The organism is Streptomyces sp. NPDC001922 (assembly GCF_042891165.1).
Taxonomy (GTDB): Bacteria; Actinomycetota; Actinomycetes; order Streptomycetales; family Streptomycetaceae; genus Streptomyces.
Map to the genome: position 1 here is coordinate 93,039 of NZ_JBIASV010000001.1, position 57,671 is coordinate 150,709.

Sequence of the window (57,671 nt, forward strand, 5' to 3'; positions counted from 1 at the left end):
GGGCGGGGGGGGGGCGCGCGGGGGGGGGGGGGCGCCCGCAACTTATTTTCCGGGGCCGGGCGCCCCACAAATACACGGAAGCTCCCGCACCCCCCCACCCCTCCGGCCCCGGCCCCCTCCCCTCTCGTCAGCGGCTCTCCCCGGGTGGGCTGTTCGCTGGTTCGGCCCGTCCGTCGGCGGCTTTCCGTTCATGGACGCGCCGCATTCGTTGGAGCAGCACCTGCCCGGGTCCGCTGTCAGTCCGCCCGGAACACCGCGACCGTGCGGGGCGGGACCGTGAAGGTGTTGTCGGTGTGGGTTGCGGTCTTCACGACCGGGTCGCTGCCGTGGGCCTGGACGGGGTGGAGGCGGTACGGGCGGGCCGTGGTGAGGTGCTGTTCCTGGCGGTCCGGGGAGGCGTTGAAGATCACCAGGAGCTTGCCGAGGCGCATGGTGATCACGCCCGGGGTCTCCTCCGTGCCCGAGAGCGGGAAGGAGAGGTCCGACTGGACGGCGTCGGCCGTGGCCAGCCGGAAGGACTTCTCGCTGGTGGCGATGCGCAGCAGGTCGCGGTAGGCGGCACCGGCGGAGCGGATGTCCGGGCAGGTCGCGCGGAGGGCCGGGTCGGCGAGGAGCGGTTTGGCGTAGGGCCACTTGGCCTTGTTGTCCGCTGCCGGGGGCAGGCCGCGGCCGAAGCCGTTGGCCGCCGGGCCGCAGCTGAAGTGGATGGCGTTGAACCAGTCGCCGCTGTCGAAGGAGTTGCGGTCCAGCGACTTGGAGCGCAGCAGGTCGGTGCCGGCCTGGGAGAGCGCCGGGCCTTGCGAGAGGGCGGCGGTGGCCATGGCCAGGACCTGCATTCTGGCCCGGTCCGCGCCGGTGGTGCGCTGCGGGAGTTTGAAGGCCAGGGCGTCGTAGAGCGTCTCGTTGTCGTGGGCGTCGGCGTAGGCGAGGGCGTCGCCGGGAGCCCGGGCGTAGCCGGCGGGGGCGCCGTTGTAGTCGACCTCCGAGCCCTTGACGCGGGTGCCGGAGGAGTCGGTGAAGGTGAAGTCCGCGAGGTTGCCGGTGAGGCCGACCTTGATGAGGTCCTGGGCGTGGCGGAGCCGTGCCCGTTGTTCGGCGCGGGTGCCGTTGGCGGGTGAGCCGTTGGGGTCGGTGAAGAGACCGGAGGCGAAGCCCTGTACTCGGGGGTCCTCGTCGAACGGGCCGCCGCCGCGTACCGCGTCGCGCGCCCGGTCGCTGAAGGTGGCGATGCCGGTGCCGGCCATGTTCCGCTGGGTGGCCTGGGGGAAGCGGGCGTCGTCCGCGACCTCGCCGAAGTTCCAGCCCTCGCCGTAGAGGACGATCTTCCTGCCGTCGACGCCGTCCTCGGCGGGGGTGAGCGCGTCGAGGGCCTTGCGGACGGCGAGGATGTTCGCCTTCGGGTGGTGGCCCATGAGGTCGAAGCGGAAACCGTCGACCTTGTACTGCCTGGCCCAGGTGACGACCGAGTCGACGACGAGTTTGCCCATCATGGTGTGTTCGGGTGCGGTGTTGGCGCAGCAGGTGGAATGGGCGACCGAGCCGTCGGCCAGCAGGCGCTGGTAGTAGCCGGGGACGATCCGGTCCAGAATCGACGTGTTGTGCTGGCCGCTGGCCACGGTGTGGTTGTAGACGACGTCCATCACGGTGCGCAGCCCGGTGCGGTTGAGGGCCTGCACCATGCGGCGGAACTCCACGGTGCGGCGGGGGCCGTCGGGGTCGGTGGCGTAGGAGCCCTCGGGGACGGTGTGGTGCAGCGGGTCGTAGCCCCAGTTGTAGGCGTCGCCGGCGGCGCCCCGGGTGACGCACTCCTGCTGCTGCTCGGAGTCGGCGGGGTAGGCGGCCGGGTCGCAGTCGGGGGTGTCCCGGCGGCGCTCGGGGATGGTGCCGATGTCGAAGGCCGGGAGGAGGTGGACGTACGAGGTTCCGGCCTGGGCGAGTTTCCTGAGGTGCCGGACGCCGGCGGAGCGCCGGTCGGTGAAGGCGAGGTAGCCGCCGGGGTGCCGGTTGGTGCGGTCGGCCACGGAGAAGTCGCGGATGTGGAGTTCCTGGATCCGGGCGGCGCGCAGGGGCACGGGGGCGGGCTTGCGCAGCGTGGACCAGCCCGGGGGCGCGAGCCGGGGGTCGTCCATGTCGACGGCGAGGCTGCGGCGGGAGTCGGTGGTCAGGGCGGTGGAGTAGGGGTCGGTGACGTGGTTGGTGACGAGTCTCCGCACGGTCGGGGCCCAGACGGTCACCGCGTAGCGGTAGGGCTCGCCCGCCCAGCTCTTCGGGCCGGTCACGGACCAGACGCCGGTGCGGGCGTCGCGGTGCATGCGGTGCGTCCGGCCGCCGAGTTCGAGGGCGACGGTGCGCGCGGTGGGGGCCCACACGGAGAGGGCGGGGCGGCCGCCGGTGAAGACCGGGCCGAGTTCTGTGCGGGAGGCGTTCGTTCCGTAGAGGTCGTCCAGGGCGCCCGGTATCTGGACGCCGGTCGCGGCCAGCAGGGTGCCGGACGCGGACCGCTGGGTGGCGACGAGCTGGCCGCGGAGGGCGGCGCGGACGCGGTCCCGGTCGCGCGGGTCGACGGTGAAAGCCGGATAGTCCTTGAGGTGCGGGTACTTCGCGCGCTGTGCGTCGGTCAGGGTGGAGGGGGTCAGCCGGAGCCGGTGGTCCGCGTCGGACAGGTCGCCGTTCTCGACGGTGATGCCGCCGCGCGGGGCGTAGACGAGCTGCCGGGTGGCGGTACCGGTGGCCTGCTCCTTCCAGACCACGGTGGAGCGGTCGATCCACTGGGCCCGGGCTGCGCCGAGGTCCAGGTCCGGTGCGGCGGTGGCCGGGACGGCCGGTGCGAGGGCCGCGCACAGGGCGGCCGCGACGACGGCCGCCGTTCTGCGCGGAGAGGGGCGGATCACGGACGGTCTCCTCGAGGGGATACGGGAGGCCGCCCGGTGCGCGGGCGCGCGCCGGGCGGCCGGGTCGGTTGCCGGGGTGGTTCAGGCGGTCAGCAGCGGCGCGCCCCGGTGTGCAGGGCGAGCGCGGTGTCGGCGCCGAGGGTGGCGGTGAACTTTCCGGAGCCGTCGACGGTGACGTTCCGCCCGCTCTGCACATCGCAGTAGTCGCCGGCGGGGAGCGAGCTGGTGAAGGTCCGGGACAGGGCCTTCTTCTCGTGGTTGACGGCGACGAAGCCCTTGTTGCCCCGGCCGAAGGCGATGGCGTCGTTGCCGTTGTCCCACCAGTGGGTGACGGCGGTGCCGCGCACGGTGTTGCGGAAGCCGACCATGCGGGCGATCTCGGGCCAGGCGTGCTGGCACTTCCAGCCGTCGGCGTAACAGGCCTTCACCGAGCCGCCGTTGGGCGGTCCGGCGTCCTTGTCGGACCACTCGTAGCCGGAGTGGACGTCCGGGGAGCCGTAGGGCCAGGCGAGCATGAAGACGTGCGCGAGGGTGTAGTCGGCGCCGTCCTTGTAGCTGAGGGTGTCGCCGGCCCGCTCGGTGTCGTGGTTGGCGACGAAGACCGAGGCCTTGCCGCTGTCCGGATAGCCCCAGCCGGCGCCGTAGTTCTTCAGGTACGACAGCTGCTCGCCGGTGAAGACCCGCTTGAGGTCGCGGGCGTAGCGGAACTCCTGGACGTCGCCGGTGCCGAGGTACTCGTCGGGGGAGACGGCCTCCCCGGCGCCGTGGATCACCTCCTGCTTCCAGTACGCGTCCGGGTCCTTCAGCTTCTTCCTGACCGCCGCGAGGTCGGTGGCGGGTATGTGCTTGGCGGCGTCGATCCGCAGGCCGTCGACGCCGAGGGAGAGCAGGTCGTTCAGGTAGCCGGCGATGCGGGAGCGGACGTGCTCCTCGCCGGTGTCGAGGTCGGCGAGGCCGGAGAGTTCGCAGTTCTGCACCTCGGCCCGGTCGCCGTAGCCGCCGATCTCCGACCGGCAGTCGTCCATGTCCTGCGGGCGGTAGGTGCCGGGGTAGTCGTACTTGGTGTAGGCGGTGCCGTCGGTGCCGGTTCCGGAGCCGGCGGACATGTGGTTGATCACGGAGTCGGCGACGACCTTCACGCCCGCGGAGTGGCAGGCGCCGACCATCTCCTGGAAGGCGGCGCGGTCGCCGAGCCGTCCGGCGATCCGGTATCCGACGGGCTGGTACGAGGTCCACCACTGGGACCCCTTGATGTGTTCCTGGGGCGGTGAGACCTGGACGGCGCCGTATCCGGCGGGGCCGAGGGTCTTCCGGCACTCCCGGGCGACGTCGTCGAAACGCCACTCGAAGAGGACGGCGGTGACGTCCTTGTCCCCCGGCGGGGACGCCTGCGCCCGCGGGGCGGTGCCCGGGGCGACGACGGCGGTCGCCACCCCCGCCGTGACGGCGAGGGCGACGGCGAGAGACCTGCTGACGGTACTGGCCATGTGGGGGGCCTCCTCCTTCGGGAGGTGGGGGGTGACGGTGCAGCCTTGCGGCAACGCGCCCTGCCCGTAAGGCCCTTGAGTGATGGTTCTTGCAGCAAGACGGCAGCCGCCGTGCTGCGGTCGAGACCGTACGAGCCCCGACCTGCGGGGTCAACCCCCGGGACACAGGGAGGTCACAACGGTGAAATCACGCCGTTTTCTCGTTGCAAGGTCTTTCGCAAGAGATTTCAGCCTGTTACGTTCCTGCCCAGCCCGGACCACCCAGGGACTCGCCGGGTCACACTCATTGAGGAGATCCATATGCGTCGAGGCATATCGGTCGCCGCGGTGGCCGGCGTGCTGGCTCTGGCGGCGACGGCCTGCGGTGGGGAGACGGCCGACACCGGCGGTGACGGCTCGAAGGCCGCCAAGGACCCGGGCAACGTGTCCGGCACCGTCACCTGGTGGGACACCTCCAACGAGGCCGAGGGCCCGGCGTACGGGAAGCTGATCGCCGACTTCGAGAAGAAGTACCCGAAGATCCAGGTCAAGCGGGTGCCGGTGTCCTTCGACGCCGCCGAGCAGAAGTTCAAGACCGCCGCCCAGGCCGGGAAGGGCGCACCCGATGTGATGCGCACCGACGTCGGCTGGACCGCCGGCTTCGCCAACCTCGGGCTGCTCCAGCCGCTGGACGGCACCGTCGCTCTGGACGGCAAGGCGGACTACCTGCCGGGTCCGCTGTCCACCGCCCGCTACAAGGGGCAGACCGTCGGCGTCCCGCAGGTCACCGACACCCTGGGTCTCCTCTACAACAAGGAACTGTTCAAGAAGGCCGGGATCAGCAAGCCCCCGGCCACCTGGGAGGAGTTCGCCGAGACCGCGAAGAAGATCAAGAAGAAGACCGGGGTCGCGGGCACCCAGCTCAACCCCGAGGGCTACTTCTCCCTGCCGTTCGTCTACGGCGAGGGCGGTGACATGCTCGACGTCGGGAACAAGAAGATCACCGTGAACTCCCCCGAGGCCGTCAAGGGCATCGAGACGGCCCTGAAGATGGTGAAGTCCGGTGTCTCGCTGAAGCCGGCCACCACCGACGGCTACGTCAACATGCAGACCGCCTTCAAGGACGGCAAGGTCGCCATGGTCGTCAACGGCCCCTGGTCGACGGCCGAGGACTACACCGGCAAGGCGTTCGAGGACAAGAAGAACCTGGGCATCGCCCCCATCCCGGCCGGCTCCTCGGGCAAGGGCGCGGCGCCCATCGGCGGCCACAACTACACCGTCTACCGGGGGACGAAGAACCTCGACGCCTCGCTGCTCTTCGTAAAGTTCATGACGTCCAGGAAGAGCCAGGAGTACACCGCCACCGAGCTCGGCACCCTGCCGACCCGCACGTCGGCGTACACCGCGGCGGTGACGGCCGACCCGGTGAAGAAGGCCTTCCAGGACGCGCTAGCCACCTCCAAGGCGCGTCCGGCCATCCCGGGTGTCGGTGATCTCTTCGTCGCCTACGACCAGCACTACGTGAAGATCCTGCGCGGCCAGATGTCGCCGAAGGCCGGGCTCGACGCCCTGGCGGAGGAGTGGCAGACCAAGCTGATCAAGGACTACAAGACCGGCGAGTGACAGTCTCCGGCTCGGCCGGCCGGGGGTCCGCCCCGCTCGCGTGGGCGGACCCCACGCGCCCGGCCGGCCGAGCCGGTTCCCGCCCGCCCCGCTCGCAGAAAGCCCTGGAGCCATGACCACAGCCGTCACCCCGCCCCGGAGCACCGCCGGTGCCGGGAGCACCCGGCCCCCGGAGCGCGGCCCGCGCCCCGGGCCGCTCACCCGGGCCCGGCGCTCGTTCGCCACCCACTGGTACGCCTGGGCGATGGTGCTGCCCGTCGTCGTGGTGCTGGCCGTCCTCGTCGGGTATCCGCTCGGCCGCGGCCTGTATCTGTCCTTCACCGACGCCAATGAGGCCAACATCGGCCGCACCATCGGGAACTTCGAGGTGCCGGCCAGTTACTCGTTCGTGGGGCTGGAGAACTACTGGAACATCCTCTCCGGCAAGGAGGGGTCGTTCTACCCGCGGCTGGGCTGGACGGTGATCTGGACCGCGAGCTGCGTGTTCCTGCACTACGGCATCGGTCTGGGGCTGGCGATGCTGCTCAACCGGCCGCTGAAGGGCCGTTCGCTCTACCGGGTGCTGCTGATCCTGCCCTGGGCGGTTCCGGCGTTCGTCGCCGCGTTCGCCTGGAAGCTGATGTACAACAGCCAGAACGGCGTCCTCAACGCCCTGCTGGCGAAGGCCGGGGCGGGCCCGGTGGACTGGCTGGGCGACCCGGTGATCCAGAAGATCTCGGTGATCGGGGTCAACACCTGGCTGGGTGTGCCGTTCATGATGGTGGCGATCCTCGGCGGTCTGCAGTCCATACCCCGGGAGCTGCACGAGGCGGCCGAGATGGACGGGGCGTCGCCCTGGCAGCGGTTCCGGAACGTCACCCTGCCCGGCCTCCGCCCGGTCAGCAGCACCGTCATCCTGCTGGGCACCATCTGGACCTTCAACATGTTCCCGATCATCTACCTGGTGATCGGGCAGGCCGGCGGCACCGAGAGCGAGATCCTGGTGACCTACGCCTACCGGCTGGCGTTCCAGGGGGTCCGCGACTACGCGGGATCGGCCACCTACGGCATGGTCATCCTCTCCCTGCTGCTGGTCTTCTCCGTCTTCTACCGCAGAATGCCGACCCGTCAGGAGACCGCCCGATGAGCACCACTGCCGTACGCGTCCGGGGCCGCGGGGAGCGCTCCCGGGCCTCGTCGGTCGCCCTGCACGCCGCCCTGGCCCTGGCCGCGCTGATCGCGCTCTTCCCGGTGGCCTTCATCGTCCTGGTGTCGCTGCGCGGGGAGAACGGCTGGACGCACCCCATGGAGATGTCCGGCTTCTCGCTGGGCAACTACAGCCGGGTGCTGGGCGAGACGGAGTTCCTGACCTGGTTCGGCAACTCGCTGGTCGTGGCGGGCGGCACCACGGTGGTCGGGGTGCTCATCTCGGCCAGCGCCGGGTACGCGGTGTCCCGGATGCGCTTCCCCGGCCACAAGTCCCTGATGTGGTCGTTCCTGATGTTCCAGATGTTCCCGGTCGCGGTGCTGATCGTGCCGCTGTACAACACCCTGGGGAAGCTGGGGCTGCTGGACAGCTACGGCGGTCTGATCCTCACCTACTGCTCGGTGTCGGTGCCGTTCTGCGCCTGGATGCTCAAGGGGTACTTCGACACCGTGCCCGCGGAGATCGACGAGTCGGGGCGGGTCGACGGGCTCACCCCGTTCGGCACCTTCTGGCGGCTGATCGTGCCGCTGGCCCGGCCCGGCCTGGCGGTCACCGCGTTCTACTCCTTCATCACGGCGTGGAGCGAGGTCGCCTACGCCACCCAGTTCATGTCCAGCGAGGAGAACTACACCCTCGCCGTCGGACTGCAGACCTTCGTCGGCCCGCACCGGGCCGAGTGGGGCCTGATGACGGCCTCCTCGGTGCTGATCACCGTGCCGGCCGGCCTGATGTTCTTCTTCGCCCAGAAACACCTCGTCGCCGGCCTCACGGCGGGCGGCACCAAGGGCTGACCGGCCCGTATCCCCGGTCCGCGCGGCGCGCCGGACCGACCGACTCCTTGCACATGAAGCCCGTTGACGGGCCGACCCGATGGGGAACGCACCATGACCCAGGACCTCGCCCCTACCGTCCGCGAGCAGACGGCCGGGCCGCACACCCAGGGGTGGTGGCGCAGTGCCGTCATCTACCAGGTGTACGTGCGCTCGTTCGCGGACAGCGACGGCGACGGCATCGGTGACCTGCGCGGCATCCGGGAGCGGCTGCCGTACCTCGCGGAGCTCGGGGTGGACGCCGTGTGGCTCACCCCCTTCTTCGCCTCGCCGCAGGCGGACGGCGGGTACGACGTCGCCGACTACCGCGCCGTGGACCCGCTGTTCGGCTCCCTGTCGGACGCGGACGACCTGGTGCGCACGGCGCACGAGCTCGGACTCAAGGTGATCGTGGACATCGTCCCGAACCACACCTCCGACCAGCACGTGTGGTTCCGGGCCGCGCTCGACGAGGGGGCGGGCGCGGCCTCCCGGGACCGCTACCACTTCCGGCCGGGACAGGGCGAGCACGGCGAACTGCCCCCGAACGACTGGGAGTCGGTGTTCGGCGGCCCGGCCTGGACCCGGACCTGCGGCCCGGACGGCACCCCCGGCGAGTGGTACCTGCACCTCTTCGCCCCCGAGCAGCCGGACCTCAACTGGGACAACGAGGAGGTGCGGGAGGAGTTCGAGTCGATCCTGCGCTTCTGGCTGGACCTCGGGGTGGACGGCTTCCGGATCGATGTCGCGCACGGCATGGTCAAGGCCGCGGGGCTGCCCGACATCGGGCGCAGCGAGCAGGCCAAGCTGATCGGCGCCCAGGTGCTGCCGTTCTTCGACCAGGACGGGGTGCACGCCATCCACCGCTCCTGGCGGAAGCTGCTGGACTCCTACGGCAGCGACCGGATCGGCGTCGCCGAGGCCTGGGCGCCCACCTCGGAGCGGCTGGCGCTGTACGTCCGGCCGGACGAGCTGCACCAGGCGTTCAACTTCCAGTTCCTGACCTGCGACTGGGACGCGGGCTCGATGCGCACGGTGATCGATGCGTCACTGGAGGCGACGGCCTCGGTGGGGGCGCCCACCACCTGGGTGCTGTCCAACCACGACGTCGTCCGGCACACCACCCGCTACGGCGGCGGCGAGCCGGGGCTGCGCCGGGCCCGCGCGGCGGCGCTGCTGATGCTCGCCCTGCCCGGTTCCACCTACGTCTACCAGGGCGAGGAGCTGGGGCTGCCGGAGGTGCTGGACCTGCCGGACGAGGTGCGCCAGGACCCGGCGTTCTTCCGGGCGGGCAGCCAGGACGGCACCCGGGACGGCTGCCGGGTGCCGATCCCCTGGTCCGGCGACCGGGCCCCGTACGGCTTCGGGCCGGGCGGCAGCTGGCTGCCGCAGCCCGAGGCCTGGCAGGAGCTGTCGGTCGAGGCGCAGTCCGGCGATCCGCGGTCCACACTGGAGCTGTACCGCTCGGCCCTGGTGCTGCGCCGGGAGCTGCCCGGGCTGGGCGACGGCCCGATGGCCTGGCTGGACGCACCGGAGGGAGTGCTGGCGGTGTCCCGCCCGGGATTCGTGTGCACGCTCAACACCCTGGACCGGGAGGTCGAACTGCCGGTGCCGGGCCGTCCGCTGCTGTCCACCTCGCCGCTGGCCATCCTGATCCCCGAGGGACGCAGCGCGGAAGGAACCGTCCGCATTCCGGCCGATTCCTGTGTGTGGTGGGCGGTCTGAGATGCGACCGGTACAGTCCCATCCCGTGACCGCGCGACTTGCTGATATCGCAGCCCAGGCGGGGGTCAGCGAAGCGACGGTGAGCCGGGTCCTCAACGGCAAGCCGGGCGTGGCCGCGACCACCCGCCAGTCCGTGCTGGCCGCGCTGGACGTGCTGGGCTACGAACGGCCGGTCCGGCTGCGGCAGCGCAGCGCCGGCCTGGTCGGGCTGATCACCCCGGAGCTGGACAATCCGATCTTCCCGGCGTTCGCGCAGGTGATCGGGCAGGCGCTGACCCGCGAGGGGTACACGCCGGTGCTCGCCACCCAGACGCCGGGCGGCGCCACCGAGGACGAGCTGACCGAACTGCTGGTGGACCGCGGGGTCGCCGGGATCATCTTCATCTCCGGGCTGCACGCCGACACCTCCGCCGACGCGCAGCGGTACGAGCAGCTGCGCGGCCAGGGCGTGCCGTTCGTCCTGATCAACGGCTTCTCCCCGAAGATCAGGGCGCCGTTCGTCTCACCCGACGACCGGGCGGCGATGCGGCTGGCGGTCACCCATCTCGCGGCGCTCGGCCACGAGCGGGTCGGGCTGGCGCTGGGGCCGCAGCGGTTCGTCCCGGTGCAGCGGAAGATAGAGGGCTTCCTGCAGAGCATGGACGAGCTGCTCGGCTACTCGGCGGCCCGGGCCGAGACGCTGGTGCAGCACTCGCTGTTCTCCCTGGAGGGCGGCCAGGCGGCCGCCTCCGCGCTGATCGACCGCGGCTGCACGGCCGTGGTGTGCGCCAGCGACATGATGGCGCTCGGCGCGATCCGCGCCGCCCGGCAGCGCGGCCTGGACGTGCCGCGGGACATCTCGGTGATCGGCTTCGACGACTCCCCCCTGATCGCGTTCACCGATCCTCCCCTGACCACGATCCGGCAGCCGGTGCCGGCCATGGGGCAGGCGGCGGTCCGGGCGCTGCTGGAGGAGATCGGCGGCACCCTCTCCGGGGCGGCTCAGGGCGGTGCCCCGGAGCCGCTGCACAACGAGTTCGTCTTCCTTCCGGAGCTCGTGGTGCGGGGTTCCACGGCGGCCGCACCGGGCGGGCAGACCTCCTCCTCCAGGCGTAGCGTGGGTGAAGAGGAACCGACCGGCGAATGATCTGTCGGAGGCGACGATCTGGCAGACTGTCCCGCTATGGGTGAAGTATCTGTGAGGACTCTGGAAGGCCGCAGGTCGGCCACCACCCCGCCACCCATCGAGGAGCGTTCGGACCGCCCCGCAGTGACGCACACCCTGACGGTCCGGCTGCGCACTCCTCGCCATCCCCGGCTGTGGTTCGAGATCCTGCTGATCGCGATGAGTTACTGGACGTACTCGCTGATCCGCAACGCGGTCCCGGAGCAGAAGACCGAGGCCCTGCGCAACGCCGACTGGATCTGGCGGGTGGAGGAAGTCCTCGGCATCGCCGTGGAGCGAACGGTCAACCACGCCGTGAACTCGGTGGAATGGCTGATCGTCGCCATGAACTACTACTACGCGACGCTGCACTTCGTCGTGACCATCGTGGTCCTGGTGTGGCTGTACCGGTGGCATCCCGGGCGTTACGCGGCGACCCGGCTGGTGCTGTTCGCCACCACCGGGGTCGCGCTCCTCGGCTACTACCTCTATCCTCTGGCGCCGCCGCGGCTGATGCCGCACGGCGGGTTCGTCGACACCGTGCTGGTGCACGAGACCTGGGGGTCGATGGCGTCCGGCAACCTGGCCGCCATGTCCAACCAGTACGCGGCGATGCCGTCGATGCACATCGGCTGGTCGGTGTGGTGCGGCATCACCATCGTGATGCTGGCCCGCCCGCTGTGGCTGAAAGTGGTGGGCATCGCCTATCCGGCGCTGACCCTGGTGGTCATCGTCGCCACCGCGAACCACTTCTGGCTGGACGCGGTCGGCGGGCTGATGTGCCTGGCCTTCGGCTTCGCGCTGTCGTACGCCTGGTACGGCACGATGGCGTACCGGCTGCCGCGCCAGGTGCCGGTGCAGCCGGAACTGCGCCCGGTCTGAGGGGGAGGCCGGCCGACGCCGGTCGCCCCGTGCCCGGTGTCCCGGTGCGCGGGCCCCGCCGGCTGCTCTGCGCAGATCTCCGGTGCGCGGGCCGGGCAGCTGGTGCGCTCAGGGCTCCGGTGCCCGTCACGCCCGTGCGGGATCCGCCCGCCGTGCTCTCTTCCGGCCCGTCGTGATCTTTTCGGCCGGTCGCGCCCGTGCCTGGTCCGGGCCGTCGCGCCCATGGCCTGTCCCGGCCGTCACGCCCCGTAGAACAGCTCCTCCACGACACCGCGTGCCCTCCGGGTGATCCGCCGGTAGTCGTCCAGCATCTCGCCGACGTGGCCCGGCTCGTACCCCAGGTAGCGGCCCACCGCCGCGAGCTCCCGCCCGTCGGTGGGGAACGTGTCGCCGGGCCGGCCGCGCACCAGCATCACCGCGTTGCGCACCCGGGCGGCCAGCACCCAGGCCTCGTCCAGGATCTCCGCGTTCTCGGTGACGATGAGCCCGGCGGCGTGCGCGGCGTGCAGTGCCTCGCGGGTGCGGGTGGTGCGCAGGCCCGGCTCGGCCCAGCCGTGCTGCATCTGCAGGAGCTGGACGGTCCACTCGACGTCGGAGAGACCGCCGCGGCCCAGCTTGGTGTGGGTGGTCCGGTCCGCGCCCCGGGGCAGCCGCTCGGACTCCATCCGGGCCTTGAGCCGGCGGATCTCCCGTACGGCGTCCTCGCCGAGGCCCTCGGCCGGGTAGCGCAGCGGGTCGACCAGCTCGATGAACCGCCGGCCCAGGTCCGGATCGCCCGCGACGGGCTCGGCGCGCAGCAGCGCCTGGCTCTCCCAGATCAGCGACCAGCGCCGGTAGTAGGCGGCGTACGAGGCCAGGGTGCGGACCAGCGGACCGGACTTGCCCTCCGGCCGCAGATCGGCGTCGATCAGCAGCGGCGGGTCGGCGGTGGGGAGCTGGAGCAGCCGGCGCATCTCGTTGGCGACGGCGAACGCCGCCTGGGCGGCCTCGTGTTCGTCGACCCCCTCGCGCGGCTCGTGGACGAAGAGCACATCGGCGTCCGAGCCGTAGCTGAGCTCCTGGCCGCCGAAGCGGCCCATGCCGATCACGGCGAACCGGGTGGGCAGCTCGTCGCCCCAGGTGGCGCGGACGGCGGCGCGCAGCGCGCCCGCGATCGTCACCGCGCTGATGGTGCTGATCGCGCCGCCGACCAGGTCCACGGCGCCACTGCCGGTCAGCGAGTAGCCGGCCTCCTGGTCGGCGCCGCCCTCGGTGCCGTAGGAGCCGATGAGGTCGGCCGCGGCGGTGCGGAACAGCTCCCGGCGCCGCACCCCTCGGGCCGCGGCCACCGCCGCCTCGGGCCCGTCGGCACGGCCCACGGCGGCGAGGATCTCCTGTTCCAGGTGCCGGTGGTCGCGGGGGTTGAGGCCCTCCGGGTCGCCGAGCAGGGCGACCGCCTCGGGGGCCCGCAGCAGCAGGTCGGGGGCGAGCCGCCCGGCGGACAGCACCCGGGCGAGGTTCTCCGCCGCCGCCCCTTCGTCCCGCAGCAGCCGCAGGTACCAGGGGGTCCGGCCCAACGCGTCGGACACCTTGCGGAAGTTGAGCAGCCCCGCGTCCGGGTCGGCCGAGTCGGCGAACCAGCCGAGGAGGACGGGCAGCAGGGTGCGCTGGATCGCCGCCTTGCGGGTCACCCCGGAGGCCAGCGCCTCCAAGTGCCGCAGCGCGGCGCCGGGGTCGGCGTAGCCGAGTGCTTCGAGGCGCTGCCGGGCGGCCCGCGGGCTGAGCCGGGCCTCCCCCGGGTCGAGCTGGGCGACCGCGTCGAGCAGCGGCCGGTAGAAGAGCTTCTCGTGCAGCCGCCGCACCTCGCGCGCATGGCGCTTCCACTCCTTGCGGAGGGTGGTGACCGGTTCGGTCCGCAGGCCCAGGGAGCGGCCGAGGCGGCGCAGGTCGGCCTCGTCCTCGGGGACGAGGTGGGTGCGGCGCAGCCGGTACAGCTGGATGCGGTGCTCCATCGAGCGCAGGAAGCGGTACGCGGCGTCGAGCGAGGCGGCGTCCGCGCGCCCCACGTAGCCGCCCGCGGCGAGCGCGGCCAGGGCGTCGAGGGTGGCGCCGCTGCGCAGGGTGGCGTCCGTGCGTCCGTGCACGAGCTGGAGCAGCTGGACGGCGAACTCCACGTCCCGCAGCCCGCCCGGCCCGAGCTTCAGCTCGCGGTCGATCTGCGCCGGGGGGATGTTGTCGACGACGCGGCGGCGCATCTGCTGCACGTCGGGGACGAAGTTCTCCCGCTCGGCGGCCTGCCAGACCAGGGGGTCCACCGCGTCCAGGTACTCCTGGCCCAGCGCCATGTCGCCGGCGACCGGCCGGGCCTTGAGCAGCGCCTGGAACTCCCAGGTCTTGGCCCAGCGCTGGTAGTAGGCGAGGTGGCTGGAGAGGGTGCGGACCAGCGGGCCGTTGCGGCCCTCGGGGCGCAGGTTGGCGTCGACCGGCCAGATGGTGCCCTCGGCGGTGGTGTCGGAGCAGATCCGCATCATGTGGGAGGCGAGCCGGGTGGCGGCCTGCATCGCCTTGGACTCCTCGGCGCCGTCCACCGGCTCGGCGACGAAGATGACGTCCACGTCGGACACGTAGTTGAGCTCGTTGCCGCCGCACTTGCCCATGGCGATCACGGCGAGGCGGCACATCCGGGCGTCGGACGGCTCGTGGGCGTCGGCGATGGCCAGCGCGGCGCGCAGCGTGGCGGTGGCCAGGTCGGCCAGCTCGGCGGCGCTGTCGGCGACGTCGATGGTGCCGCAGACGTCGCGGGCCGCGATGGTGAGCAGGCAGCGCCGGTAGGCGGCGCGGAGGGTGTCGGCGTCCCGGGCCTCGTCCAGCATCCGCTCGAACTCGTCGACGCCGGGGTGCAGGTCGGCGGACTCGTAGGTGACGAGGGCGTGCCAGTCGAGGGGGTGCCGCGACAGGTGGTCGCCGAGCGCCTCGGAGGCGCCCAGCACCCCGAGCAGCCGGTCGCGCAGCGGCTTGGAGCCGATCAGGGTGTCCAGCAGCGTCCGCGTCTCGGTGGGCCCGCCGTTCTCGCCGGAGGCGGCCCGCACCTCGTCCCGCAGGGCCAGCCCCTCGACGAGCCGCACCAGGCCCATCAGCGCCAGGTCGGGGTCGGCGGTGGCACCGAGCGCGTCGAGCAGCACGGGGTCGGTGCTGAAGGCCGAGAACTCGGGGGCGTCGAGCAGCCGCTCCGCCGCCGAGGGGTCGGTGAATCCGTGCCGGAGCAGCCGGGTGAAGGTGCTGCTCCTGCGTCCCTGCGGTACCTGCGCCACCGCCGCCTCCCGTCCCATGGGGGCCGGCCTGCCGCCGGCCCGGCCCCGGCCCGCCTTCCGCGCCCGGTCGCTCCCGGGGGCTCCCAGGTGCTCCCGGCGGGTGCGGTCACGGGCACCCTCGCCCGCACCGCCGCCCGCGCCGTCGTGCCCGTGTCCCGTGCGGAACCCGGACGGGACCGGTCACGAGCCTAACCGCCCGGACCCGTCCGGCGCGGCCCGCCCGGCGGGTGTCCGGGGCGGTGTTCCCAGCATATTTCGACGTGCGGGGGTTCCATGATCGATCACCGTGCGGGAGGGCTCGTCCGGTGGGGAGCCGGGGGCGGGGAGTGGGGGTGAAGGTGTCGGGGTGGGGAGGCCGGGGTGGGGAGGCCGGGGACGGGCGCGCCGAAGGCCGGACGGCGGACGAGGAGGGCCGGGGGCCGAATGCCGACGGGGCGGAGGGCCGGTGTGTGCGGGTGCTCACGGCTCCAGGAGAAGCCGTGAGCACCACCCCGGGAGGGGAGGTGATGCGGGGCTACGGACCTCCGGAGCCCGTCACCGGCCGAGAGGCGCGGACCGCTGCGGCGTCACCGATGCCTGGCGGCGACGGCCTCCCGCGCCCCGGTCATCCGGGCCTCCGACGCCGACCGGTGGCGTCCTCGGGAATGCTGCCGATCGTGCACCAGGCAGTGCTCGTCGGCCCACCGCCGAACCGCTCCTGCATGTGCCTCGGCACCTTCGGCGACATGTCCGTTCCCCTCGTCGGCTGCTGTTCGAGCCCAGTCAACGCCCTGAAGTCGCAAGCCGGAAAGCCACCGGAGGCCCGTTCATGCCCGCCACCCCCTCCGGAAACGGCATTCCGCGCAATACAACCGGAAGCAAGTGCAAGCAGAACTGTCGCCCGCCACATCTCTTTCCGGCAACAGCGGACATGCCGACCCGTGTGTCGGACAATACTGAGAGCAAGGAACGGGGGGCGGAGAGTTGATGCCGGAAACCGAGCAGGCGCGGGCTTTCCTCTGGAAGTTGCAGGCACGGGTGGCCGAGGCGCGCGGCTGGGCGCCGCCTCAGCAGAACGACGCGTTCATGCGCAGCATCGCGAAGGGCGTCATGCCCGGCGCGACCGAGGAGCAACTGGACGCCATCATCGCGTCGTCGAACCAGATCCCGGAGCACTGGCCCCGGAGAGGCCCCCATGAGGACATGGGCGGCTACTGGCTGATCCATACGCTCGCCGACACGCTGGAGCGCCATATCCGGCCGCCCTTCGTCCGGCCGACGCTGGGCACCCTCGTCACCGGCGAGATCAATGCCGTCACACTCCTCGTCCCCGGTTCCGACGCGCATCTCGTGGTCTTCGAGGATCAACTCCTCAACTTCGCCAACCTGTTCAGCAAAGCCGTGGCCCTGGCCATGCCGTTCGAAGGTGGCGACGACGGGATGCTGCGCTTCTCCGTCGACATGGACGAGGTCCATCGCCACCTCCGGGAATCCCCGGAGGCGCTGGAGCGCTTCCGCGAGGTCGTGTTCGCCTATCTGCTGCACGGCGAGCCGGGAAGCGCTCCGCAGTACTTCGCGTCGCCCCAGGTCAGCGGGCTCGCCTCGATCCTCCGCAACGGGCTGGAACTCTTCGTCCTGGGCCACGAATACGGCCATGTCCTGGACGGCCACCTGGCCGACGGCACCGCGTCGCGGCGGCTGCTGGGGACCTCGGGCCCCGACGTGGCAGAAGCCACCTGGAGCTGGGAGAAGGAACACATCGCCGATCTGATCGGCTGGAATCTCTCCATGTCCGCGATGAATGAGCAGCGATACGACCTCGCCCTCAGCCATGCGGGGGTCGAATTGTTCTTCTCGGCCTATGAAGTCCTGAACCGGGCGCTGTCCCTGCTCATGCGCGGGACGGACACCGTCGGCACGTCCACCACGCACCCGCCGGCCAGTGACCGGCGGGAACTCCTGCGCATCAACCTCCAGCAGAGCGTGCCGGAGCACGCCGAATCGGCCATCGGCCTGGCCAACGGCATCCAGGAAATCGTGGACACCATGTGGAAGAGCACCGCTCCCCTGGTCCTGGAGATGCACCGCGGGGGCCGGCGTCCGGACGTCCGCTGGCTCTGACGGCGGTCCCCGCAGCGAACCGGGCGTCACGCCCGACACACATCCGGCCGCACAGGCACACGACCGATGCCACAACGGCCCCGGACCGGGGCCGAAAGCCGCTGAACAGGGGGGCGGAACATTGACGCATGAGCCGGACCGCGCACGGAACTTTCTCTGGAAACTCCAGGCGACGATTGCCGAGGCCCGGGGCGACGGCCCGGCAGAGCACGAGCACTCCGATGAGGCCCTGCGGACCATGGCCCGGGGCATCGTCCCGCATGCGACCGAGGAGGAACTGGACGCCGTCATCGCGGCGGCCCGTCACATTCCGGATCACTGGCCTCCGCTCGGCCCGCACGAGACGTGGGAGTGGTACCACCTGATCCACTCCCTCGCGGACACTCTGGAACGTCACGTTCCGTCGCCCTTCACCCGGCCCATGCTGGGCACGCTGGCCACCGGCGAGATCAACGCCATCACGATTCTCGTCCCCGACACCGACGCGCATCTCGTGGTCTTCGAGGATCAACTCCTCAACTTCGCCAACCTGTTCAGCAAGGCCGTGGCCCTGGCCATCCCGTTCGAAGAGGCGGAGGACGGGATGCTGAGGTTCTCCCACGACATCGACAGCGTGCGGCGCCACCTCCGGGACTCCCCCGCGGCCCTGCAGCGGTTCCGCGAAGTCGTCCTCGCCTACGTGCTGCGCGGCTCGCCGGGGGCCGCGCCGCAGTACTTCGTCCCGCCCGAGCTCAACCCCCTGGCCTCGACACTCCGCAACGGGCTGGAACTCTTCGTCCTGGGCCACGAGTACGGCCATGTCGCCGACGGCCATCTCGCCGACGGCACCGCTCCCCGGCGGCTGCTGGGCACCGCGGGGCCCGCCGTGTCGGAGGCCACCTGGAGCTGGGAGAAGGAGTTCGTCGCCGATCTGATCGGCTGGTCCCTGTCGGTGTCGGCGATGGTGGAGAAGCGCCACGACGTCGCGCTCAGCCACGCCGGCGTCGAGCTGTTCTTCTCCGCCTACGAGGTGCTGAACCGGGCATTGTCCCTGCTCATCCGCGGGGAGGACACCGTCGGGACGGCCACCACGCACCCGCCGGCCAGTGACCGGCGCAAGCTGCTGCGCATGAACCTCCAGCAGAACGCCGAGGAGCACGCCGAGTCGGCGATCATGCTGGGCACAGGGATCCAGGACATCGTGAACCTGCTGTGGGAGAACACCGCCCCGGCGGTCCTGGAGCTGCACCGCCGGGGTGCACAGCCGGACGCCCGCTGGCTGTGACGGCCTGGCCGGGGCGGGGCGTCTTCGACGTCTCCCCGAACGTCCCCGCTACGGGCAGCTCTTCACCGGCTTCGCCGAGGCGACCCGCGGCATGGGGACTTTCCGCTCCACGCCCTGGACCCGTACCCGCACGCCCTTCTTGGCGTCCCAGCCCACCAACGGGCCGCAAAGCACCGTGCCCCGGGTGTCGACGACCCGGAATCCGGCCTTGTCCGCCCGGCTGCCGTACCAGGTGAGCCCGACACCCGCGGCCACCACCGCGAGCGCCGTGAACCCGGCGACGATCGCCCGGCGCAGATCCGTGACCGCGCGGCGCACACTGAGCCGCTGACGGGTGAGCAGTTCCTCCAGCGAGCTCTCCGCCACCCGACGCCGGGGCAGTCCGAAGGCGGCCCGCATGGCCCAGAACGCGCCCGCCGCGGACAGCAGCAGGCCGGTGAGCAGCAGCAACCCCACGGCGCCGCGCGACCAGCCGGTCAGTGTGTGCACCTGGTCCGGTCCCTTGACCACGCCGACGGACGTCAGCAGGGCGAGCAGCGCGGCGAGACCGTTGCGCCAGCTCTCCGCCTGTGCGCGGACCCGGGTCAGCTCGTCCTCCAGCAGCCGGCGGGCCTCGTCGGCCCGGAGCCGGCTGGCGGGCGTACTGGGTATCCCGGGCGTGACCCGGATCGCCATGTCACACGCCCCATTCGACGTGCAGCACCCAGGAGGCGCCGCAGCCCTTGCGCTCCCCCGTCTCGTCGTGGTCGGTGCGGCAGCCGCAGATCACCTCGACCTGCCGCGCACCCTGCTGGGCGGTGGCCCGGTACAGCGCCCGGGACAGCAGGCCACGGCGGAGTCCGCCCCCGGACATGATGGCGCTGGAGTAGGCGACGAGCCGCTCGGAGAACACACTCGGGTGCCCGCAGCGGGGGCAGGGCCCGCTCACCACGATCACCTCGGGAGTCCGCTCGTCCGGGTGCAGGCTCACCGCCGCCGTACCGGCCGCCACCCGGTTCCACTCCGGGTCCGACGTCTCCCGGTAGGGCAGTTCCTGACCCTCGGGATCCGACGACTCTTGGTTCGATGACTCCTGGCCCGACGACGCGGGATTCGACGACTGCGCGTCCGACGCCCCCTGGTCCGGCAGTTCCTGATCCTCCGACACCGTTCCTCCCCCTGTGCCGCGAGGCACCCCCCGTGCCCCTGACGTTCCAACATAACGCAGCGGAACGGCCCGGACACAGGGGTCGCGCTGGACTTCCCGCAGGTCGCCCCGGGCTCACGCCGGACTCCGGATCCGGGACCGGAGAGCGGTTCACCGGCAAGCGGCTCACCGGCGAAACGCCTCCGGGCCGACGGCATTCCGCCATCGGCCCGGATCAGCGGTCAGCGGTCAGCGCGTACGCACCGGCCCGCGCTCAGAGCACCGGCAGGTTCTTCCGCAGCTCGAACGCCGTGACCTCGGAGCGGTACTCCTCCCACTCCTGCTTCTTGTTGCGCAGGAAGAAGTCGAAGACGTGCTCGCCCAGTGTCTCCGCGACGAGTTCGCTGCGCTCCATCAGCGAGATGGCCTCGCCCAGGTTCTGCGGCAACGGCTCGATGCCCATGGCGCGGCGCTCCGCGTCGCTCAGCGCCCACACGTCGTCGTCCGCGCCCGCCGGCAGCTCGTAGTCCTCCTCGATGCCCTTGAGCCCGGCGGCGAGCAGCACCGCGTACGCCAGGTAGGGGTTGGCGCCGGAGTCCAGGGAGCGGACCTCGACCCGGGTGGAGACCGTCTTGCCCGGCTTGTACATGGGCACGCGGATGAGGGCCGAGCGGTTGTTGTGGCCCCAGCAGATGTACGAGGGGGCCTCGCCGCCCGCGCCCGCGGTGCGCTGCGAGCCGCCCCAGATGCGCTTGTAGGAGTTCACCCACTGGTTGGTGACGGCCGCGATCTCGCCCGCGTGCCGCAGCAGGCCCGCGATGAAGGACTTGCCGACCTTCGAGAGCTGGTACTCGGCGCCGGACTCGTGGAAAGCGTTGCGGTCGCCCTCGAACAGCGACAGATGGGTGTGCATGCCGGAGCCGGGGAACTCCGAGAACGGCTTCGGCATGAAGGTGGCCTGCACGCCCTGTTCCAGCGCGACCTGCTTCATGATCAGCCGGAACGTCATGATGTTGTCGGCCGTGGACAGGGCGTCCGCGTACCGCAGGTCGATCTCCTGCTGTCCGGGCGCGCCCTCGTGGTGGGAGAACTCCACGGAGATCCCCATGGACTCGAGCATGGTGATCGCCTGTCGGCGGAAGTCCATGCCGACGTTCTGCGGGGTGTGGTCGAAGTAGCCGGAGGAGTCCGCCGGGATCGGCCGCCGTCCGTCCACCGGCTTGTCCTTGAGCAGGAAGAACTCGATCTCGGGGTGGGTGTAGAAGGTGAAGCCGAGGTCGGAGGTCTTCGCCAGGATCCGCTTGAGGACGTAGCGGGGGTCCGCGTACGACGGTGAGCCGTCCGGCATCAGGATGTCGCAGAACATCCGGGCCGTGCCGGGGGCCTCGGCGCGCCAGGGCAGGATCTGGAAGGTGGCCGGATCGGGCTTGGCGATCATGTCCGATTCGTAGACCCGGGCGAAGCCCTCGATCGCGGAACCGTCGAAGCCGATGCCCTCGTCGAAGGCCTGCTCCAGTTCGGCGGGGGCCACGGCGACCGACTTGAGGAACCCGAGCACATCGGTGAACCACAGGCGTACGAAGCGGATGTCGCGCTCTTCGAGCGTGCGGAGCACGAACTCCTGCTGCTTGTCCATCGCTACTTCCTTGCAGGTCGGACGGCCTGTTCAGCACCGCCGGCGGTCACATCGCGGGGCCACCATCAGTATCACCGGGGGCGGTTTCCAGCAGGTTACGCGTCCGGGCGGAAGGCCGTGCAATCCGGCTGCGACGCCTCCCCGCCGCGGATCCCGCGGTCCGGCCCCTGCCCCACCCGACCGTACCCGGCGTCCCCCTGTACCCCGTCCGACAAGCTGTGCCCGAGGACCTAGGGCAGGCCCCTGCCCAGCACGGCCCTCGCCACGGCCGCCGGATCGTCGAGCATCAGTTGGTGGCCGGCCGGGGCGGACAGCCGGAACTCCGCGCCGAGGAGTGCGGCGAGCCGGCGCTGCTGGTCGAGCCAGCGCAGCTCGTGGGGGGACTCGCTCGCGTCGTACGCGGCGAGCACGGTGACGGGAACGGGCGGCAGCGGGTGGCGGGCGCGCAGCGCGACGGTCTCGGTCACCAGGTCGCGGTAGGTGGCGTTCTCCAGCAGCACGGTGTGCAGGGTCCGGCTGGTGCCGTAGCAGCGGCGGACCAGCTTGTCCGGTACGGGGTCGTGGTGGCGGACGGTCGCCGTGCGGACGGTGAGGCGGCGGGCGGTGCCGGCCAGCAGCCGGGGCAGGCCGGCGGCGGAGAGCGCGGCGCCCAGGGCGCGGGCGGCCCCGATGCGCAGCCCGGCGGGGAAGGGGGACGGGCCGTCCTCCACGACGCTGCTCTCCACCAGGACCAGGCCCGCCGTCCGCTCCGGGTGGAGCCGGGCGAAGGCCTCGGCGTGGAAGCCGGCCAGCGAGTGCCCGACGATCTCGCAGCGTCCGGTCAGGCCGAGCGCGGCGAGGACGTGCCGGATCCGGGCGGCCTCGCCCGCGGCGGTCGGGACCCGCACCGCGGGGGCGCTCAGCCCGAGGCCCGGGCGGTCGAAGCGGACCACGGTGCGGTACGGCGCGAGGAGCGGGACGACCTCGTCCCAGTCGAACCACGGGCTGCCGAGTCCGCCGGTCAGCACGGTGACCGGGCCCGACCCCTCGCACAGCACATGGGTGGGCAGGCCGTCGATGCGCAGCATCCGCCCGGGGATGCCGGGGCGGGTCACCCGGCGCGCTCCCGCCCGGCGAGCGCGGACGCCAGCAGAACGGTCCAGACGGCGATGAGCAGCACCTGCAGCCGCTGGCCGGCGCCCAGGAACCACGGTCCGCGGCCGGCCTCCACCGCGGCGACGGCCACCAGCGTCCACAGGCTGGCGAGGAGTTCGACCGCGACGAGATGCGGGCCGAAGCGGGCCACCGGCGCCCACCGCCCGTAGCGGCGGGCGGCGACGGTCAGGGCCACCAGGGCGACGAGCGCCCCGCCTATCGCGACCGAGCTGCTGACGGTGTGTGCCACGTGGGTGAAGGGCACCAGTCCGGCGCGCTCCCGTGCCGCGCAGCCGGGGTCGTCGATCGGCGCGCAGCTGAGCGGGAGGCGCGAGTCGACGGCGGTGGCGGCGCCGAAGACGGCCATGCCGGCCCAGCCGGCCATGGTCCACCGCGGCCCGCGGTCCCCCTGGAGCAGCGCGGTGACGGCGGCGGCGAGGAACAGCAGCCCGGCGATCAGATCGGTGGTCCGGAACAGCGCGCCTAGCGGCTGGTCGGTCGCCGCGAGCTCGCTGACGTAGGTCTCCGCGGGGTCGAGGCCGGTGGCCAGGACCACCTCCAGCGTCCAGGCCGTGTAGGTGACAGCTCCGAGGGCGAGCAGGGCGGCGATGAGGCGCGAGGCACGGGACATAGTGGACGCCATGCTATTGCCGCAGCTCAACGACGTCGTTCCGAGGGTGCGGACGGCGGGACTCCGCAGCGTGGCCCCTGCTCGGTGAGGTTCCCCACCCTGATCGCGTCAGAAAGACGATTACACTGACGGGGTGCCTCAACTTCGTCTCGCCCTGAATCAGATCGACTCGACCGTCGGCGATCTCGCCGGGAACGCCGAGACGATCGTCCACTGGACCCGGCACTCCGCCGAGCAGGGGGCCCACCTCGTGGCCTTCCCGGAGATGGCGCTGACCGGCTACCCCGTCGAGGACCTCGCGCTGCGCTCCTCCTTCGTCGAGGCGTCGCGCGCCGCGCTGCGTGCGCTGGCGGCCCGGCTCGCGGACGAGGGGCTCGGTGAACTCCCGGTCGTGGTCGGCTATCTGGACCGGGCCGGCAGGGCCCAGCCGCGCTACGGCCAGCCGGCCGGTGCCCCGCAGAACGGGGCGGCGGTGCTGCACCGCGGCGAGGTCGCGCTGACCTTCGCCAAGCACCACCTGCCCAACTACGGCGTCTTCGACGAGTTCCGGTACTTCGTCCCCGGCGACTCCCTGCCCGTCGTCCGGGTCCACGGCGTCGATGTGGCGCTGGCCATCTGCGAGGACCTGTGGCAGGACGGCGGCCGTGTCCCGGGCGCCCGCTCCGCCGGCGCCGGGCTGCTGCTCTCCATCAACGCCTCGCCGTACGAGCGGGAGAAGGACGACACCCGCCTGGAGCTGGTGCGCAAGCGCGCACAGGAGGCGGGCTGCACGACCGCCTACCTGGCGATGATCGGCGGCCAGGACGAGCTGGTCTTCGACGGCGACTCCATCGTGGTGGCACCCGACGGCGACGTGATCGCCCGCGCCCCCCAGTTCGCCGAGGGCTGCGTGGTGCTGGACCTGGACCTGCCGGCGGCGGCCCCCGTGCCCCCGTCGGGCACCGTCGACGACGGCCTGCGCATCGAGCACGTCACACTCTCCGCGGACCCGCTCCCCGCCTACGAGCCGGAGCTGGCCGGCGGTTACGCCGACCGGCTGGACGACGCGGAGGAGGTGTACTCGGCCCTGGTCGTCGGCCTGCGGGCGTACGCGGCCAAGAACGGCTTCCGCAGCGTCCTCATCGGCCTGTCCGGCGGCATCGACTCGGCGCTCGTCGCGGCCATCGCCTGCGACGCCCTCGGCGCGCAGAACGTGTACGGCGTCTCCATGCCCTCGCGCTACTCCTCCGAGCACTCCAAGGACGACGCCGCCGACCTCGCCCGCCGCACCGGGCTGAACTACCGCACGGTGCCGATCGGCCCGATGTTCGACAGCTACATGACGGCCCTGGGCCTCACCGGCCTCGCCGAGGAGAACCTGCAGTCGCGGCTGCGCGGCACCACGCTGATGGCCATCTCCAACCAGGAGGGCCACATCGTCCTCGCCCCGGGCAACAAGTCCGAGCTGGCCTGCGGCTATTCCACGCTGTACGGCGACTCGGTCGGCGCCTACGGCCCGATCAAGGACGTCTACAAGACCCTGGTCTTCCGCCTGGCCACGTGGCGCAACCAGGCCGCCGAGGAGCGCGGGCAGACGCCCCCCATCCCGGAGAACTCGATCACCAAGCCGCCGAGCGCCGAGCTCCGGCCGGGCCAGGTCGACACGGACTCCCTGCCCGACTACGACATCCTCGACCAGATCCTGGAACGGTACGTGGACCGCGACCAGGGCCGCGCGGAGATCGTGGCCGCGGGCTTCGACCCCGACCTCGTGACCCGGATCCTGCGCCTGGTCGACACGGCCGAGTACAAGCGCCGCCAGTACCCGCCGGGCACGAAGATCTCGGCGAAAGGTTTCGGCAAGGACCGCCGCCTCCCGATCACCAACCGCTGGCGCGAACAGGGCTGACACCCGACCACCACACACGGGAAAGCCCGGCATTTCCGAGGAGTCTCGGAAATGCCGGGCTTTCCCGTCCCGCCACCCAGCCGACAGCCATCGGGGGCACAGAACCGGAACAGACCGTCACGGACCAAGGAGGCCGCAGCGGGGAGGACTCCAGCGGACGCCCACCGCACCGGACACCGGCGTCCACCGATGGACGACCACCGGCGTGAGGGGGACGGGGCCGCAGGGGTGGGGGGTTCCGGAAGCTGCCGTGTATTTGTGGCCCGCCAGGGCCGTAAATATACGTTCCGGAACCCCCCACCCCGGAGGCCCCGGCACCCGCCCACGCACCCGACCGGGCGCACCCCAACGCCCACGCCGAACCGCCCCGAACCGCTCAGAACCGCACCCCGCACCCACAGGCCTCCCGGTCGGCGGCCCGACCGGCCCGGAAGCCGGAACCCGCTCAGCCGAGCCCGAACCCGAACCCGGGCCCGGCCCCGACCCCCCTCACCCGACCCACTCCGTCCGCACCGGATCCGAACTGCGAGCCACCACCCGCGACCTCCCGGAAGCCCCGGAAGCCCCGGAAGCCCCACCATCCCGGTCGAGCACCCCCGCAACCGCCGCGATCCCCAGCCCCAGAACGGCGAGCACCGCCCCGACCAGGGTCGGTGACGTCCACCCCCACCCCGCCGCGATCGCCGCACCGCCGAGCCACGCCCCGCCCGCGTTCGCCAGGTTGAACGCCGAGTGGTTGGAGGCCGAGGCCAGCGTGGGAGCCTGCTGGGCCTTGTTCATGACGAGCATCTGCAGCGGGGTCGTCGTCATGAAGCCGACCGCCCCGAGCAGCACCACGGTCACGAGCGCCGCCCACGTCACATGAACCGTGAAGTCGAAGACGACCAGGATCACGGCCAGGGCGCCGAGCGACCCGTAGAGGGTGGGCCGCAGCGCCCGGTCGGTCAGCGGCCCGGCGACGAGCGCGCCCAGCGTCATCCCGGTGCCGAACAGCGCCAGCACCACCGTCACCGACGTCTCGGCGAGCCCGGTGACCTCGGTCATCATCGAGGCCAGGTAGCTGTAGACGGCGAAGACCCCGGCGAACCCGAAGACGGCGGTCAGCAGCCCGAGCAGCACCTGCCGGTTGCCGAGGGCGCGCAGCTCGCGCCCGAGACCGGCCCGCTCGTCGAGCGGCATGTGCGGGACGAGCCGGGCGAGCGCGGCCATCGCCAGCACCCCGATGCCCGTCACCACCAGGAACGTCGCCCGCCACCCGAGCTGCTGTCCGAGCAGGGTGCCGACGGGTACGCCGACGATGTTGGCGACGGTGAGCCCCAGGAACATCGTGGCGACCGCCCGCGCCTGTCGCCCCTCGTCCACCAGCCGGGCGGCGACCACCGCTCCGACGCCGAAGAACGCCCCGTGCGGCAGCCCGGCGAGGACCCGCCCGGCGGCCAGCAGCCCGAAGGTCGGGGCGAGCGCGGACGCCAGGTTGCCCACCGTGAACAGGCCCATGAGCAGGACGAGCATCCGCTTGCGCGGGATCCGGGAGCCGAGCGCGGTCAGGAGCGGGGCGCCGACGACGACGCCGATGGCGTAGGCGGAGACGAGGTAGCCGGCGGTGGGCACGGAGGTGCCCAGGTCGTTCGCGACGTTGGGCAGCAGGCCCATCATCACGAACTCGGTGGTGCCGATACCGAAGGCGCTGATCGCGAGAGCGAGCAAGGCCAGGGGCATGGAGAAACCTTTCGGGGGTTGCGCGCGGGACGGCGGGGACGGGGCAGGGGGACGGGAAGTGTTTCGTAAGTTCGCCTACGAAACAAAGTCTCCCAGTCCGATGATTCCGGCCCGTGAACTCCGCTTTGCGAACAGGCCAAACCTCCCCGCCGCCGCGCCCGCGGCAGCGGAGGCTCCCCCGCGACCGCCCCGGCGTCGGCCCGCACCGGCCCCCACCTCGGAACACGCGGGATACGCGGGACCGGCGGCCGCCCGCCCGCACCACAGCTCACCCGGTCCGCACCGCGCCCCCGGTCAGCACCCGGTAGCGCACCGGACCGTCACGGAGTGGGCGGTCTCACATCGGGCCGTCACTGGCCGGGCGGCCCGAAGTACGCGGCTCCACGGGGCCCGCGCACCCCCGATCCGTCCGACCCGCGCAGGACACCCGCGCAGGACACCCCCTCCGGACGCCCCTACAGCTCGACCGAGGCCGCCAGCGGCAGATGGTCGCTGCCGGTCGCCGGCATGGACCACGAGGACACCGGCTCGACACCGCGCACCATGATCTGGTCGATCCGCGCCATCGGGAACCCGGCGGGCCAGCTGAAGCCGAACCCGTCGCCCGACGCGCCCTGCGTGGAACGCATCTGGGAGGTGACGGGGGCCAGAGAGCGGTCGTTCATGGTGCCGTTGAGGTCGCCGAGGAGTACCACCTTGTCCAGGCTCTCACCCGCGATGGCGTTGCCCAGAGCCGCCGCGCTGCCATCCCGCTGACCTGCGGTGAAACCCGCGTTGAACTTGACCCGGACGGAGGGCAGATGGGCGACGTAGACGGCGACGTCCCCCTTCGGGGTCTGCACGGTGCCGCGCAGCGCCCGCGTCCAGCCCAGCTTGATGTCGACCGGGCGGACGTCATTGAGCGGGTACTTGCTCCACACCCCGACGGTGCCCTGTACGGAGTGGTACTTGTACGTGCCCCCGAGCGCCTTGCGGTACGTCGGCAGGGCCTCGCCCGTCAGTTCCTCCAGCGCGACGACGTCGGCCCCGGAGTCGACGACGTTGGCCGCGGTGCCCTGCGGATCGGCGTTCTCCGCGTTCACGTTGTGGGTGGCAACCGTCAGGTCGCCCTTGGCGTCGGACTTGCCGCCGACGAGGCCGCCGAACATGTTCAGCCACACCGCGGCCAGGGCCGCGAGCGCGACGAGCGCGGTCGCCGACCGGCGCAGCAGAGCGGCCACCAGCAGCAGCGGGACGAAAAGTCCCAGCCACGGCAGGAACGTCTCCAGCAGGCTGCCGAGGTTGCCGACGGTGTTGGGGACCTCGGAGTGGAAGGCCAGCACGCCGGTGACCAGCAGGGTGAACGCCGCGAGGAAAATGCCGCGGCGCCAGATTCCCGGACCGTGCCAGCCGCGGAACAGGCGTCGGGCCCGGGATCCGGTCCGCTCGGAGCCCGAGCTGCCGTGCCCCGTATCCGTCGTGTACGCCTGCGTCATGTGCCGTTCCTCGCTTGCTTCGCGCCGCTCTCCGCCTACGCACCATAGGCGATGACCAGTGGGTTCCTTGCCGCCCGGGGTGCCGGTTCTCCCACGATGACGATCGCTTCCGGGTGGTGGGTTCCGGTCGGCCGCAGGTGTGGGGGCCCTGTGACAGAACCTGGACAAACACCGAGGTGCGACAGGCCCGTTCCCGGTCGCCGGGGCCGCGGCGGGGCGCGGGCGGCGGACCGGTGCCGGAGCCCGGCGGACCGTCCTGGAACTGCTGCCCGGAACGGCGGTTTTCAGCCCTCCCCGTGACGGGCCGGTCCGGGGTCACCACGGTCGCGGTGGTGGGGCGGCCCGGTCGGCTGCGGGCCGTCCCGCACCGGTCCCGGGCGCACATCCGGTCCAGCCGGTGGGCGCACACCCGGTCCGCCCGGCGGGCGCACACCGTCGAGAACGGTGTCCACGATCTGCTCGGGCAGGCCCGGGGGCAGTTCCTTCCAGTCCTGCAGCACGACCCGGGCGAGCATCGGCCCGACGAAGAGATCGGCGAGGACGTCGAGGTCAACGTCGTCGCGCACCTCGCCGGAGGCGGTCCCGCGCCGCAGTACGGCGAGCACGGCGGCACGCCGCTGCTCGACGACCGTTTCGTGGTACTTCTTCCACAGCGCCGGGTGCGCCCGCACCTCGGCGACCACCGCCCGCAGCACCGCGGAGGAGCGTTTGGCGAGTCCGCGCCGCCGCAGGAACTCCAGGGTGACCACCAGGTCGTCGCGGACCGAGACCCCCGCGGGCTCGGGGGTGTGCAGGTCGAGGGAGCGCAGCACGTCGAGCAGCAGGGCCTCCTTGCCCGGCCAGCGCCGGTAGACGGTGGCCTTGCCGACGCCCGCCTCCCGGGCGATCCGCTCCATGGACAGTTCGCCGACGGTGACGCCCTCCTCCAGGAGGCGGAGAACCGCTTCGACGATCGCGGTCCCGGCGGCCGCGTTCCGCGGGCGCCCGCGCCGCTCGGCGGCCTCCGGCCCCGCCCCGGAGTCCGGACCACCCGCCCCGCGCCCCTCGGCGGACCGGGCCCGGGCCCCGGCCCCGACCGCTCCCCCGACCGCGGCCCGGCCCGTCACCGGTCCGCCCTCGCGGCACCGGTCCCCGTGTCCGAAGCGGCCCCCTGCGCACCGGCCCCGGCCCGCGGGCCGTCCGGCGGCGGGGTGCGTCCGGGCAGGTAGCGCGCCACGACGGCCGCGCCGAGCAGGGCGGCCCCGGACGCCCCGAGGGCAGTGGTGTGCATGGCGTGGAGGAAGGCGTCATGGGCCGGCTGCACCAGGGCGCGGCCCTGCGGCCCCATGCGTTCGACGGCCGCGAGGGTCGCCTCGATGGACTCGCCCGCGGCGTGCCGCATCCCGGGCGGCAGCACCCGGAGCCGGTCCTCGATGCCCGCCCGGTAGCCGGTGGACAGCACCGAGCCGAGCACCGCCACCCCGAGGGCGCCGCCGACCTGCCGGAACGTGTTGTTGATGGCCGAGCCGGAGCCCGCCTTCTCCCGCGGCAGCGCCTGCATGATCGAGGTGGTGACGGGCGGCATGGTGTGGGCCATCCCGATGCCCTGGACGAAGAAGAGCACCTCCAGGACCCAGATCGGGGTGTGCTGGCCGAGCAGGGTGAATCCGGCCAGGGCCAGGGCCACGAGCAGCAGGCCGCCGGTGCACACCACCCGCGGCCCGTACCGCTCGACGATCAGCCGGGCCCGGGGCGCGAAGACCAGCTGGGTGGCGGCGAGAGGCAGGATCAGGACGCCGGTCTGGAGGGGGCTGTAGCCGCGCACGCTCTGGGTGTAGAAGACGCTGAAGAAGGTGACGCCCATCAGCGCGAAGAAGACCAGCGAGACGGCCGCCACGGCCGCCGAGAAGGCCGGTTTCCGGAAGTAGGCCATGTCGAAGGCCGGATGGTCGCTGCGTTTCTCGTGCACGACGAATCCGGTCAGGACGGCGGCCCCGGCGCCGACCGCGCCGAGCACCCGGAGGTCGCCGAAGTCGGCGAGCTGGCCGCCGCGGATGATGCCGTACACCAGCAGGACGAGGCCGACGATGGAGAGCAGGACGCCCAGCGGGTCGAGGGCGCCGGGCTCGGGGTCCCGGGATTCGGGGACGAACAGCAGCATGCCGATCAGGCCCAGGGCGACGACGGGCACGTTGACCAGGAAGACCGAGCCCCACCAGAAGTGTTCGAGCAGCAGGCCGCCGGTGATCGGGCCGATCGCGATGGCGATGCCGACGCCGCCGACCCAGAAGCCGATGGCCCGGGGCTGCTCCTCGGGTTCGAAGACGTTCATCAGGATGGCGAGGGTGGCGGGCATGACGAAGGCCCCGCCGAGCCCCATCAAGGCCCGGAAGGCGATGAGCTGTCCGGGTGAATCGGACACCGCGGCGAGCACCGAGCCGGTGCCGAAGACGGCCATGCCGTAGAGCAGGACCTTCTTGCGGCCGAGCCGGTCGCCGAGCAGGCCCGCGGTGAAGAGGAGGCCGGCGAAGACCAGCGTGTAGGCGTTGATGGCCCACTCCAGCTGGCTCTGGGTGGCGCCCAGCCCGTGCGGGGGCGGGGTGGAGATCGTCTTCATCGCCACATTCAGGATCGAGTGATCCAGCACCACGATGAGCAGGCTGAACATCAGCACGGCCAGGATCAGCCAGCGGCGGCGGTGGACGTCCTCGGGAACGCCGCGGGGGGCGGTGGCGCCGATGGAATTCGCCATGTTCAGCACATTACGGGACCTTTCGATACGGCGCCGTTCCGTATCGGAATGACGTCCGCCGGGCCCGGGCCCCCGCGGCCGTCCGGCACACCCACCGGCACCGGCCCGGAAGCGGCCGGGGAACGGCTCCGCGGAGGCGCGGCACCGTCTCCGGAAGGGCCTTTCTCCGGTGGGGCCTGGCTCCGGACGCGGAGAGGCCCGGGAACACCCCGGGAGAGCCCCCGGAGGGAGCCGGCGAGGGCCGGAACGAGGCGCGGGCCACAGCTGTCCGCGTCCTCTTTTCCGGCGGGGCCCCAGGTGCCACCATGGAGCTGGTCCGGGGACGCCGTCAGGGCGCCTCGAGATGACGAAGGAGCCGTTGCCATGACGCACGTTTCGCCTGCCCCGAAACAGCCCTCTTCCGGCGCCGCCCCCGGCGCGGACAGCAGCAAGGCCCTGTACGGGGGCACCGGCACCCGGCGGATCACCGTCCGCGACATCGCCGCCGCCAAGCACCGCGGCGAGAAGTGGCCCATGCTCACCGCCTACGACGCGATGACCGCCGCCGTCTTCGACGAGTCCGGCATCCCGGTGATGCTGGTCGGCGACTCGATGGGCAACTGTCACCTCGGCTACGAGTCCACCGTCCCGGTGACGATGGACGAGATCACGATGCTCTCCGCCGCGGTGGTCCGCGGCACCAGCCGGGCGCTGATCGTCGGCGACCTGCCGTTCGGGTCGTACCAGGAGGGCGCGGTACAGGCCCTGCGGAACGCCACCCGGCTGGTGAAGGACGCCGGGGTCGGCGCCGTGAAGCTGGAGGGCGGCGAGCGCTCGGCGCACCAGATCGAGCTGCTCGTCCAGTCCGGCATCCCGGTGATGGCGCACATCGGGCTCACCCCGCAGTCGGTCAACGCCTACGGCGGCTACCCGGTGCAGGGCCGCGGCGAGGAGGCCGCCCAGCAGCTCCGCCGGGACGCCAAGGCGGTGCAGGACGCGGGCGCCTTCGCGGTGGTCCTGGAGCTCGTGCCGTCCGAGCTGGCCGCCGAGGTCACCCGGTCGCTGCACATCCCCACCGTCGGCATCGGCGCGGGCCCGGAGTGCGACGCGCAGGTGCTGGTGTGGACGGACATGGCCGGCATGACGGCGGGCCGGGTGCCCCGGTTCGTCAAGCAGTACGCGCAGCTGCGCGAGGTTCTGGGCGGCGCCGCCAAGGCGTTCGCGGAGGACGTCGTCGGCGGCGCGTACCCGGCCGCCGAGCACAGCTTCCACTGATCCTCCCGCCCGGCCGTCCGCTCCCCCGCCGGAGCCGGGCGGCCGGGCGCCGAGCCGCCACCGAGCGGGGGATCCGCCCGGCGCCGAGCCGCTGCCGTACGCAGCGCCGCGGCGGACGGGGCCGCACGGCCCCTCCCCCGGCCGACAGCCTGCCGATCTCCCCCGTCGGCGGGCTGTCGGCGCCGGCGCCGGTCGTCGTGAACGGCGGCGCCCGCCCGTCGGCCGGCCGCCGACGGGCCTTCGACAGGCCTGTCGTGAGGCTGTCGGTACCGTCGGCCTGCTGTCGGCGTCCTGTCGGTGGACTGTCGGTGAGGCATGGCACCGTGAGGGCCATGACGAGATTCGACAACGGCCCCGGTGGGGGCAACGCCGTCGAAGTACGGGGGCTGGTCAAGCACTTCGGTGAGACCCGCGCCGTCGACGGGGTGGATCTGAACGTGAAGGAAGGCACCGTCCTCGGTGTCCTCGGGCCGAACGGCGCCGGCAAGACGACGCTGGTCCGGTGCCTGTCCACGCTCCTGGTGCCGGACGCCGGCACCGCGACCGTCGCGGGGTACGACGTGGTGCGGCAGCCGCGGCAGCTGCGCCGCACCATCGGCCTGACCGGGCAGTACGCCTCGGTGGACGAGAAGCTGTCCGGCTGGGAGAACCTCTACATGATCGGGCGGCTGCTCGATCTGCCGCGCAAGGACGCCCGCCGCCGGGCCGACGAGCTGCTGGAGCGCTTCTCGCTCACCGAGGCGGCCAAGCGCCCCGCCGCGCAGTACTCGGGCGGCATGCGGCGCCGTCTCGACCTGGCGGCGTCCATGATCGGCCGCCCGGCGGTGCTGTATCTGGACGAGCCGACGACGGGCCTGGACCCGCGCACCCGCAACGAGGTGTGGGAGGAGGTCCGGAGGATGGTCGGCGACGGCGCCACCGTGCTGCTCACCACCCAGTACATGGAGGAGGCGGAGCAGCTGGCGAGCGAGCTGACCGTCATCGACCGCGGCAAGGTCATCGCCGAGGGCCGGGTGAACGAGCTGAAGGCGAAGGTCGGCGGCCGCACCCTCCAGGTCCGTCCGGCCGACGCCGCGCAGCTGACGCCGATGGTCGACGCCATCGCGCAGGCGGGTCTCGACGGCATCGCCGGCGCCACCGCCGATGTGGAGGAGGGCCTGGTCAACGTCCCGATCGTGAGCGACGAGCAGCTGACCGCGGTGATAGGGCTGCTGGGCGAGCGGGGGTTCGCGATCGCCGGTATCGACACCCATCTGCCCAGTCTGGACGAGGTGTTCCTGGCCATCACCGGCCAGAAGACCTCCCCGCAGGGCCGGCAGGCCCCCGAGCTCGAGGAGGTCGCCGCATGAGCGCCACCACGGTGCAGCCGGGCGGGGCTCCCCTGTCCGCGAAGAAGCTCCCCGGTGAGGGGCGGATCGGTCTGCGCGCGAACCTGCGGCACATCGGTGCGCTGGTGCGCCGCAACGCCCTGCAGATCAAGGCCGACCCGGAGTCGATGTTCGACGCCGTGCTGATGCCGATCATCTTCACGATGCTGTTCGTGTACGTCTTCGGCGGCGCGGTGGGCGGCAGCCTGGGCGGTGACCGGGACGTCTACATCAACTACGTCGTCCCCGGTCTGATGGCCATGGGCGGACTGAACATCGCGATGTCGGTCGGCACCGGGGTCAACGACGACTTCAACAAGGGGGTGATGGACCGTTTCCGGACCATGCCCATCGCCCGCTCCTCGGTGCTGATCGCCAAGCTGCTGGTGGAGAGCGGCCGGATGCTGGTCTCCACGGTCGTGCTGCTGACCGTGGGCTTCGTCATCGGCTTCGATCTGAAGACCGGCCCCCTGGAGCTGCTCGGCGCGGTGGCGCTCGCGCTGCTCTTCGGATCCTCGCTGACCTGGATCTTCATGCTGCTGGGGCTCTCCCTGAAGACCCCGCAGGCGGTGCAGGGGCTGGGCTTCCTGGCGATCATGCCGCTGCAGTTCGGTTCGTCGATCTTCGCGCCGCCCACGTCGATGCCCGGCTGGCTGCAGAGCTTCACCGACTACAACCCGCTCTCCCAGCTGGCGGACGCGGCCCGGGCCCTGATGAACGGCCAGGGCGCGGTGGCCCATCCGGTCACGGTCACCCTGGCCTGGGCGGTGGGCATCACGGTGGTGACGGCGCCGCTGGCGGTGGCGAAGTTCCGCAAGCGGACCTGAGCGGGCGTGCCCGCTCAGACCAGGGCGGTGGCCTCCTCGACGGCGAGGCCGCCGCCTTCGGTGTGCCCGCGCTCGTATCTCTCGGGGGTCAGCAGGGCCCGGGCGGATTCCTCCGCCTGCCCGCGGGTCTCCCGCTCCAGCGCCGAGGCATGGTGCCCGTCGGGGATGAGGGCGTCGTACGCGCCGAGCAGCCGGGCGGCCCGCTCCGCACCGTCCCTGCCGCCGAGGGCCGCGTGGCCGCGGGCGCCGTTGAGCAGCTGGACCACCGGCATGGTGGGGGCGACGATCCGGGTGAGCGGGTCCTGGCACTTGACCAGGGCCTCGCGGATGTTGCGCAGCCCCTCCTCGGGCCGCCCGTCGAGGATGTCCAGCCAGCCGAGCAGGCTCCGCAGCACCCCTTCGAAGACCTCGGGCGGCGGGTGACGGAACTCCGCCAGCAGCTGGTCGAGATGGCTGCGGGCCTCGTCCGTGCGGCCGGTGCGGCCGAGCCGGACGGCGAGCTGCAGATGGGCGAAGGTGGTGGCGTCCTGCCCGGAGTGCCGGCCCTCGGCCAGCGCCTCGCGGAGCATCCGCTCGCCGGTCTCGTCCTCTCCCGCCTCGATGAGGGCCCCGCCCAGCCGGGTCCGCAGCAGCGGCACCTGGCCGAGCGCGCCGAGCTGCTGGGCGTAGCGGATCGCCTCCCGGAAGTCCTCGGCCGCGGCCCGGTACTCGCCGCGCCGCTCCCGCGCCTCGCCGCGGGAGGAGAGCGCCTCGGCCACGCCCCACATGTCGCCGAGCCGGACGAAGATCTCCAGGCTCTCGTCGGCGTCCTGCCGGACCACCCGCTGCTTGCCGGCGTGTTCCGCCATCAGCCGGGCGCGGAACTGCAGGACGAAGGCGAGCTCCCAGACGTAGCCGTAGGCGCGGCAGCCGTCCACCGCGGCGTCGACGGTGGTCCGCAGCTGCTCGAACTCGCCGGTCAGCACCACGGCGTAGTACCACATGAAGCCCGGGAAGCGGCAGGTCTGCGGCTGCCCGGCGCGGTAGGCCGAGACCATGCCCCGCAGCCCCTCCCGCATGGCGGGGCTGCCGGCGTCGCCGAGGTTGCCCTCCATGTTGGCGAGGGTGAGCAGCCGCACCCCGCGGCGGGCCTCCTGGAGGAGGTGGGGAGGCATCGGCGGCGGGGCGTCGATGGGATGGTCGAAGAGGTCGGGTGCGGGCTCGACGGGTGTCCGGAACGGGTCGGGGCCCAGCTCACCGGCGGCCGCCGACCAGAAGCGGGCGTCGGTGCGGTGGTCGCGCAGCTGCCAGAACCAGCCCAGGGAGAGCACCAGGCAGAGGGCCTCGTGCTCGTCGCGGGCGGCGATCGCCCGGCGGAGCGCGATCCGCATGTTGTCGTGCTCCTGCTCCAGCCGTTCCAGCCAGCGGCGCTGGTCCGGGCCGCGGAGCAACGGGTCGGCGGTGCGGGCCAGTTCCCGGAAGTGCACCAGGTGCCGGTGCTCGGCCACGGCCCGTTCGGCCGCCTCGTCGAGCCGGGCCGCGGCGTACTCGGCGACGGTCTCCAGCAGCCGGTAGCGCATCCCGTCGCCGTCGGCCGACGGCTCCGCCACCAGAAGCGACTTGTCGACAAGGGAACCGAGCAGCGCCGCGATGTCCCGGGCGTCGAGCGACGGTGCGGCGGGGGCGACGGGGGTGGGGAGTCCGGAGAGCTCTTCGGCCCGGCCCCCCTGCCCCGAGGACCCGTGGTCCGGCCCCGGTCTCCCGTCCCCGCAGACCTCTTCCGCGGCCGGCAGGTCGCAGCCGCCGGCGAAGACCGACAGCCGGCGCAGGACGGCCCGTTCGGCGTCGTCGAGGAGGTCCCAGGACCAGTCGACGACGGCGCGCAAGGTCTGCTGCCGGGGCAGAACGGTACGGCTGCCGCTGGTCAGAAGGCGGAAGCGGTCGTCCAGACGGTCGGCGAGCTGGCGCGGGGTGAGCAGCCTGAGCCGTGCCGCGGCGAGTTCCACGGCGAGCGGCAGCCCGTCCAGCCGGCGGCAGATCTCGGCGCAGGCCTCGGGGTCGTCCTCGGTGCGGAATCCGGGCCGGGCCGCCGCGCCGCGGTCGGCGAGCAGCCGCAGCGCGACCGGGTCGGGCAGCGGCTCCACGGGCCGGACGAGTTCGCCGGGCACCCCGAGCGGTTCCCGGCTGGTGGCGAGCACGGTGACGTCGGGGCAGCTGACGAGCAGGAATTCGGCCAGCTCGGCGGCGGCGCCGATCACATGCTCGCAGTTGTCGAGGACGAGCAGCATCCGGCGCCGGGCGCAGTGCTCGGCGAGCCGGGGCAGCGGGTCGGCCGCGCTGGGGTCGGTGGCCGCGCGCAGTTCGGCGGCGCTGCCGCGGAGCACGGTCTCCCGCCCGCCGAGCGTGGTGAGCACGGTCTCCGGGACGGTCTGCGGGTCCTCCACGGGGGCCAGTTCGGCGAACCAGACGCCGTCCGGCCAGTGGTCGGCCACGGCTTCCGCGGCCTCCTGGGAGAGCCGGGTCTTCCCGGCCCCGCCGGGTCCCAGCAGGGTGACCAGCCGGGCGGCGGCGAGGTCGCCGCGCAGGATGTCGAGGTCGCTCTCCCGGCCGACGAAACTGGTCAGCCGGGCCCGCATGTTGCCCGGCCGGACGGGGCCGGCGGGCGGGCCGGGTCTCCGTTCGCCGCTGGGCTCCGGCGCTTCGTCGCTGGGCTCCCCCTCTGGGGGCCGCACCTCACCGTCCCCGTGGAGCCGGTCGCTCAGCAACTCGGCGTGCAGGGAACGCAGTCCGGGACTGGGGTCGGCGCCGAGGCGGTCGGCGATCGTCCGGCGCACCTCCTCGTAGGCCGCGAGGGCGTCGGCGCGGCGGCCGGTGTCGCGCAGAGCGCGGATGCGCAGCGCCTGCAGGGGCTCGTTCAGCGGGTGGGCCGCGCAGAGGGCGGCCAGTTCGGGCAGGGCGCGGTCCGCGCGGCCGAGTTCGAGGTCGGCGGCGAGGCGGGCCCGGCGGGCGTCCAGGCGGCGGAGCTCGGCCCGCGCCGCCGCCGCGGCGGCGCCGGGGAGGTCGGTCAGGGCCGGGCCGTTCCAGAGGGCGAGGGCGTCGTCGAGCAGGGCGGCCGCCCGTGCCGGGTCGCCGCCGGCCAGGGCGCGGGAGCCCTCGTCCGCGAGCCGTTCGAAGCGGTGCAGGTCGACGTCGTCCGGTGCGGCGCACAGCCGGTAGCCGCCCTCGGCCGAGCCGACGGCCTCGTGGCCGAGGGCCCGCCGCAGCCGTCCGACCAGGGCCTGCAGCGCCCCGGTGGCGTCGGCGGGCGGGTCCCCGTCCCAGATCTCGGCGATCAGTGCGTCTCCCGGGCGCACCCTGCCGGGGTGCCGGGCCAGCGCGGTGAGCAGGGCGCGCAGCCGCACGCCGCCCAGGGCGACGGGGGAACCGTCGTCCCGGTGGGCCCGAGTGGTGCCGAGTATGGCGTAGCGCACGGGGTCATTCTCCCCGATGATCACTGGCGGGCGGCCCGGGTCATGCCGGTGTGTCCGGTGTCTCCAGCGTGACCAGAACGCCCGTCTCGGAGCGGTGGCCGACGGTGTCCCCGGACTCCGTCGGCACCTCGTCCGCGAACCACTTGGGACAGGTCCGCTCCGGCCGCAGCCGGAGCTCGCCCGGCACCGGGACCAGGGTCCGCGAGCCGGGCGCGGATTCCCGGAAACCCCTGGTCACCACATGGATGGCGCGTACCCGGCCGGTGGTCTGCGGCACCACCTCGGGCTCCGGGCCGTGCTCGTTGACGGACAGCAGCCCGGTGAGGCGCGCCCGCGGCGGATACGGGGCCCCGGCAGCCTGTGGCGGCTCGGCGGCTTGCGGGGGCTCGGCGGCTTGTGGGGGCTCGGCGGCTTGTGGGGGCTCGGCGGCTTGTGGGGGCTCGGCGGGGTACGGGGAGTCCGCGGGGTACGGGGGCGGAGCCGCCCACAGGGCGGTCAGCCCGCCGGCCCGCAGGATCGCGCCGGGTCCGTCCTCGCCGGTCAGGGGGCGGAGCTCGCCCTCGACTTCGCTGTAGCAGTCGTCCCAGAGGCCGGGCGTCAGATCGTCCGGGGACTCCAGCTGCACGATCCACGCGACCTCGTCGCCGACGGAGAACGGAGTGCCGCAGCACTCCATCTCCCAGGAGGGGTAGTGGATTTTCCAGATCGCCATGTGGTCAGCCTGCCCGCAACACCGGGCCGGGCGCGCCGGGTTTTCCGACGACGATCACCGATGGGCCCGCCGGGTACGGCAGTTGGCGGAGGCGGTCCGGCCCACAGGCGCGGCCGGCCGGGCACGGAGGGGGTGCGGAGGCGGCCAGAGGCGGGCAGCCGGCCGCGGGGCAGGGAACCGGCCGGGGCGGCGGGCCCTACGGAGCGGGGCCATCACCCCTCCCCGCGCCGCGCTGTCGTCCCCGCCTCGCCCCCGGCCCGTACGGACGCCGGGCGCCGGTGTCCGGGCGCGCTGCCCCGGCGGTGGACTCCGGCGCAGGTCGAGGCCCCGTGAGGGGGGAGAGGGGCCGGACGGGCGGCGCGGGTAAGGTCATCGGCGTTGACGTCGGGGGATTCGGCCGGAAACCGCTGTGGCGCACCACCGCGACCGGCCGCGGCCCGCCGGTACGGACGGGGGCTGCCACGGGCACGACAGCCGGTGCACGGCCTGCCGGGGGCGCCGCGGCCCGGCGTCACGGCCAGCAGACGGAACTCCTTCCGGAAGATTGAGGAGGCTATGACAACCGCCATCGCCCGCAGTGACCGCCGCGTCAGCCCCGTATTCCTGGCTCTTGTCGCGATCATGGGCGTCTCCGCCTGGGCGGTGTGGACGAACTTCTCGACGAGCAAGGGCTTCGCCGTCTTCCTGTTCGTCGTCTCCGGCTGGATCGTCTCGCTCTGTCTGCACGAGTACGCCCATGCGCGGACCGCCCTGCACGGCGGTGACATCTCGATCGGCGCCAAGGGCTACCTCACCCTCAACCCGCTCAAGTACACCCACGCCCTGCTGAGCATCGTGCTGCCCGTCGTCTTCGTGATCATGGGCGGGATCGGTCTGCCGGGCGGGGCGGTGTTCATCGAGCGGGGCCGGATCAAGGGCCGCGTGCGGCACAGTCTGATCTCCGCGGCCGGTCCGCTCACCAACGCGGCCGTCGCCGTCGTCCTCACCGCGCCGTTCTGGCTCGGCGCCGTGGACGGCGTGCCGGCGGTGTTCCGGTACGCGCTGGCCTTCCTGGCGCTGCTCCAGGTCACCGCGGCCATCCTGAACTTCCTGCCGGTCCCGGGGCTGGACGGCTACGGCGTGATCGAGCCGTGGCTGTCCGCGGGCGTGCGGCGGCAGGTCGAGCCGTTCGCGCCGTTCGGTCTGATCGCGGTGTTCGGCATGCTGTGGATCCCGGAGGTCAACCAGCTGTTCTTCTCCGCGGTGGACACGGTCCTGCACGCCCTCGGCGTCAACAGCTGGGACACCTACTGGGGCCAGGAGTACTTCCGGTTCTGGGAGGGCGAACCGGAGTCCCCGCTCAGCCTGTGAGGGGCTCGGGCCGCGACGGACTCGGCCGGTGAGGGGCTCGGGCCACCACGGACTGGTGACGGGCTCGGCCGGTGACGGGCTCGGGCCGCCACGGACTGGTGACGGGCTCGGGCCGCGACGGGCTCAGCCGGTGACGGAGCCGTTCCGCTCCTTGGCGGCCCGGTCCGCCCGGGCCTTGCGCACGTAGAACCAGGCCATGTTCGACGACACGCCCGCCATCATGATCCAGACGATGCCGAGCAGGCTGCCCTGGGTGAAGGACACGACCGCGGCGGCGAGGGCGAGCACGCAGACGATGAGGGCGTAGATGGCGAGGCGGGGCATGGGGTCGGCTTTCTCTGACGGAATGCGGTCCGGTGCCGTGACCGGGCGGCGCGCCGCTCGCGGCGCTCCCCCGGGCCTTCGGCCGGGAGCTGCCCCGGGCACGGCATCAGCCATTGTCCCCCACGCCCCGCGGCCGGCCCGCACGGGTCGCGTCCGCGGCGGACGCCGCCGGCCGTGCGCCTGATCACCAGGCCCCGGGGGTGACGCGGGCGAGGGCCGACCGGACCGGGAGCGACGCGGGCGAGAGCCGGCGGGCCCGGGAGCAGCGAGGGCCGACGGGCACAGGACCGTCGGCCTGGAGACCCGGCAGCCGGCCTCACCGGGCGCCCCCGAAGCAACCGGAACCACCGGGACCGCCGGGACCGCCGAAGCCCCCGGAACCACCCGGCCCCGGCCCCGGAACCACCCGTCCTAGACGTCGGTGACGCGCAGCCCCGCGTGGGCCTTGTAGCGGCGGTTCACCGAGATCAGGTTGGCGACCAGCGACTCGACCTGGTGCGCGTTGCGCAGGCGGCCCGCGAAGACCCCCCGCATCCCGGCGATCCGGCCGGCCAGGGCCTGGACGATGTCGGTGTCCGCGCGGACCTCGCCGAGCACCATCACATCGGTGTCGATCTCGTCGATCTCCGGGTCCTGGAGCAGCACCGCGGACAGGTGGTGGAAGGCGGCGGTGACCCGGGACTCGGGGAGCAGCACGGCGGCCTGTTCGGCGGCGCTGCCCTCCTCGGGCTTCAGTGCGTAGGCGCCCTTCTTGTCGAAGCCGAGCGGGTTGACGCAGTCGACGACGAGCTTGCCCGCGAGCTCCTCGCGCAGGGACTCCAGCGTCTTGGCGTGGCCGTCCCAGGGCACCGCGACGATCACGATGTCGCTGCGGCGCGCGCATGCGGCGTTGTCGGCGCCCTCGATGCCGAGGCCGAGCTCCGTCGCGGCGGTCTGCGCCCGCTCCGCGGCCCGCGAGCCGATGATCACCTTCTGGCCGGCCCGGGCGAGCCGGTAGGCGAGTCCGCGCCCCTGGTCGCCGGTGCCGCCGAGCACACCGACCACGAGGCCGGACACGTCCGGGAGGTCCCAGGGGTCCTTCGCGGGGGCTTTCTTCGCAGCGTCTGGAGTAGTCATACCGCGATCCTGCCAGCTCAGGCGGGGGGTCTTCACGCAGCTCCGGGCACCGATGTGCGCCGGGCACGGTGCGATGCGTCACTCCGCGCCCACGGCCGTCCCGCCACCCCACCGCGTCACCCGCTTCACCGCCCGCGCCCCGTCCCGCCACCGCACGCCGCCGCGTCACCGCGTCACCGCACCCGGCCCCTCCCCCGTCCTCACTTCACCCCGCCGTCGGTGAGACCGGTGCGCCAGTAGCGCTGGAGCACCCCCATCAGCACCATCAGCGGGAGCACGGAGAGGAAGGCGCCGCCGACCGTGTACTGGTAGAGCTCCGGCTGCCGGTCGGCGTAGCCCTGCCAGCCGGTGAGGCCGAGCTGCACCGGGTAGAGGGCGGAGTCCGAGAGCATCACCAGCGGCAGGAAGAAGTTCGTCCAGACATGCACGAACTGGAAGAGGAAGACGGTGACGAGCGCGGGCGTCATCAGCCGCAGCGCGAGCCGGGTGAAGATCCGCAGCTCGCCCGCTCCGTCGATCCGGGCGGCCTCCAGCAGCGCGTCGGGGACGGCCGCGGCGGCGTAGATCCGGCAGAGGTACACCCCGAAGGGGCTGACGGTGCTCGGGATCAGTACCGCCGCATAGGTGTTGGCCAGGCCCAGCTCGCTGAAGAGCAGATACAGCGGCAGGGCGAGGGCGGTGCCGGGGATGAGCACCCCGGCGAGGACGACGCTGAAGACGGCCTCCCGCCCGGGGAAGGGGAACTTCGCCAGGGCGTAGCCCGCCGCCGCGGAGAACGCGGTCGCGGCGACGGCTCCGACCCCCGCGTACAGCAGGCTGTTGCCGAACCAGCGGACGTAGATGCCGTGGTCGTAGGTGAGCACCGCGCCGAGCCGGCGCAGCGGGTGCGGATGGGCGAACCAGAAGCCGAAGCTGCCGAAGAGGTCCTCGCTGCTCTTGGTGGAGGACACCACGAGCCAGTACACGGGCACGAGGAAGTAGACGGCGGCGACGGCGAGCAGCGCGGCGGTGATGACGCGGTACCGCAGGGGCGGTACGGAGGGCCCGCGCGGCCGGCCCGCCGGGGTCGCGCCGGTGGCACCGGCCGGCCGGGTGGGGTCGGGGGCCCGGTCCTCGGAGAGCAGGGTCACCGGCCGTCCCTCCCCCGCCGTCCGACGAACCGCAGGAAGCCGAAGGACAGGACGCAGGCGACCAGCGCGAGCAGCACCGCCTCGGCCGCCGCGGCGTGCTGGTTGTTGCTGGTGAACGCCTCGTTGTAGGCGTGCAGGTTGGGGGTGTAGCCGGAGTCGATGGTGTGGGTGAGCGGGCGCAGCACCATGGGCTCCGCGAAGAGCTGGAGCGTGCCGATGATGCTGAAGACGGCGGTGAGGACCAGCGCGGGCCGGATCAGGGGCAGTTTGACGTGCCGGACGACCTGCCGGGCGTTGGCGCCGTCGATCCGCGCCGCCTCGTACAGCTCGGTCGGCACGGCCTTCAGCTGGGCGATCAGGACGAGCATGTTGTAGCCGGTGAACTGCCAGGTGACGATGTTGGCGATGGACCACAGGACGGTGCCGGAGGACAGGAAGTCCAGGTCCCAGCCGACGCCCCGGGCCAGTTCGACGAACGGGCTGATGCCCGGTACGTAGAGGAAGCCCCAGAGGATCGAGGCGATCACCCCGGGCACGCCGTAGGGCAGGAAGAACGCGGTGCGGAAGAAGCCGACCCAGCGGGCGGAGGCGGCTTCCAGCAGCAGGGCGAGAGCGGTGGCGAGCCCGATCATCAGCGGGATCTGCACGGCGCCGAAGAGCAGCACCCGGCCGAAACCGGCCAGGAATCCGTCGTTCCGCAGGGCCTGGAGGTAGTTGCCGAGTCCGGCGAAGACCTCCTGCGGGCCGCCGCCGAGGCCGAGCGGTCCGGACCGTTCGGTGCGCAGCAGGCTCTCGTACAGCGCGTAGCCGATGGGGGCGAGGAAGCAGAGCAGGAAGAGGGCGAGGAAGGGCAGCAGGAAGCCGGCCGCGGCACGGGCGTTGCGTGCCTCGCCGCGGGTGAGGGCCCTCACCCGCTCTCCGCCTTCAGGCCCTTGTCCTTCAGGTCGGCGAGGGTCTGCCGCTGGACCGTGGTGAGCACGGACCGGAACGAGGTGCGGTCGTCCAGCGCCGCGGTGAAGGCGTCGCCGAGCCGCTGGTAGAGGGTGTCGACGGCCGGGCCCCACTGCCAGCTGGTGTCCACGGCCCGGCCCGCGGCGGCGAACACCTCGCTGTAGTTCTGTCCGCCGAAGAAGGCCCGCTGGCCCTCCAGATCGGCGCCGGTCCAGCCGCGGGTGGCGCTGGGCCAGCCGTAGCCGCCGGCGATCAGGAGCTTCATGGACGCGGGGTCGGTGTTGAGCCAGACCGCGAAGTCCATGGCGTCCTGCGGGTACGCGGTGGCCTTGAAGACGGAGGTGGTGGAGCCGCCCCAGTTGGCGGAGGCGTGCCCGCCCTTCTTCCACTGCGGGAGCGGCGCGACCCGCCACTTCCCGGCGGTGTCCGGCGCGTTGCCCACCAGCAGCGCGTCGCCCCAGCTGGCGCCGAGCCAGGAGGCCATGGCGCCGGTCTGGATGTCCTTGTACCAGGCGTTCTGCCGGTCCGGGATGGTCTTGATCAGCTTCTGCCGGACCAGCGACTCCCAGTAGTCGGCGACGCGCCGGGTCGGTTCGTCGTCGATGTGCACCGCCCAGGTGTCGCCCTGGGTGCGGAACCAGCGGGCGCCGGCCTGCCAGGCGTACCCGGCGAAGCGGTTGCCGTTGGTCGGGGCGAACGTCTCGATCCAGGCGCCCTTCTTCCGGACGGCCTTGGCCGCCCGTTCGTAGTCGTCCCAGGTCTCCGGGGTCTCGACGTCCCACCGGTCGAAGAGGTCGCGGCGGAGGTAGAGCCCCATCGGCCCGGACGCCTGCGGGATCGCGAACACCCCGCCGCCGAACACGCTCTGCTGCCACTGCCAGCCCTCGAACCGGCGGCGGACGCGGGCGGCGCCGTACGGGCCGAGGTCCAGCAGCGCGTCGTCGAGCAGGAAGCTGGGCACCACCGGGTACTCGATCTGGGCGAGGTCGGGCGGGTTGCCCGCCTTCACGGCGGCGTGCATCTTCGCGTACTGGGCGCCGTTGACGGCCGAGACCTTCTCCAGCGCGATGCGCACGTCGGGGTGGGTGCGGTTCCACAGGGCGACGGGCTTCTCGATGCCGGGCACCCAGGACCAGAAGGTCAGGGTGATCTTCTCGCCCTTGCGGCGGGCGGCGGGCTTCTTCCCGCCGCCGTCGGATCCGCCGCAGCCGGCGAGGGCGACGCCCGCCGCGGTGGCGGCGGCGCCGCCGAGGACCGCACGGCGGTCCGGGCCATTCGAGCTCATAGCTCCTCCACGGGGATGCGGCGGAAGGTGATGGTGGTGTAGGCGCTGAAGTCGCCCGTCTCGTAGAGCAGTCCGACGCATCCGTCGTCGCAGCGGACGAGGTCGGAGTAGGCGGCGGGGAGTCCGTCCACGGTGTGCACGGGCCGCCAGGTCAGGCCGCGGTCGCGGCTGGCCCGCAGGGTCATCAGGGCGCGGAAGCCCGGGTCGGCGGGCCCGGAGAAGAGCAGGACGTCCGGCTCGCCGAGGTGCAGCACGCTGCCCTGGACCACGGGGCCGGTGAGTCCGGCCTGCGGGCGCAGCGGCTTCTCCAGGCTCGCGCCGCCGTCCCGGGAGTACCCGTCGGCCCGGGTGCCGGGGGCCGGCGAGTCGTTGCGGCTGTTGATGTAGAGCCGCCCGTCGGGGAGTTCGGCGGCGGTGGTCTCGTTGGCGTTGATGCGGCCGTTGGGGTTGCTGTCGGTCCAGCCGATCCGCCAGGTCCGGCCGCCGTCGTCGCTGAGCAGCCCGTGGCTGCCGTCGTACCTGCCCTCGGCGCCGGTGTCGGAACCGGTGGGCGCGGCCGAGTGGTTGGCGGGCACGACGACGCGTCCCGCATACGGGCCATGGCGTAACCGGACGGCGTGGCCGGGCACCGTGGCGTACCACCGCCAGCCGCGCTTCCTGACGGACTCGGTGATCTCCCGGGCGGTGCTCCAGGTCTCGCCGTGGTCGTCGCTGTGCTGCACCCAGACGCGGCGTCCGTCGGCCGCGGGGACCTCGCCCCGCCGGATCCGCTGCTCGGTGGCGTCGGCGGCGTTGCGCACGTGGACGAGGAGGACCCGCCCGTCGTCGAGGACCACGGGGGCCGGGTTGCCGGCCGTGCCGTCACCGTTCTCCGCGACCACGCGCAGCGGTCCCCAGCTACGGCCGCCGTCGGTGGAGCGCCGGAGCACGACATCGATGTCACCGACGTCGTCACGGGAGTCGACACGCCCTTCCGCGAAGGCCAGCAGGGTTCCGTCGGCCGCGTGGACGACGGCCGGGATCCGGAAACTCGCGTACCCCTCGGTCCCGGCCCGGTAGGGGACGGACACCTCGTACGCGGCCCCGCCGACTGCCATCCGTCCTCCTGATGCTCCGTTGCATCCGAGTACCCGGCATCCGATGACCAACGACCGGACGTAGGACGTCCTTTGTCCTGCGGTGACCATAGGGAGGGCCCAGGGGGTCGTCAAGGCACGCGACATGGTCCGTCATCCGAACGGCCAGCACTGCTCAGGCCCGTGGAACGGCGGGTGAACACCGGCCGACGAACTCCCCTGGCGGCTGTATGGCGATAGGGAGATCACCCCCTGGATCCGGGCCCGTCGGGACCTGTAGGGCGTGGGGCCGGGGTGCGCGCGGTGCGCCCGCCCGCGGCCCGACGCCTCCGGCCACCCGTTCGGGTGAACGGCCGACGACCCCGCACAGAGCCGGTGCCCATACGGCAGGATCCGCGGCCATGGATGCCGTACGCGTCGCACTGCTGCGCGAAGTCCTCGCCGGAACCGAGTGGCTGGCGGCCACCCGGCAGTTCGCCGGAGCCCTGCGGACCTCCGTCGCCCCGCACGGTGGCGGTCTGCTGCTGGTGGGCAGCGAGAGCCACGAGCCGTGGCACCTCGCCGCGCACCTCGACGACGAGGCGGCCTGGTCCGGGCTCCCGGAGCTCTCCCCCACGCTGGTGCGCCACCGGGTGCGCCCCGGGGAGCCGCCGCACCTGGCCGTCGGGCTGGGGCGGATCGAGGCGGCCCGGCGCGGGGAGACCCTGCTCGTCGCGGCGCCGGACACCCCGGGTGACGGGCTGCTGGAGCGGGTGCACGACGCGCGGCGGGGCGGGGCGACGGTGCTGACGCTGGGCGGCGGGGGCCGGGAGCTGCACGCCCTGGCGCACGAGGCCCTGGAGGTGCCCGAGGCGGACGGAACCATGGGCGACACCGGGGACGACGAGGGGATCGGCTTCGACACCGTGCAGCACCTCGTCAGCGCGGCGGCCGGGGAGAACAGCCTGCCCTCGCCGCGCAGCCGGCGGCCCTTCCGGGACCGCCTCTCCCGGATCGCCGAGCAGCTGCTGACACCGCCGCCGGCCCGCTGGTAGAGCCGCAGGGCCGCTGGAAAATCGGTTGTCCGGGCGCGGTCAACCGGCCGAGGATGATCGGTTGTGGCTGCTCTCCTCCCCGACCTGGCGCCCTGGCGCTCGTCCCGTGACTTCCGACTGATGTGGTGCGCCGGACTGGTGACGGTCTTCGGCAGCTCGCTGACCACGGTCGCCCTGCCGCTCCAGATCAAGGAGCTCACCGGATCGACCCTCGCGGTCGGCGCGATCGGGGTGGTGCAGCTCGTCCCCCTGATCGTCTTCGGGCTGTACGGCGGCGCGCTGGCCGACGCCCTCGACCGGCGCCGGGTGATCCTCTGGACCGAGGCCGCACTCGGTGTGCTCTCCCTGCTCCTGCTGGCGAACACGCTGCTGCCGGACCCCGCGGTCTGGCCGCTGTACGCGGTGGCCGGGCTGACCAGTGCGCTGACGGGGCTGCAGCGTCCGGCGCTGGAGGCACTGGCGGCGCGCGTCGTCCCGCACGCCCAGATCCCGGCCGCGGCGGCGCTCACCGCGCTGCGCTGGCAGCTGGGCGCCGTCGCGGGCCCGGCCCTGGCCGGCGTCGTCATCACCTTTGCCGGACTGGAGTGGGCGTACCTGCTCGACGCCGTGTCGTTCGCGGTGTCGCTGGCCCTCAGTTTCGGACTCGCGCCCGCGCCCGCCGCGCACGACGCGGACCGGGTGTCGCTGCGCGGCATCGCACGGGGCGCCCAGTACGCCTGGAGCCGCAAGGACCTGCTCGGCACCTATGTGGTCGACATCGCGGCGACGTTCTTCGCCTTCTCGATGGCGGTCTACCCGTTCCTGGCGGACGCGCTGGACGTCCCCTGGGCGCTCGGTCTGATGTACGCGGCGCTGCCCGCCGGCTCCCTGCTGGTCAGCCTGACCAGCGGCTGGACGTCACGGGTCCACCGGCACGGCCGGGCCGTGGTGCTCGCGGCCATCGGCTGCGGCCTGGCGATGGCCCTGGCCGGTCTGACCGACAGCATCTGGCTGGTCCTGCTCGGCCTCATGGCCGCCGGGGCCTGCGACGCGGTGAGCGGGATCTTCCGGCGGGCGATCTGGAACCAGACCGTCCCGCCGGAGCTGCGCGGGCGTCTCGCCGGGATCGAGCTGGTGACGTACGCGGGCGGTCCGCACCTCGGGCAGCTGCGGGCGGGCGGCATGGCCGCCGTGACCGGGGTGCAGGCCGCGGTCTGGGGAGGCGGCCTGCTGTGCGTCGCCACGGTCGGGCTGCTGGCCCTCGCCCTGCCGCGGCTGATGACCTACGACGTCCGGACGGACGAGCACGCGGTACGGGTGCGGGAACTGCGGCGACTGGAGCAGGAGGAGCAGGAGCAGGAGGCGGCCTGAGGGGCGGGCGCGGCTCCCCGGCCAGCCGGGCGAGTGAGCGGCCTCCCGGGGCCGCCGAAGGCACCGGGCACCCGTCGGCCGGGGCCGCCGCGGCCCCGGGCGCACCGGATCAGCCGCCGGCCCGGAGCACGGGGCCGGCCGCCGGCCCGGAGATCAAAGGGAGCGGCCGCCCGCCCAGGGCTCACGGCATCCGGCATGCCGCCCGGGAATCAGCCCTCCGCGTCCGGGCTCGCCTTGTCGTGCCAGCGGGGGTCGTTCTCCCACTCCCGGTTCCGTTCCGCCGCCGTCTCCATGGCGCGCTCCGCGTCGCCCCGGGTGGGGTAGGGCCCGAGCCGGTCCTCGGCGGGGCACTCCGGCCCCTCCTCGACCTTCTTGTGCTGGAGGCAGTAGAACCACTCGCCGGGCTTGCCGGCCCTTCTCTTCTTGAACAGCGCCATGGGGGCTCCTCTCTCTCGCGCCATGTTTCCCGATGCGGCCTGGATACACTCGCTGGCATGTCCAGCCAGTCACTTCTCGCCCCGGGGACCCTGTCCCCCGCCCGCTCCGTCCCCGCCTCGATCCCGCGCCCCGAGTACGTCGGGAAGGACGCCCCGACCCCGTACACCGGGCCCGAGGTGCAGGACGCCGACACCATCGAGCGCATGCGCGTCGCCGGGCGGATCGCCGCGCAGGCGATGGAGGCGGCGGCCGAGCTCATCGCGCCGGGCGTCACCACGGACGAACTGGACCGGGTCGCCCACGAGTTCATGTGCGACCACGGGGCGTACCCCTCGACGCTGGGCTACCGCCGCTTCCCGAAGTCGCTGTGCTCCTCGGTCAACGAGGTCATCTGCCACGGCATCCCGGACTCGACCGTGCTGCGCGACGGCGACATCGTGAACCTCGACGTCACCGCCTACATCAACGGGGTGCACGGCGACAACAACGCCACCTACCTGTGCGGGGACGTCGACGAGGAGTCCCGGCTGCTGGTGGAGCGGACCCGGGAGTCCCTGAACCGCGCGATCAAGGCCGTCAAGCCGGGCCGCCAGATCAACATCATCGGCCGGGTCATCGAGTCCTACGCGAAGCGGTTCGGCTACGGCGTGGTCCGGGACTTCACCGGGCACGGCATCAATTCGTCCTTCCACTCCGGACTGATCATTCCGCACTACGACAGCCCGCACGCGACCACCGTGATCCAGCCCGGGATGACCTTCACCATCGAGCCGATGCTGACTCTGGGCACCCACGAGTACGACATGTGGGAGGACGGCTGGACGGTCGTGACGAAGGACCGCAGGCGGACGGCACAGTTCGAGCACACCCTCGTGGTGACGGACACGGGTGCGGAGATCCTGACCCTGCCGTAGAGTTTTACCGACGGCCTGTCGGGAAGGCGTTGACTTAGGTAACCCTAAGCCGGAAGGATCGCAGACGGTCGGCCGCGCGGGCGCAGACAGCGCCCGCGGTGGCGTTCTTCCCCTCTCCCGCCCCCTCGGCCCCGGAGGCCCGCCTTGGACGCACCCGGCGCGACACCGTTCTCCACGCTCATCCGCACCGCCTCGCACGAGCAGCACACCGAGGCGGAGAATTCGACGTTCATGAGCGACATGCTCGGCGGGAAGCTCGGGGTGGCGGCCTACAGCCGCTACACCGAGCAGCTCTGGTTCGTGTACCGCGCCCTGGAGGACGCCGCGGAGCGGCTCGCGGACGACCCCGCGGCCGGCCCGTTCGTCCGCCACCGCGAGCTGCTGCGGGTCTCGGCCCTGGAGCGCGACCTCACCCATCTGCACGGCGGCCCGGGGTGGCGCACCACCGCGGAGCCGCTGCCCGCCACCGCGGCGTACGCGGCCCGGATCACCGAGGTCGCGCGGAGCTGGCCGGCGGGCTACGTGGCCCACCACTACACCCGCTACCTGGGCGACCTCTCCGGAGGCCAGATCATCCGCTCCACCGCGGAGAAGACCTGGGGCTTCGCCCGCAAGGGCGACGGGGTCCGCTTCTACGTCTTCACCGGCATCGGCAATCCGGCCGCCTTCAAGCGGGAGTACCGCGCCCTGCTGGACGCCCTCCCGGTCGACGACCTGGAGAAGCAGCGGGTGGTGGAGGAGTGCAAGCGCGCCTTCACCCTGAACACGGCGGTCTTCCGCGACCTGGGGGCCGCCTGCGGGCGGGACCGGGGGCCACTCAGCGCCTAGCACTCCAGCCGTAAATCGCGATCTTGCTGTTCAGGGGCGGTGCGAAGACAGGTACGGCCACCGTCAGGGCCCCTCCCCGCGGCAAAGATCTCAGGCCGACGACACCAGCTCCTCCAGCTTGTTGAGACTCTGAGTCCAGCCCTCCTCGTGAAGAGCCTGGCGCGCCTCAGTGGCGAATTCACCCTGGCTGATGACCAACTCGGCCCGTGTACCGCCGATATCGCGAAGCGACAGCGTCACCACCGTCTCCCGATCCTCGGGATCGGGATCCTCCCACCGGAAGGTGTAGGACAGGCGTTCCGGAGGGTCGGCCTCAACGAATTCCCCCACCAGATAGAACAGATCGCCCTCCGGAGGCTGCATGGCGATCCGATACCCACCGCCTGGCCGAAGGTCGCTTTCCACACTTGGGATGGTGAACCCGTCAGGGCCCCACCACTTGGCCAGTTCCTGCGGTTCGGTCAACGCTCGGAACACGACCGAGCGCGGTGCGCGGAGGACACGCCGCAGATGCAGCCTCAGCCCGCCATCGTGTGTCATCGCGAACCTCCTCCAACCGAAAGCACCGAGATTGACCAGCATCCTTATCGTAGGTATCCCAGCCGTAGACCGCGATCTATCTGGCCAGGGGCGGTGTGAGGGTGCGGCCACTGGTGATCATCGCGTGCTGGGTGGACAAACGAAGATCAAGAGCTGGCCGCGGGCCATGGCGTAGACCTGGCTCGGCTGGCGGGACATGAGCGGTTCAGGGCCTCGAACGCGACCGTACAGAAGGCACTGGGCCTCCTGAAGGACGAAGGGCTCGTCGTCGGCCGCGCCGGGGCCTCCGTCACGGTGCGCGAGCACCGCCAGCGGACCATGCGGCCCGCCGCATATCTGGCACCGGTGGGCACCGGCGAGCCGTACCGCTGGCTCACCGAAGCCGGCCGGCACGGCGCGGCTCGGAGCAGACTGCTGGACGTGTCGGAAGCCACGCCTCCTGCCGATGTGGCCGCGGCACTGAACCTCGCCGAAGGCGATACGGCACTCCTCCGCCGTCAAGTACTCACCATCGACGACGAACCGGTCGAACTCGTCACGTCCTACTGCCCTTTGGAGCTCGCCCGCGGTACCGCGATGATGGAGCGCCGACGCATCAAGGGCGGCACACCGACGCTCCTGGCCGAGCTGGGCTACCCGCCACGGCTCAGCGTCGACCGGGTCTCCGCCCGCGTACCCACGCGGGACCAGTACACCGCCCTCCAGCTGTCGAGCAGCCTCCCCGTCCTGCGCACCCTGCGGGTCGTCTACAGCGACGGCGAGCGCCCCATCGAAGCGAGCGTGATGGCCAAGGCGGGCCATCTCTACGAGTTGCAGTACGAGTTCACGCCCGAGTGAGGCATGCGGCTGCCGGGAGCCCGGGGGCGCACACCCCCGGCCTCCCGCGCCGGCCCGATCCGTGGGGTATGAATCCGGCCCTTTCCGCGGGGGCCGCGGACCCTGACGGCGTCCGGATCTCTTCGTACTGATCCGCGATCGCCATGACCATCCCGCACTGCCGCCGGGGCCGGGCCGGGCATGCCCGAGGCAGTCGGGGCGGCGGGGCCGCGGCCTGGGGTGGGCGCCGCCGGGGCGCATGGTGACCTGCGCCGCGCCCGCCGGGGGAGCCGTTTCCGGGCGAACATTCTTGCCCCGGACGGCTTCCGTGTTCGATCGTCAACCACGGCAAACGAGCCGTGGCGGGAAAAGTGAACCTCAGGGGTATCGAACAGCAAAAAATCGCAAACCTCGGCGGACGCACACCTGTTTGACATACCGTCTCAGCACCTTGCGCGCCGTCCACTTGGGGAAGTGGCTGGTGCGCGTTTTCGGTCGTGAGGTACCAGGGGGGTCCATGCGGCGCGGTGGTATGTCCTATTCCGGATCGGTCAGGCCGGTATCAGAGCGCAAGAGTCCGTCGGGGGGACGCAGTGAGAAGTCGCCCTGGTATCTGCCCGTGGCGCTGGCCACGGACACGCTGGGCATCGTCGCGCCGGTGTGCGCGGTCTTCGCTGCCACGCGCCAGCCCCATCCGGTCCTGGCCGCCCTCGGCGCGGCGGCCGTCTGGCTGGGCGTGCGGGCGTCGCACCGCCGCTACGCCGTCCAGGCGCTGGGCGAGTCCCGCGGCGTGCTGCCCGTCCTCCACGACTGGTTGACGCTGCTGGGGCTGCTCGCGGTTGCGCGGATCGCCGTCGGGGAGAGTTCCGAACCGGCGGTGGCGCTGCTGGCGCTGTCCGCCGCCCCGCTGGTCACCGTCGTCTGCCGGAAGGCCACCCACCGGCACCTCACCGCGCTCCGGCGCGAGGCGCAGTCGGTGCACCGGGTGCTGGTCATAGGGGAACCGAGCGCGGCGGACGACGTGGTCGAGCATCTGGCCGGGCGCACCGACCACGCCTATGTGGTGACCGGGGTGATCCCGGTCGGGTCGGGCCAGCTGACCTCCGGCGTCCCGGCCCTGACCCGGCTGGGCAGCGCGCTGCCCGCCACGCCCGACGAGGACTGGGTGCCGGTGCTGGACGTCGCCGAGCAACTCGGCGCCGAACTGGTGCTGGTGGCGCCCGGCCCCCGGCTGAGCGGTGAGCGGCTGCGCCGGCTCTCCTGGGCGCTGCACGACGTGGGGCTCCCGCTCGCGGTGTCGCCCGGTCTCACCGAGGTCGCGCTGCGGCGGCTGCGGTCGGTGACCGTCGCCGGGCTGTCGCTGCTGCACATCGCCCCGCCCACCCGCCGGGGTGCGCATGTCGTGCTGAAGTCGGCGCTGGACCGGGCGGGGGCGGCCCTCGGGCTGTTACTGCTGGCACCGGTGTACGGGCTGCTGGCGCTGGCGGTCCGGCTGGACTCGCCCGGTCCCGTACTCCACAAGCAGACCCGCATCGGGCAGGACGGCACGCCGTTCACCATGTGGAAGTTCCGCACCATGGTGGTGGACGCGGAGGCGCGGCGGGCGGAGCTGGCGGCCGTCAACGAGCAGGACGGACCGCTGTTCAAGATGCGGCGCGACCCGCGGGTGACCCGTACCGGGCGCTGGCTGCGGCGCAGTTCGCTGGACGAGCTGCCGCAGCTGGTCAATGTGGTGCGGGGCGAGATGTCGCTGGTGGGGCCGCGTCCCCCGCTGCCGGACGAGGTGGCCCAGTACGACGACGTCGAGCTGCGGCGGCTGACCGTGAAACCGGGGCTGACGGGGCTGTGGCAGATCAGCGGGCGCTCCGACCTCTCCTGGGACGAGACCGTGGCGCTGGATCTGCGGTACGCGGACAACTGGTCCATCGGCGGCGACCTGGATGTCATCGCCCGTACGTTCCGCGCCGTCGTCGACGGCCGCGGAGCGTACTGACGGGTGGTGGGAGTGCTGTCGCTGTGCCCCGCCGCCCGTCGGCGGCGGGGCCGCTCAGACCGCGGCGCCGGCGCACCAGTCGGCGTGGACCGCCGCGATCCCGTCCCGCAGGGGGATCCTCGGCTTCCAGCCGAGGGCGGCGATGCGGGAGATGTCCAGCAGCTTGCGCGGGGTGCCGTCGGGCTTGGAGGTGTCGAAGGCGATCCGGCCCTCGTAGCCGGTCACCTCCCGTACGGTCTCGGCGAGTTCGCGGATGGTGAGGTCCTCGCCGCAGCCGACGTTGACCGGTTCGTCGCCGTCGTAGCCGCGGAGCAGCACCGCGCAGGCCGAGGCCAGATCGTCGACGTGCAGGAACTCGCGGCGCGGGGTGCCGCTGCCCCAGAGGACGACCTCCTCGCGCCCGTCGCGCTTCGCCTCGTGGAAGCGGCGGATGAGCGCGGGCAGGACGTGCGAGGTCTCCAGGTCGAAGTTGTCGCCGGGGCCGTAGAGGTTGGTGGGCATCGCGGAGATGTAGGAGGCGCCGTACTGGCGCCGGTAGGACTGCACCTGCACGATTCCGGCGATCTTGGCGAGGGCGTACGGCTCGTTGGTCGGCTCCAGCGGGCCGGTGAGCAGCGACTCCTCGCGGATGGGCTGGGGAGCGAGCTTCGGGTAGATGCAGGAGGAGCCGAGGAAGAGCAGCCGGCGGGTGCCGGCCGCGTGCGCTCCGGCGATCACGCTCAGCTGGATGCGCAGGTTGTCCTCGAGGAACGGCACCGGGTAGGTGCTGTTGGCCATGATGCCGCCGACCTTGGCGGCGGCCAGCACGACGGCGTCCGGCCGGACGTCGCGGAGGAAGGTTTCGGTCGCCGCGGCGTCGCGGAGATCGAGGGCGTCGCGGCCACGGGTGATCACCTCGTGGCCGTCGGCGGTGAGCCGGCGGGAGACCGCGGACCCGACCAGGCCGCGGTGGCCCGCCACGAATATCCGGGCCCCGTCCGGCAGCAGCGGCTCGCCGGCCGTCGCGGCGGAGGAGGGCACCGGCTCGGCCGGGGACTGCGGTCCGCCGGCCCGGGCACCGGGGTCGGTGCCCCGGGAAGTCGCAGCTGTCATGGCACCGGATTGTGCCAGCGCGGATCACCCGCCAGGGAGTGAATCCCTGCATCTGATGGAAACAGCAAGATTTCGCAACATTTCACCCCGGGCCTGTCACGGCCCGGATCTCAGGGGGGACCTCGCATGGGCAAGAGCGCACTCATCACCGGAGTGACCGGACAGGACGGCTCCTATCTCGCCGAGCTGCTGCTGTCGAAGGGCTACACGGTCCACGGCCTGGTACGCCGTTCGTCGTCGTTCAACACCGAGCGGCTGGACCACATCTACCAGGGTCCGCAGGAGCCCGACCGCCGGCTGGTGCTGCACCACGCCGACCTCTCCGACGGGGTGGCGCTGGTGAACCTGCTGCGCGATCTGCAGCCGGACGAGGTGTACAACCTCGGCGCCCAGTCGCACGTCCGCGTCTCCTTCGACGCGCCGCTCTACACCGGCGACGTGACCGGCATGGGCTCGATGCGGCTGCTGGAGGCGATCCGGGCCAGCGGTGTCGACACCCGGATCTACCAGGCGTCGTCGTCGGAGATGTTCGGCGCGACACCGCCGCCGCAGAACGAGCGGACACCGTTCCACCCGCGCAGCCCGTACGGCTGCGCCAAGGTCTTCGGTTACTGGGCGACGGTCAACTACCGGGAGGCGTATGACCTGTTCGCCGTCAACGGCATCCTCTTCAACCACGAGTCCCCGCGCCGCGGCGAGACCTTCGTGACCCGCAAGATCACCCGGGCGGTGGCCCGGATCAAGGCGGGCCTCCAGGACCGGCTCTACATGGGCAACCTGGACGCCGTGCGGGACTGGGGCTACGCCCCCGAGTACGTCGAGGCGATGTGGCGGATGCTCCAGCAGGACCAGCCGGACGACTACGTCGTGGCGACCGGCGAGGCGGGGACCGTACGGCAGTTCCTGGAGGTGGCCTTCTCGGCCGTCGGCCTGGACTGGGCCGAATACGTGCGGTTCGACCCGAAGTACGAGCGTCCCAGCGAGGTGGACGCCCTGATCGGCGACGCCTCCAAGGCCGAGGAGCTGCTCGGCTGGAAGCCCCGGGTGCTCTGGCCGGAGCTGGCCCGCATCATGGTGGAGGCCGATGTGTCGGCACTCGATGCCGAATTGGCGGGTACAGCGGTTCGTATCGATAGATGACTCACCAACTCGCAAAGTACGGACATCATTTTGGCCATTTCGGTTACGGCGGCGTGAGCGGCGCCCTAACCTGCCGTGCACAGGGTGGCCAGGGGGGCCGCGCACGCGCGAGCGAGCCGAAGGGCGCGCCGGTGCCGCACACGACGGGACCGGGCACGGCGAACGGATGAGCCGAGCGCAGTTTCGGGGAGTGCCGGCACCGGGGCAGGGCGCCCGACGGCGAGCGAGTGGACAACACAGCCCAGGGGGGCACATGCGCACAGTGGGGGTTTATGGGGCTGCCATGGCCGTGGCAGTCACATCACTGGTCGGAGCGGGAGCGGTGACGGCGCCGTCGGCGTCCGCGCTGACCCCGCCCGTCGGGATCACGGCCGACGATCTGCCGACCTGGCAGACGAACGGCATCGTCTGGTCGATGGCCCAGGCGGACGGGGTGGTCTTCGCGGGCGGCACGTTCTCGACGATCCGGCCGCCGGAGGAAGGCTCGGACGGCGGTGAGCAGCCGGCCGTCAACTTCGCGGCGTTCAACGCGGCGACGGGCGCGCCGACGTCCTGCAAGCTGTCGTTCACCATCGGCACGGGCACGGCCACCGTACGGGCGCTGGCGGTCTCACCGGACCGCAGGACGCTGTACGCGGGCGGGCAGTTCGGCGCGGTGAACGGGGTCGGGGCGAGCAATGTCGCGGCGATCGACATCGCGACCTGCACGCCGAAGTCGTCGTTCAAGGTGGCGTCCAGCGCGACCGTGCGCGCCCTGGCCGTCACGGACGACACCGTCTACCTCGGCGGCGACTTCACCTCGCTGGAGGGACAGTCGCGGCGCTACTTCGGCGCGGTCACCACGGGGGGTGACCTCAAGCCGTGGACGGCCGACGCCGACGAGCCGGGCCGCGCCCTGGAGGTCACTCCCGACGGGAGGAACGTGGTCCTCGGCGGCGACTTCATGACGGTGCGCGGTGCCGACTCGCACGCCCTCGCCGTGGTCGACGCGGGCACCGGCGCGCTCACCAAGACCTACGCCCGGGGCTTCATCCCGACCACCTCGACGGTCAAGGACCTCACCTCCGACGCCACCGGCATCTACACCGGCAACGAGGGCACCGGCGGCGGGGTCTTCGACGGCCGGATCGCGCTGAACGCGAGCGACTTCAACCAGCGCTGGCGGGACACCTGCCTGGGGGCCACCCAGGCGGTGACGGTCCACCAGTCGGTGCTCTACTCGGGCTCGCACGCGCACGACTGCAGCAGCATGGGCGAGTTCCCGAACCAGCGCCGCAAGCACCTGCTCGCGCAGTCGGTCGACGACCCGACGCTGCTCGGCTGGTTCCCGGACACCAATGACGGCCTGGGCGAGCAGATCGGCCCGCGGGTGATGGACACCGCGTCGGCGGGCGGGACCGACTACCTGTGGGTGGGCGGCGAGTTCACCACCGTCAACGGCGGCCGTCAGCAGGGTCTGACCCGCTTCGCGAGCGGCCCGGACACCTCGGCGCCGTCGGTTCCGCTGGTGAACGCCTCCAGCGTGAAGCCGAGCGAGGTGAACGTCCGCTGGCAGTCCAGTCTCGACCTGGACGACAGCAAGCTGACCTACCGGGTCTACCGGAACGGCGGGACGACGCCCGTCCACACCGTCAGCGACTCCTCGCTGCCGTGGGTCCGTCCGCAGCTCTCCTTCACCGACACCGATGTGACGCCGGGCTCGACGTACACCTACCGGATCACGGCGAGCGACGGCACCAACACCAGCGCCCGGTCCGCCACCCAGACGGTCACCGTGCCGGCCGCGGCGGACAGCTACGCGGAGCGGGTGAAGGCCGACGGCGCGAATCTGTACTGGCGCTTCGACGAGGCGTCGGGGCAGTTCGCGGCGGACGCCTCGGGCAGCGACAACAGCGGTGTCCACCGCAACGGCCCGTCGTACCGGGTGACCCCGGCGGCCGTCCCCGGCGGCAGCACGGCCGTGGG

General features: G+C 72.4%; 41 protein-coding genes and 3 pseudogenes (1 of these 44 only partly in view). 21 read left to right on the forward strand and 23 right to left on the reverse strand.

Going from position 1 to position 57,671, the window contains the following annotated elements; translation table 11 throughout:
• Positions 1-236: 236 nt before the first annotated feature.
• Complete coding sequence (pulA, locus tag ACFYYR_RS00400; protein ID WP_388846389.1) at positions 237-2,912, reverse strand: pullulanase-type alpha-1,6-glucosidase; 2,676 nt, start codon at positions 2,910-2,912, stop codon at positions 237-239.
• Positions 2,913-2,983: 71 nt separating this feature from the next.
• Positions 2,984-4,378: pseudogene (locus ACFYYR_RS00405) on the reverse strand (alpha-amylase family protein); the annotation flags it as partial.
• A gap of 300 nt (positions 4,379-4,678) precedes the next feature.
• Here ACFYYR_RS00405 and ACFYYR_RS00410 point away from each other — a divergent pair.
• The 6 genes from ACFYYR_RS00410 (at position 4,679) to ACFYYR_RS00435 (ending at position 11,726) form a co-directional block, all read left to right on the forward strand.
• Positions 4,679-5,980, forward strand: a complete 1,302-nt coding sequence (locus tag ACFYYR_RS00410; protein ID WP_388845037.1) for an extracellular solute-binding protein — start codon at positions 4,679-4,681, stop codon at positions 5,978-5,980.
• 112 nt (positions 5,981-6,092) lie between these two features.
• Positions 6,093-7,106: a carbohydrate ABC transporter permease gene (locus ACFYYR_RS00415; protein ID WP_388845039.1), complete on the forward strand. Its 1,014-nt coding sequence runs from the start codon at positions 6,093-6,095 to the stop codon at positions 7,104-7,106.
• The gene (locus tag ACFYYR_RS00420) at positions 7,103-7,957 is read left to right on the forward strand and encodes a sugar ABC transporter permease (protein ID WP_388845042.1); all 855 of its coding nucleotides are present in this window, start codon (positions 7,103-7,105) and stop codon (positions 7,955-7,957) included. Before ACFYYR_RS00415 ends, ACFYYR_RS00420 begins: the two co-directional genes overlap by 4 nt.
• 93 nt (positions 7,958-8,050) lie before the next feature.
• Positions 8,051-9,700, forward strand: a complete 1,650-nt coding sequence (locus ACFYYR_RS00425; protein WP_388845045.1) for a glycoside hydrolase family 13 protein — start codon at positions 8,051-8,053, stop codon at positions 9,698-9,700.
• A 25-nt stretch (positions 9,701-9,725) separates the two neighbouring features.
• Entirely contained in the window at positions 9,726-10,826 is a 1,101-nt protein-coding gene (locus ACFYYR_RS00430) for a LacI family DNA-binding transcriptional regulator (protein ID WP_388845048.1), read from the forward strand.
• A 36-nt stretch (positions 10,827-10,862) separates the two neighbouring features.
• Positions 10,863-11,726, forward strand: a complete 864-nt coding sequence (locus tag ACFYYR_RS00435) for a phosphatase PAP2 family protein (protein ID WP_388845051.1) — start codon at positions 10,863-10,865, stop codon at positions 11,724-11,726.
• A gap of 239 nt (positions 11,727-11,965) precedes the next feature.
• Here ACFYYR_RS00435 and ACFYYR_RS00440 read toward each other — a convergent pair whose 3' ends face one another.
• Positions 11,966-15,034, reverse strand: a complete 3,069-nt coding sequence (locus ACFYYR_RS00440) for a bifunctional [glutamine synthetase] adenylyltransferase/[glutamine synthetase]-adenylyl-L-tyrosine phosphorylase (protein WP_388845053.1) — start codon at positions 15,032-15,034, stop codon at positions 11,966-11,968.
• Between the two features lie 948 nt (positions 15,035-15,982).
• Here ACFYYR_RS00440 and ACFYYR_RS00445 point away from each other — a divergent pair.
• Complete coding sequence (locus ACFYYR_RS00445; protein WP_388845056.1) at positions 15,983-17,116, forward strand: hypothetical protein; 1,134 nt, start codon at positions 15,983-15,985, stop codon at positions 17,114-17,116.
• A gap of 121 nt (positions 17,117-17,237) precedes the next feature.
• A complete protein-coding gene (locus tag ACFYYR_RS00450; RefSeq protein WP_388845059.1) occupies positions 17,238-18,380 on the forward strand; it encodes a hypothetical protein in 1,143 nt (380 codons plus the stop codon).
• Between the two features lie 48 nt (positions 18,381-18,428).
• Here ACFYYR_RS00450 and ACFYYR_RS00455 read toward each other — a convergent pair whose 3' ends face one another.
• From ACFYYR_RS00455 to ACFYYR_RS00475, 5 genes are all read right to left on the reverse strand, one after another.
• Positions 18,429-19,055 carry a hypothetical protein gene (locus ACFYYR_RS00455; protein ID WP_388845062.1) on the reverse strand — a complete coding sequence of 209 codons (627 nt, stop codon included), beginning with the start codon at positions 19,053-19,055 and terminating at the stop codon, positions 18,429-18,431.
• Between the two features lies 1 nt (position 19,056).
• On the reverse strand, positions 19,057-19,527 hold the full coding sequence (locus ACFYYR_RS00460) for a hypothetical protein (protein ID WP_388845065.1): 471 nt from the start codon (positions 19,525-19,527) through the stop codon (positions 19,057-19,059).
• A 253-nt stretch (positions 19,528-19,780) separates the two neighbouring features.
• Entirely contained in the window at positions 19,781-21,142 is a 1,362-nt protein-coding gene (glnA, locus tag ACFYYR_RS00465) for a type I glutamate--ammonia ligase (RefSeq protein WP_351515342.1), read from the reverse strand.
• 230 nt (positions 21,143-21,372) lie between these two features.
• On the reverse strand, positions 21,373-22,209 hold the full coding sequence (locus ACFYYR_RS00470) for an alpha/beta fold hydrolase (RefSeq protein ID WP_388846391.1): 837 nt from the start codon (positions 22,207-22,209) through the stop codon (positions 21,373-21,375).
• A 23-nt stretch (positions 22,210-22,232) separates the two neighbouring features.
• Positions 22,233-22,907, reverse strand: coding sequence for a DUF998 domain-containing protein (locus ACFYYR_RS00475; protein WP_388845068.1), 675 nt, complete (start codon positions 22,905-22,907; stop codon positions 22,233-22,235).
• Positions 22,908-23,040: 133 nt separating this feature from the next.
• Here ACFYYR_RS00475 and ACFYYR_RS00480 point away from each other — a divergent pair, with 133 nt between their 5' ends.
• The gene (locus ACFYYR_RS00480; protein ID WP_388845071.1) at positions 23,041-24,795 is read left to right on the forward strand and encodes an NAD+ synthase; all 1,755 of its coding nucleotides are present in this window, start codon (positions 23,041-23,043) and stop codon (positions 24,793-24,795) included.
• A 489-nt stretch (positions 24,796-25,284) separates the two neighbouring features.
• On the opposite strand, the gene ACFYYR_RS00485 is transcribed toward ACFYYR_RS00480, so the two are convergent.
• From ACFYYR_RS00485 to ACFYYR_RS00500, 4 genes and pseudogenes are all read right to left on the reverse strand, one after another.
• A complete protein-coding gene (locus tag ACFYYR_RS00485; RefSeq protein ID WP_388845074.1) occupies positions 25,285-26,514 on the reverse strand; it encodes an MFS transporter in 1,230 nt (409 codons plus the stop codon).
• Between the two features lie 455 nt (positions 26,515-26,969).
• Positions 26,970-27,989 (reverse strand): endonuclease/exonuclease/phosphatase family protein, encoded by a 1,020-nt coding sequence (locus tag ACFYYR_RS00490; RefSeq protein ID WP_388845077.1) that lies wholly within the window; start codon positions 27,987-27,989, stop codon positions 26,970-26,972.
• 422 nt (positions 27,990-28,411) lie between these two features.
• Positions 28,412-29,095, reverse strand: a pseudogene (locus ACFYYR_RS00495) (TetR/AcrR family transcriptional regulator); the annotation flags it as partial.
• Positions 29,092-30,720 carry an MFS transporter gene (locus ACFYYR_RS00500; RefSeq protein WP_388845080.1) on the reverse strand — a complete coding sequence of 543 codons (1,629 nt, stop codon included), beginning with the start codon at positions 30,718-30,720 and terminating at the stop codon, positions 29,092-29,094. The pseudogene ACFYYR_RS00495 and the gene ACFYYR_RS00500, both read right to left, overlap by 4 nt.
• A gap of 363 nt (positions 30,721-31,083) precedes the next feature.
• Between ACFYYR_RS00500 and panB the strand changes: the two genes are divergently transcribed.
• From panB to ACFYYR_RS00515, 3 genes are all read left to right on the forward strand, one after another.
• Positions 31,084-31,974, forward strand: a complete 891-nt coding sequence (gene panB, locus ACFYYR_RS00505; protein ID WP_388845082.1) for a 3-methyl-2-oxobutanoate hydroxymethyltransferase — start codon at positions 31,084-31,086, stop codon at positions 31,972-31,974.
• A 332-nt stretch (positions 31,975-32,306) separates the two neighbouring features.
• A complete protein-coding gene (locus ACFYYR_RS00510) occupies positions 32,307-33,323 on the forward strand; it encodes an ATP-binding cassette domain-containing protein (RefSeq protein ID WP_388845085.1) in 1,017 nt (338 codons plus the stop codon).
• Entirely contained in the window at positions 33,320-34,168 is an 849-nt protein-coding gene (locus ACFYYR_RS00515; protein ID WP_388845088.1) for an ABC transporter permease, read from the forward strand. The genes ACFYYR_RS00510 and ACFYYR_RS00515 overlap by 4 nt, the downstream gene beginning before the upstream one ends.
• A 14-nt stretch (positions 34,169-34,182) precedes the next feature.
• Here the strand turns inward: ACFYYR_RS00515 and ACFYYR_RS00520 are convergent, their stop codons facing one another.
• Complete coding sequence (locus tag ACFYYR_RS00520; RefSeq protein ID WP_388845091.1) at positions 34,183-37,617, reverse strand: BTAD domain-containing putative transcriptional regulator; 3,435 nt, start codon at positions 37,615-37,617, stop codon at positions 34,183-34,185.
• Between the two features lie 40 nt (positions 37,618-37,657).
• The gene (locus tag ACFYYR_RS00525) at positions 37,658-38,329 is read right to left on the reverse strand and encodes a DUF6578 domain-containing protein (RefSeq protein WP_388845093.1); all 672 of its coding nucleotides are present in this window, start codon (positions 38,327-38,329) and stop codon (positions 37,658-37,660) included.
• Positions 38,330-38,884: 555 nt separating this feature from the next.
• Here ACFYYR_RS00525 and ACFYYR_RS00530 point away from each other — a divergent pair.
• Positions 38,885-39,679: a site-2 protease family protein gene (locus ACFYYR_RS00530; protein ID WP_388845096.1), complete on the forward strand. Its 795-nt coding sequence runs from the start codon at positions 38,885-38,887 to the stop codon at positions 39,677-39,679.
• Positions 39,680-39,802: 123 nt separating this feature from the next.
• Here the strand turns inward: ACFYYR_RS00530 and ACFYYR_RS00535 are convergent, their stop codons facing one another.
• From ACFYYR_RS00535 to ACFYYR_RS00560, 6 genes are all read right to left on the reverse strand, one after another.
• Positions 39,803-40,003, reverse strand: a complete 201-nt coding sequence (locus ACFYYR_RS00535) for a hypothetical protein (protein WP_388845099.1) — start codon at positions 40,001-40,003, stop codon at positions 39,803-39,805.
• 411 nt (positions 40,004-40,414) lie between these two features.
• Positions 40,415-41,119 carry an NADPH-dependent F420 reductase gene (gene npdG, locus ACFYYR_RS00540; protein WP_388845101.1) on the reverse strand — a complete coding sequence of 235 codons (705 nt, stop codon included), beginning with the start codon at positions 41,117-41,119 and terminating at the stop codon, positions 40,415-40,417.
• 200 nt (positions 41,120-41,319) lie between these two features.
• Positions 41,320-42,249 carry a carbohydrate ABC transporter permease gene (locus tag ACFYYR_RS00545; RefSeq protein ID WP_388845104.1) on the reverse strand — a complete coding sequence of 310 codons (930 nt, stop codon included), beginning with the start codon at positions 42,247-42,249 and terminating at the stop codon, positions 41,320-41,322.
• Complete coding sequence (locus ACFYYR_RS00550; RefSeq protein ID WP_388845107.1) at positions 42,246-43,160, reverse strand: carbohydrate ABC transporter permease; 915 nt, start codon at positions 43,158-43,160, stop codon at positions 42,246-42,248. Before ACFYYR_RS00550 ends, ACFYYR_RS00545 begins: the two co-directional genes overlap by 4 nt.
• The gene (locus ACFYYR_RS00555) at positions 43,157-44,485 is read right to left on the reverse strand and encodes an ABC transporter substrate-binding protein (protein ID WP_388845110.1); all 1,329 of its coding nucleotides are present in this window, start codon (positions 44,483-44,485) and stop codon (positions 43,157-43,159) included. The genes ACFYYR_RS00550 and ACFYYR_RS00555 overlap by 4 nt, the downstream gene beginning before the upstream one ends.
• Positions 44,482-45,582: an exo-alpha-sialidase gene (locus tag ACFYYR_RS00560; protein ID WP_388845113.1), complete on the reverse strand. Its 1,101-nt coding sequence runs from the start codon at positions 45,580-45,582 to the stop codon at positions 44,482-44,484. Before ACFYYR_RS00560 ends, ACFYYR_RS00555 begins: the two co-directional genes overlap by 4 nt.
• Positions 45,583-45,962: 380 nt before the next feature.
• Here ACFYYR_RS00560 and ACFYYR_RS00565 point away from each other — a divergent pair, with 380 nt between their 5' ends.
• Both ACFYYR_RS00565 and ACFYYR_RS00570 read left to right on the forward strand, forming a co-directional pair.
• Positions 45,963-46,595, forward strand: coding sequence for a hypothetical protein (locus tag ACFYYR_RS00565; protein ID WP_388845116.1), 633 nt, complete (start codon positions 45,963-45,965; stop codon positions 46,593-46,595).
• A gap of 120 nt (positions 46,596-46,715) precedes the next feature.
• Positions 46,716-47,945, forward strand: coding sequence for an MFS transporter (locus ACFYYR_RS00570; RefSeq protein ID WP_388846393.1), 1,230 nt, complete (start codon positions 46,716-46,718; stop codon positions 47,943-47,945).
• A 209-nt stretch (positions 47,946-48,154) separates the two neighbouring features.
• Here the strand turns inward: ACFYYR_RS00570 and ACFYYR_RS00575 are convergent, their stop codons facing one another.
• On the reverse strand, positions 48,155-48,382 hold the full coding sequence (locus tag ACFYYR_RS00575; protein WP_388845119.1) for a hypothetical protein: 228 nt from the start codon (positions 48,380-48,382) through the stop codon (positions 48,155-48,157).
• 57 nt (positions 48,383-48,439) lie between these two features.
• Here ACFYYR_RS00575 and map point away from each other — a divergent pair, with 57 nt between their 5' ends.
• Together map and ACFYYR_RS00585 are read left to right on the forward strand one after the other, a co-directional pair.
• Positions 48,440-49,297, forward strand: a complete 858-nt coding sequence (gene map / locus ACFYYR_RS00580) for a type I methionyl aminopeptidase (RefSeq protein WP_388845122.1) — start codon at positions 48,440-48,442, stop codon at positions 49,295-49,297.
• A 144-nt stretch (positions 49,298-49,441) separates the two neighbouring features.
• Positions 49,442-50,125 carry a heme oxygenase (biliverdin-producing) gene (locus ACFYYR_RS00585; protein WP_388845125.1) on the forward strand — a complete coding sequence of 228 codons (684 nt, stop codon included), beginning with the start codon at positions 49,442-49,444 and terminating at the stop codon, positions 50,123-50,125.
• A gap of 90 nt (positions 50,126-50,215) precedes the next feature.
• On the opposite strand, the gene ACFYYR_RS00590 is transcribed toward ACFYYR_RS00585, so the two are convergent.
• A complete protein-coding gene (locus tag ACFYYR_RS00590; protein ID WP_388845128.1) occupies positions 50,216-50,665 on the reverse strand; it encodes an SRPBCC domain-containing protein in 450 nt (149 codons plus the stop codon).
• A 198-nt stretch (positions 50,666-50,863) separates the two neighbouring features.
• Here ACFYYR_RS00590 and ACFYYR_RS00595 point away from each other — a divergent pair.
• Positions 50,864-51,502 (forward strand): annotated as a pseudogene (locus tag ACFYYR_RS00595) (GntR family transcriptional regulator); the annotation flags it as partial.
• 598 nt (positions 51,503-52,100) lie between these two features.
• Entirely contained in the window at positions 52,101-53,474 is a 1,374-nt protein-coding gene (locus ACFYYR_RS00600; RefSeq protein WP_388845131.1) for a sugar transferase, read from the forward strand.
• Between the two features lie 54 nt (positions 53,475-53,528).
• Here the strand turns inward: ACFYYR_RS00600 and ACFYYR_RS00605 are convergent, their stop codons facing one another.
• Positions 53,529-54,566: a GDP-L-fucose synthase family protein gene (locus ACFYYR_RS00605; protein WP_388845134.1), complete on the reverse strand. Its 1,038-nt coding sequence runs from the start codon at positions 54,564-54,566 to the stop codon at positions 53,529-53,531.
• A 126-nt stretch (positions 54,567-54,692) separates the two neighbouring features.
• On the opposite strand from ACFYYR_RS00605, the gene gmd reads away from it, so the two are divergent.
• Positions 54,693-55,706: a GDP-mannose 4,6-dehydratase gene (gene gmd, locus ACFYYR_RS00610; RefSeq protein ID WP_388845137.1), complete on the forward strand. Its 1,014-nt coding sequence runs from the start codon at positions 54,693-54,695 to the stop codon at positions 55,704-55,706.
• A gap of 283 nt (positions 55,707-55,989) precedes the next feature.
• On the forward strand, positions 55,990-57,671 hold the 5' portion of the coding sequence (locus ACFYYR_RS00615; RefSeq protein WP_388845140.1) for a LamG-like jellyroll fold domain-containing protein. The gene runs 517 nt beyond the window's last position; only the first 1,682 of its 2,199 coding nucleotides appear in the window; its start codon is at positions 55,990-55,992; its stop codon lies off the right edge, out of view.

What these genes read in the sequence shown, in the direction of transcription:
- ACFYYR_RS00415 (WP_388845039.1), top strand. Translation starts at nt 6,093, where the DNA reads ATGACCACAGCCGTCACCCCGCCCCGGAGCACCGCCGGTGCCGGGAGC.
- ACFYYR_RS00425 (WP_388845045.1), top strand. Translation starts at nt 8,051, where the DNA reads ATGACCCAGGACCTCGCCCCTACCGTCCGCGAGCAGACGGCCGGGCCG.
- ACFYYR_RS00435 (WP_388845051.1), top strand. Translation starts at nt 10,863, where the DNA reads ATGGGTGAAGTATCTGTGAGGACTCTGGAAGGCCGCAGGTCGGCCACC.
- ACFYYR_RS00485 (WP_388845074.1), bottom strand. Translation starts at nt 26,514, where the DNA reads ATGCCCCTGGCCTTGCTCGCTCTCGCGATCAGCGCCTTCGGTATCGGC.
- panB (WP_388845082.1), top strand. Translation starts at nt 31,084, where the DNA reads ATGACGCACGTTTCGCCTGCCCCGAAACAGCCCTCTTCCGGCGCCGCC.
- ACFYYR_RS00470 (WP_388846391.1), bottom strand. Translation starts at nt 22,209, where the DNA reads ATGCTGCGCATCGACGGCCTGCCCACCCATGTGCTGTGCGAGGGGTCG.
- ACFYYR_RS00440 (WP_388845053.1), bottom strand. Translation starts at nt 15,034, where the DNA reads ATGGGACGGGAGGCGGCGGTGGCGCAGGTACCGCAGGGACGCAGGAGC.
- npdG (WP_388845101.1), bottom strand. Translation starts at nt 41,119, where the DNA reads ATGACTACTCCAGACGCTGCGAAGAAAGCCCCCGCGAAGGACCCCTGG.
- ACFYYR_RS00535 (WP_388845099.1), bottom strand. Translation starts at nt 40,003, where the DNA reads ATGCCCCGCCTCGCCATCTACGCCCTCATCGTCTGCGTGCTCGCCCTC.
- map (WP_388845122.1), top strand. Translation starts at nt 48,440, where the DNA reads ATGTCCAGCCAGTCACTTCTCGCCCCGGGGACCCTGTCCCCCGCCCGC.
- ACFYYR_RS00530 (WP_388845096.1), top strand. Translation starts at nt 38,885, where the DNA reads ATGACAACCGCCATCGCCCGCAGTGACCGCCGCGTCAGCCCCGTATTC.
- ACFYYR_RS00410 (WP_388845037.1), top strand. Translation starts at nt 4,679, where the DNA reads ATGCGTCGAGGCATATCGGTCGCCGCGGTGGCCGGCGTGCTGGCTCTG.
- ACFYYR_RS00420 (WP_388845042.1), top strand. Translation starts at nt 7,103, where the DNA reads ATGAGCACCACTGCCGTACGCGTCCGGGGCCGCGGGGAGCGCTCCCGG.
- ACFYYR_RS00475 (WP_388845068.1), bottom strand. Translation starts at nt 22,907, where the DNA reads ATGTCCCGTGCCTCGCGCCTCATCGCCGCCCTGCTCGCCCTCGGAGCT.
- ACFYYR_RS00525 (WP_388845093.1), bottom strand. Translation starts at nt 38,329, where the DNA reads ATGGCGATCTGGAAAATCCACTACCCCTCCTGGGAGATGGAGTGCTGC.
- ACFYYR_RS00490 (WP_388845077.1), bottom strand. Translation starts at nt 27,989, where the DNA reads ATGACGCAGGCGTACACGACGGATACGGGGCACGGCAGCTCGGGCTCC.
- ACFYYR_RS00455 (WP_388845062.1), bottom strand. Translation starts at nt 19,055, where the DNA reads ATGGCGATCCGGGTCACGCCCGGGATACCCAGTACGCCCGCCAGCCGG.
- ACFYYR_RS00515 (WP_388845088.1), top strand. Translation starts at nt 33,320, where the DNA reads ATGAGCGCCACCACGGTGCAGCCGGGCGGGGCTCCCCTGTCCGCGAAG.
- ACFYYR_RS00565 (WP_388845116.1), top strand. Translation starts at nt 45,963, where the DNA reads ATGGATGCCGTACGCGTCGCACTGCTGCGCGAAGTCCTCGCCGGAACC.
- ACFYYR_RS00500 (WP_388845080.1), bottom strand. Translation starts at nt 30,720, where the DNA reads ATGGCGAATTCCATCGGCGCCACCGCCCCCCGCGGCGTTCCCGAGGAC.
- glnA (WP_351515342.1), bottom strand. Translation starts at nt 21,142, where the DNA reads ATGGACAAGCAGCAGGAGTTCGTGCTCCGCACGCTCGAAGAGCGCGAC.
- ACFYYR_RS00555 (WP_388845110.1), bottom strand. Translation starts at nt 44,485, where the DNA reads ATGAGCTCGAATGGCCCGGACCGCCGTGCGGTCCTCGGCGGCGCCGCC.
- ACFYYR_RS00570 (WP_388846393.1), top strand. Translation starts at nt 46,716, where the DNA reads ATGTGGTGCGCCGGACTGGTGACGGTCTTCGGCAGCTCGCTGACCACG.
- gmd (WP_388845137.1), top strand. Translation starts at nt 54,693, where the DNA reads ATGGGCAAGAGCGCACTCATCACCGGAGTGACCGGACAGGACGGCTCC.
- ACFYYR_RS00605 (WP_388845134.1), bottom strand. Translation starts at nt 54,566, where the DNA reads ATGACAGCTGCGACTTCCCGGGGCACCGACCCCGGTGCCCGGGCCGGC.
- ACFYYR_RS00510 (WP_388845085.1), top strand. Translation starts at nt 32,307, where the DNA reads ATGACGAGATTCGACAACGGCCCCGGTGGGGGCAACGCCGTCGAAGTA.
- ACFYYR_RS00560 (WP_388845113.1), bottom strand. Translation starts at nt 45,582, where the DNA reads ATGGCAGTCGGCGGGGCCGCGTACGAGGTGTCCGTCCCCTACCGGGCC.
- ACFYYR_RS00445 (WP_388845056.1), top strand. Translation starts at nt 15,983, where the DNA reads ATGCCGGAAACCGAGCAGGCGCGGGCTTTCCTCTGGAAGTTGCAGGCA.
- ACFYYR_RS00575 (WP_388845119.1), bottom strand. Translation starts at nt 48,382, where the DNA reads ATGGCGCTGTTCAAGAAGAGAAGGGCCGGCAAGCCCGGCGAGTGGTTC.
- ACFYYR_RS00590 (WP_388845128.1), bottom strand. Translation starts at nt 50,665, where the DNA reads ATGACACACGATGGCGGGCTGAGGCTGCATCTGCGGCGTGTCCTCCGC.